The organism is Pseudomonas sp. 5Vm1k (assembly GCF_056161485.1).
On sequence record NZ_JBSPCZ010000013.1, the window covers coordinates 115,344 to 171,573 of the forward strand.

The 56,230-nt window shown below is 58.4% G+C and carries 56 protein-coding genes, 1 tRNA gene and 2 pseudogenes (2 of these 59 only partly in view); 36 read left to right on the forward strand and 23 right to left on the reverse strand.

The genetic code is table 11. From position 1 onward, the window contains the following. Positions 1–66, reverse strand: partial view of an SRPBCC family protein gene (locus ACWIKB_RS23630; RefSeq protein ID WP_475269731.1) — the 5' portion only. The gene continues 378 nt to the left of window position 1, outside the view; 66 of the gene's 444 nt are visible here — the first part of the coding sequence; its start codon is at positions 64–66; its stop codon lies beyond the left edge, outside the window. A 253-nt stretch (positions 67–319) separates the two neighbouring features. Here ACWIKB_RS23630 and ACWIKB_RS23635 point away from each other — a divergent pair, with 253 nt between their 5' ends. From ACWIKB_RS23635 to ACWIKB_RS23705, 15 genes are all read left to right on the forward strand, one after another. Beyond that, complete coding sequence (locus ACWIKB_RS23635) at positions 320–745, forward strand: YciI family protein (protein WP_475269733.1); 426 nt, start codon at positions 320–322, stop codon at positions 743–745. 439 nt (positions 746–1,184) lie between these two features. Further along, positions 1,185–1,976 carry a hypothetical protein gene (locus ACWIKB_RS23640; protein WP_475269734.1) on the forward strand — a complete coding sequence of 264 codons (792 nt, stop codon included), beginning with the start codon at positions 1,185–1,187 and terminating at the stop codon, positions 1,974–1,976. A gap of 10 nt (positions 1,977–1,986) precedes the next feature. Further along, positions 1,987–3,456: a DUF1254 domain-containing protein gene (locus ACWIKB_RS23645; RefSeq protein ID WP_475269736.1), complete on the forward strand. Its 1,470-nt coding sequence runs from the start codon at positions 1,987–1,989 to the stop codon at positions 3,454–3,456. A gap of 153 nt (positions 3,457–3,609) precedes the next feature. Continuing rightward, positions 3,610–5,016, forward strand: a complete 1,407-nt coding sequence (locus ACWIKB_RS23650; protein WP_475269737.1) for a DUF1254 domain-containing protein — start codon at positions 3,610–3,612, stop codon at positions 5,014–5,016. Between the two features lie 39 nt (positions 5,017–5,055). Then, positions 5,056–5,955 (forward strand): transporter, encoded by a 900-nt coding sequence (locus tag ACWIKB_RS23655; RefSeq protein ID WP_475269738.1) that lies wholly within the window; start codon positions 5,056–5,058, stop codon positions 5,953–5,955. Positions 5,956–5,983: 28 nt separating this feature from the next. Continuing rightward, positions 5,984–7,021 carry a hypothetical protein gene (locus ACWIKB_RS23660; RefSeq protein WP_475269837.1) on the forward strand — a complete coding sequence of 346 codons (1,038 nt, stop codon included), beginning with the start codon at positions 5,984–5,986 and terminating at the stop codon, positions 7,019–7,021. 26 nt (positions 7,022–7,047) lie between these two features. Further along, positions 7,048–8,028, forward strand: coding sequence for an AAA family ATPase (locus ACWIKB_RS23665; protein ID WP_475269739.1), 981 nt, complete (start codon positions 7,048–7,050; stop codon positions 8,026–8,028). Continuing rightward, positions 8,025–8,960 (forward strand): DUF58 domain-containing protein, encoded by a 936-nt coding sequence (locus ACWIKB_RS23670; RefSeq protein WP_475269741.1) that lies wholly within the window; start codon positions 8,025–8,027, stop codon positions 8,958–8,960. The genes ACWIKB_RS23665 and ACWIKB_RS23670 overlap by 4 nt, the downstream gene beginning before the upstream one ends. Beyond that, positions 8,957–9,550 (forward strand): DUF4381 domain-containing protein, encoded by a 594-nt coding sequence (locus ACWIKB_RS23675; RefSeq protein WP_475269742.1) that lies wholly within the window; start codon positions 8,957–8,959, stop codon positions 9,548–9,550. Before ACWIKB_RS23670 ends, ACWIKB_RS23675 begins: the two co-directional genes overlap by 4 nt. After that, complete coding sequence (locus ACWIKB_RS23680; protein WP_475269744.1) at positions 9,537–10,529, forward strand: vWA domain-containing protein; 993 nt, start codon at positions 9,537–9,539, stop codon at positions 10,527–10,529. The genes ACWIKB_RS23675 and ACWIKB_RS23680 overlap by 14 nt, the downstream gene beginning before the upstream one ends. A 1-nt stretch (position 10,530) precedes the next feature. Next, entirely contained in the window at positions 10,531–12,111 is a 1,581-nt protein-coding gene (locus ACWIKB_RS23685; protein ID WP_475269745.1) for a VWA domain-containing protein, read from the forward strand. Beyond that, entirely contained in the window at positions 12,108–13,526 is a 1,419-nt protein-coding gene (locus ACWIKB_RS23690; RefSeq protein WP_475269747.1) for a BatD family protein, read from the forward strand. Before ACWIKB_RS23685 ends, ACWIKB_RS23690 begins: the two co-directional genes overlap by 4 nt. Beyond that, positions 13,523–14,545, forward strand: a complete 1,023-nt coding sequence (locus ACWIKB_RS23695; protein ID WP_475269748.1) for an HAD family hydrolase — start codon at positions 13,523–13,525, stop codon at positions 14,543–14,545. The genes ACWIKB_RS23690 and ACWIKB_RS23695 overlap by 4 nt, the downstream gene beginning before the upstream one ends. Positions 14,546–14,620: 75 nt before the next feature. Further along, positions 14,621–16,210, forward strand: a complete 1,590-nt coding sequence (locus ACWIKB_RS23700) for an arylsulfatase (protein WP_054614928.1) — start codon at positions 14,621–14,623, stop codon at positions 16,208–16,210. A 183-nt stretch (positions 16,211–16,393) separates the two neighbouring features. After that, on the forward strand, positions 16,394–18,907 hold the full coding sequence (locus ACWIKB_RS23705) for a spermidine synthase (RefSeq protein ID WP_475269749.1): 2,514 nt from the start codon (positions 16,394–16,396) through the stop codon (positions 18,905–18,907). A 126-nt stretch (positions 18,908–19,033) separates the two neighbouring features. Here ACWIKB_RS23705 and ACWIKB_RS23710 read toward each other — a convergent pair whose 3' ends face one another. Further along, positions 19,034–19,705 carry a DUF3313 domain-containing protein gene (locus ACWIKB_RS23710; protein WP_475269750.1) on the reverse strand — a complete coding sequence of 224 codons (672 nt, stop codon included), beginning with the start codon at positions 19,703–19,705 and terminating at the stop codon, positions 19,034–19,036. Positions 19,706–19,919: 214 nt separating this feature from the next. Between ACWIKB_RS23710 and ACWIKB_RS23715 the strand changes: the two genes are divergently transcribed. Next, the gene (locus tag ACWIKB_RS23715) at positions 19,920–22,280 is read left to right on the forward strand and encodes a tetratricopeptide repeat protein (RefSeq protein ID WP_475269751.1); all 2,361 of its coding nucleotides are present in this window, start codon (positions 19,920–19,922) and stop codon (positions 22,278–22,280) included. Positions 22,281–22,461: 181 nt separating this feature from the next. On the opposite strand, the gene ACWIKB_RS23720 is transcribed toward ACWIKB_RS23715, so the two are convergent. The 3 genes from ACWIKB_RS23720 to ACWIKB_RS23730 form a co-directional block, all read right to left on the reverse strand. Continuing rightward, positions 22,462–23,430, reverse strand: coding sequence for a hypothetical protein (locus ACWIKB_RS23720; protein ID WP_475269752.1), 969 nt, complete (start codon positions 23,428–23,430; stop codon positions 22,462–22,464). A gap of 167 nt (positions 23,431–23,597) precedes the next feature. Next, positions 23,598–24,077, reverse strand: a complete 480-nt coding sequence (locus ACWIKB_RS23725; protein ID WP_475269753.1) for a DUF934 domain-containing protein — start codon at positions 24,075–24,077, stop codon at positions 23,598–23,600. Then, positions 24,074–25,747: a nitrite/sulfite reductase gene (locus ACWIKB_RS23730; protein ID WP_475269754.1), complete on the reverse strand. Its 1,674-nt coding sequence runs from the start codon at positions 25,745–25,747 to the stop codon at positions 24,074–24,076. Before ACWIKB_RS23730 ends, ACWIKB_RS23725 begins: the two co-directional genes overlap by 4 nt. A 369-nt stretch (positions 25,748–26,116) precedes the next feature. On the opposite strand from ACWIKB_RS23730, the gene ccoN reads away from it, so the two are divergent. The 4 genes and pseudogenes from ccoN (at position 26,117) to ACWIKB_RS23750 (ending at position 29,595) form a co-directional block, all read left to right on the forward strand. Then, positions 26,117–27,544 carry a cytochrome-c oxidase, cbb3-type subunit I gene (ccoN, locus tag ACWIKB_RS23735; RefSeq protein WP_475269755.1) on the forward strand — a complete coding sequence of 476 codons (1,428 nt, stop codon included), beginning with the start codon at positions 26,117–26,119 and terminating at the stop codon, positions 27,542–27,544. Between the two features lie 8 nt (positions 27,545–27,552). Then, on the forward strand, positions 27,553–27,774 hold the full coding sequence (locus ACWIKB_RS23740; protein WP_054046514.1) for a hypothetical protein: 222 nt from the start codon (positions 27,553–27,555) through the stop codon (positions 27,772–27,774). 114 nt (positions 27,775–27,888) lie between these two features. After that, positions 27,889–28,180, forward strand: a pseudogene (locus ACWIKB_RS23745) (PAAR domain-containing protein); the annotation flags it as partial. Between the two features lie 1,028 nt (positions 28,181–29,208). Beyond that, a complete protein-coding gene (locus tag ACWIKB_RS23750) occupies positions 29,209–29,595 on the forward strand; it encodes a putative Ig domain-containing protein (protein WP_401321600.1) in 387 nt (128 codons plus the stop codon). 24 nt (positions 29,596–29,619) lie between these two features. Here the strand turns inward: ACWIKB_RS23750 and ACWIKB_RS23755 are convergent, their stop codons facing one another. Then, a complete protein-coding gene (locus ACWIKB_RS23755) occupies positions 29,620–30,114 on the reverse strand; it encodes a hypothetical protein (protein WP_475269756.1) in 495 nt (164 codons plus the stop codon). A 70-nt stretch (positions 30,115–30,184) separates the two neighbouring features. Then, positions 30,185–30,952: a helix-turn-helix domain-containing protein gene (locus tag ACWIKB_RS23760; protein ID WP_475269757.1), complete on the reverse strand. Its 768-nt coding sequence runs from the start codon at positions 30,950–30,952 to the stop codon at positions 30,185–30,187. A 78-nt stretch (positions 30,953–31,030) separates the two neighbouring features. Between ACWIKB_RS23760 and ACWIKB_RS23765 the strand changes: the two genes are divergently transcribed. Next, positions 31,031–31,723: an aspartate/glutamate racemase family protein gene (locus tag ACWIKB_RS23765; RefSeq protein WP_475269758.1), complete on the forward strand. Its 693-nt coding sequence runs from the start codon at positions 31,031–31,033 to the stop codon at positions 31,721–31,723. Position 31,724: 1 nt separating this feature from the next. Here ACWIKB_RS23765 and ACWIKB_RS23770 read toward each other — a convergent pair whose 3' ends face one another. From ACWIKB_RS23770 to ACWIKB_RS23785, 4 genes are all read right to left on the reverse strand, one after another. Continuing rightward, positions 31,725–32,246, reverse strand: a complete 522-nt coding sequence (locus tag ACWIKB_RS23770; RefSeq protein WP_475269759.1) for a GNAT family N-acetyltransferase — start codon at positions 32,244–32,246, stop codon at positions 31,725–31,727. Positions 32,247–32,325: 79 nt separating this feature from the next. Next, a complete protein-coding gene (locus ACWIKB_RS23775; RefSeq protein WP_475269839.1) occupies positions 32,326–33,534 on the reverse strand; it encodes a DSD1 family PLP-dependent enzyme in 1,209 nt (402 codons plus the stop codon). Between the two features lie 74 nt (positions 33,535–33,608). Further along, positions 33,609–35,003 (reverse strand): D-arabinono-1,4-lactone oxidase, encoded by a 1,395-nt coding sequence (locus ACWIKB_RS23780; protein ID WP_475269760.1) that lies wholly within the window; start codon positions 35,001–35,003, stop codon positions 33,609–33,611. 18 nt (positions 35,004–35,021) lie between these two features. Then, positions 35,022–35,384 carry a c-type cytochrome gene (locus tag ACWIKB_RS23785; protein ID WP_475269761.1) on the reverse strand — a complete coding sequence of 121 codons (363 nt, stop codon included), beginning with the start codon at positions 35,382–35,384 and terminating at the stop codon, positions 35,022–35,024. Between the two features lie 371 nt (positions 35,385–35,755). On the opposite strand from ACWIKB_RS23785, the gene ACWIKB_RS23790 reads away from it, so the two are divergent. Both ACWIKB_RS23790 and ACWIKB_RS23795 read left to right on the forward strand, forming a co-directional pair. Next, a complete protein-coding gene (locus ACWIKB_RS23790) occupies positions 35,756–37,381 on the forward strand; it encodes an NADP-dependent glyceraldehyde-3-phosphate dehydrogenase (RefSeq protein WP_475269762.1) in 1,626 nt (541 codons plus the stop codon). Between the two features lie 38 nt (positions 37,382–37,419). Then, complete coding sequence (locus tag ACWIKB_RS23795; protein WP_475269764.1) at positions 37,420–38,457, forward strand: FUSC family protein; 1,038 nt, start codon at positions 37,420–37,422, stop codon at positions 38,455–38,457. A gap of 3 nt (positions 38,458–38,460) precedes the next feature. On the opposite strand, the pseudogene ACWIKB_RS23800 reads toward ACWIKB_RS23795, so the two are convergent. Then, positions 38,461–39,354, reverse strand: a pseudogene (locus tag ACWIKB_RS23800) (DMT family transporter). A 134-nt stretch (positions 39,355–39,488) separates the two neighbouring features. Between ACWIKB_RS23800 and ACWIKB_RS23805 the strand changes: the two are divergent. The 3 genes from ACWIKB_RS23805 (at position 39,489) to ACWIKB_RS23815 (ending at position 41,094) form a co-directional block, all read left to right on the forward strand. Continuing rightward, positions 39,489–39,926 (forward strand): Lrp/AsnC family transcriptional regulator, encoded by a 438-nt coding sequence (locus tag ACWIKB_RS23805; protein WP_054046539.1) that lies wholly within the window; start codon positions 39,489–39,491, stop codon positions 39,924–39,926. Positions 39,927–39,983: 57 nt separating this feature from the next. Further along, positions 39,984–40,313: a YceK/YidQ family lipoprotein gene (locus ACWIKB_RS23810; protein ID WP_475269765.1), complete on the forward strand. Its 330-nt coding sequence runs from the start codon at positions 39,984–39,986 to the stop codon at positions 40,311–40,313. A gap of 193 nt (positions 40,314–40,506) precedes the next feature. Next, positions 40,507–41,094 (forward strand): hypothetical protein, encoded by a 588-nt coding sequence (locus tag ACWIKB_RS23815; protein WP_475269766.1) that lies wholly within the window; start codon positions 40,507–40,509, stop codon positions 41,092–41,094. A 59-nt stretch (positions 41,095–41,153) separates the two neighbouring features. Here the strand turns inward: ACWIKB_RS23815 and ACWIKB_RS23820 are convergent, their stop codons facing one another. Then, the gene (locus ACWIKB_RS23820) at positions 41,154–41,825 is read right to left on the reverse strand and encodes a Bax inhibitor-1/YccA family protein (RefSeq protein WP_475269767.1); all 672 of its coding nucleotides are present in this window, start codon (positions 41,823–41,825) and stop codon (positions 41,154–41,156) included. Positions 41,826–41,948: 123 nt separating this feature from the next. On the opposite strand from ACWIKB_RS23820, the gene ACWIKB_RS23825 reads away from it, so the two are divergent. Next, a tRNA-Ser gene (locus ACWIKB_RS23825) sits at positions 41,949–42,036 on the forward strand. Between the two features lie 216 nt (positions 42,037–42,252). Then, a complete protein-coding gene (locus ACWIKB_RS23830; protein WP_475269768.1) occupies positions 42,253–42,501 on the forward strand; it encodes a hypothetical protein in 249 nt (82 codons plus the stop codon). Between the two features lie 36 nt (positions 42,502–42,537). On the opposite strand, the gene ACWIKB_RS23835 is transcribed toward ACWIKB_RS23830, so the two are convergent. Continuing rightward, complete coding sequence (locus ACWIKB_RS23835; RefSeq protein ID WP_475269769.1) at positions 42,538–43,137, reverse strand: SagB/ThcOx family dehydrogenase; 600 nt, start codon at positions 43,135–43,137, stop codon at positions 42,538–42,540. A gap of 219 nt (positions 43,138–43,356) precedes the next feature. On the opposite strand from ACWIKB_RS23835, the gene ACWIKB_RS23840 reads away from it, so the two are divergent. Then, positions 43,357–43,863, forward strand: coding sequence for a P-loop nucleotide/nucleoside kinase family protein (locus ACWIKB_RS23840; RefSeq protein ID WP_475269770.1), 507 nt, complete (start codon positions 43,357–43,359; stop codon positions 43,861–43,863). A gap of 163 nt (positions 43,864–44,026) precedes the next feature. On the opposite strand, the gene ACWIKB_RS23845 is transcribed toward ACWIKB_RS23840, so the two are convergent. From ACWIKB_RS23845 to ACWIKB_RS23865, 5 genes are all read right to left on the reverse strand, one after another. Then, entirely contained in the window at positions 44,027–44,356 is a 330-nt protein-coding gene (locus ACWIKB_RS23845; RefSeq protein ID WP_475269771.1) for a hypothetical protein, read from the reverse strand. A gap of 62 nt (positions 44,357–44,418) precedes the next feature. Further along, the gene (locus ACWIKB_RS23850) at positions 44,419–44,739 is read right to left on the reverse strand and encodes a hypothetical protein (RefSeq protein ID WP_475269772.1); all 321 of its coding nucleotides are present in this window, start codon (positions 44,737–44,739) and stop codon (positions 44,419–44,421) included. 1,063 nt (positions 44,740–45,802) lie between these two features. Then, positions 45,803–46,243: a hypothetical protein gene (locus ACWIKB_RS23855; RefSeq protein WP_475269773.1), complete on the reverse strand. Its 441-nt coding sequence runs from the start codon at positions 46,241–46,243 to the stop codon at positions 45,803–45,805. A 232-nt stretch (positions 46,244–46,475) separates the two neighbouring features. Next, positions 46,476–47,021 (reverse strand): DinB family protein, encoded by a 546-nt coding sequence (locus ACWIKB_RS23860; protein WP_475269774.1) that lies wholly within the window; start codon positions 47,019–47,021, stop codon positions 46,476–46,478. 271 nt (positions 47,022–47,292) lie between these two features. Further along, complete coding sequence (locus tag ACWIKB_RS23865) at positions 47,293–47,730, reverse strand: GNAT family N-acetyltransferase (protein WP_475269775.1); 438 nt, start codon at positions 47,728–47,730, stop codon at positions 47,293–47,295. A gap of 334 nt (positions 47,731–48,064) precedes the next feature. On the opposite strand from ACWIKB_RS23865, the gene ACWIKB_RS23870 reads away from it, so the two are divergent. From ACWIKB_RS23870 to ACWIKB_RS23885, 4 genes are all read left to right on the forward strand, one after another. After that, the gene (locus tag ACWIKB_RS23870) at positions 48,065–48,379 is read left to right on the forward strand and encodes a hypothetical protein (protein ID WP_475269776.1); all 315 of its coding nucleotides are present in this window, start codon (positions 48,065–48,067) and stop codon (positions 48,377–48,379) included. 306 nt (positions 48,380–48,685) lie between these two features. Then, on the forward strand, positions 48,686–48,904 hold the full coding sequence (locus ACWIKB_RS23875) for a hypothetical protein (protein WP_475269777.1): 219 nt from the start codon (positions 48,686–48,688) through the stop codon (positions 48,902–48,904). 373 nt (positions 48,905–49,277) lie between these two features. Further along, positions 49,278–49,487 (forward strand): hypothetical protein, encoded by a 210-nt coding sequence (locus ACWIKB_RS23880; protein ID WP_475269778.1) that lies wholly within the window; start codon positions 49,278–49,280, stop codon positions 49,485–49,487. A 310-nt stretch (positions 49,488–49,797) separates the two neighbouring features. Beyond that, on the forward strand, positions 49,798–51,504 hold the full coding sequence (locus ACWIKB_RS23885) for a hypothetical protein (protein WP_475269779.1): 1,707 nt from the start codon (positions 49,798–49,800) through the stop codon (positions 51,502–51,504). 147 nt (positions 51,505–51,651) lie between these two features. On the opposite strand, the gene ACWIKB_RS23890 is transcribed toward ACWIKB_RS23885, so the two are convergent. After that, positions 51,652–52,836, reverse strand: coding sequence for a sugar transporter (locus tag ACWIKB_RS23890; protein ID WP_475269780.1), 1,185 nt, complete (start codon positions 52,834–52,836; stop codon positions 51,652–51,654). A 220-nt stretch (positions 52,837–53,056) separates the two neighbouring features. Between ACWIKB_RS23890 and ACWIKB_RS23895 the strand changes: the two genes are divergently transcribed. Beyond that, positions 53,057–53,737 (forward strand): SOS response-associated peptidase family protein, encoded by a 681-nt coding sequence (locus tag ACWIKB_RS23895; protein ID WP_475269781.1) that lies wholly within the window; start codon positions 53,057–53,059, stop codon positions 53,735–53,737. A gap of 64 nt (positions 53,738–53,801) precedes the next feature. On the opposite strand, the gene ACWIKB_RS23900 is transcribed toward ACWIKB_RS23895, so the two are convergent. Next, entirely contained in the window at positions 53,802–54,089 is a 288-nt protein-coding gene (locus ACWIKB_RS23900) for a hypothetical protein (protein WP_475269782.1), read from the reverse strand. A 60-nt stretch (positions 54,090–54,149) separates the two neighbouring features. Beyond that, complete coding sequence (locus ACWIKB_RS23905) at positions 54,150–54,341, reverse strand: hypothetical protein (protein WP_475269783.1); 192 nt, start codon at positions 54,339–54,341, stop codon at positions 54,150–54,152. 529 nt (positions 54,342–54,870) lie between these two features. Between ACWIKB_RS23905 and ACWIKB_RS23910 the strand changes: the two genes are divergently transcribed. Continuing rightward, positions 54,871–55,068, forward strand: coding sequence for a hypothetical protein (locus ACWIKB_RS23910; RefSeq protein WP_475269784.1), 198 nt, complete (start codon positions 54,871–54,873; stop codon positions 55,066–55,068). A gap of 220 nt (positions 55,069–55,288) precedes the next feature. Further along, complete coding sequence (locus tag ACWIKB_RS23915) at positions 55,289–55,498, forward strand: hypothetical protein (RefSeq protein ID WP_475269785.1); 210 nt, start codon at positions 55,289–55,291, stop codon at positions 55,496–55,498. 35 nt (positions 55,499–55,533) lie between these two features. Here the strand turns inward: ACWIKB_RS23915 and metC are convergent, their stop codons facing one another. Continuing rightward, on the reverse strand, positions 55,534–56,230 hold the final stretch of the coding sequence (gene metC / locus ACWIKB_RS23920; RefSeq protein ID WP_475269787.1) for a cystathionine beta-lyase. Its footprint extends 2,036 nt past the window's final position; only the last 697 of its 2,733 coding nucleotides appear in the window; its start codon lies off the right edge, out of view — the gene reads right to left on this strand; it ends in the stop codon at positions 55,534–55,536.

Sequence of the window (56,230 nt, forward strand, 5' to 3'; positions counted from 1 at the left end):
GCAGAAGTCGAGGACCTGCGCGGGTGTGCGGTCGGGGATCAGCGTTGTGAGTTCAAGGACGGGCATGAATGACGGCATTCCATTGGCCTGAATGCCGGCAGCCTACCACCCGATTCAACACCAACACATCCCCCGTAGGAGCTGCCGAAGGCTGCGATCTTTTGATCTTTTCGTCATCGCCCAGGATCAAAGTCAAAAGATCGCAGCCTTCGGCAGCTCTACATGAGTAAGCCGGCGATCTTTTTTTGCTGCGTTGTCGATTCCGCGAACCACCATTCGACTAAGCAGTGAATCACTCACCTGCAGCGGAGATAAAACCATGCAATTCATGATCATTGTCAAAGCCAGCCCGGACTCCGAGGCCGGCGTCATGCCCACCGAGGAACTGCTGACCGCGATGGGCAACTACAACGAAGAACTGGCCAAGGCCGGCATCCTTCTTTCTTGCGACGGACTGCAACCGAGCAGCAAAGGCGCCCGGGTGCGTTTCTCCGGCGACAAACGCACCGTGATCGACGGCCCGTTTGCCGAAACCAAGGAGTTGATCGCCGGTTATTGGTTGTGGGAAGTGAAGTCGAAAGAAGAAGCCATCGAATGGGTCAAGCGCTGCCCGAACCCTATGCCGGGGACCGAGGCCGAGATCGAAATTCGCCAGGTGTTCTCGGCTGAGGATTTCGGTGCCGAGTTCACGCCTGAGTTGCGCGAGCAGGAAGATCGAGTGCGGGCGCAGGCGAAGAAGCACTGAATATTTGGGCAGGTTTCCAAGAAACCGTATCGCCAATAGAACTCACCATTGTGGGAGCGGGCTTGCTCGCGAAGGCGTCGTGTCAGTCAGCATCTCTGTCAACTGAAACACCGCCTTCGCGAGCAACCCCGCTCCCACAGTGAATCTTCAGCGGGCACAACATTTTGTGCCCATTGCGCCCAAGTAAACCTGCACAAATACTCACTTCCCTCCTCAGCTCCCACCCCCAACCGCCTGATTCGTATTAACTTTTTAGTACACAAAAAAAACGCGAATCCGCCCACAAAACCAAAGAATTAATCCATTCGACTGGATAACTCGTCGTTAGCTGCTAGCGTCAACTGACGTGTCCTACAGGCTTGATAGGAAAGAGACTACGCAGTAAAGGCCAAACATATGGTCGAGTTCGTCCACTGAGCCACCAAGGAACCGGGGAATCATGTCGAAAAATCAGGGAGCGCACGCCTGTTTGCTGGCGGCACTGCTGGCGTCTGCCTTTTGTGCACACGCCGATAACGCCGAGGAAGCCAACAAAAGCAACAACCCGCTGAACCTGGCGCCAGGCGCCAACCTGCAGGATTACTACACCCCCAGACTCTACGACACCAACGTCCACACCAATGACGCGTTGCTGCGCGGCACCTTGCCGGTGGCGCCCAACGATTTCATCGGCGTGCCGCAATTGCTCCGCGCGACGTTGCCGATCAGCACCCGCCCCGACCCGCACAACGGTTACAGCACCGGTATCGGTGACCTGAACCTGTTCGATATTTTCCTGCTCAAGACCGACGGCATCCAGTTGGGCATCGGCCCGCAGATCACCGCGCCCACCGCTGAACAGGATGAGTTGGGCACCGGCAAGTGGCAGGCAGGCCTGGCCGCCATCGCTATCGACTCTTCGCCGCGAGGCCTGTTGGGTGCGCTGGTGCAGTACCAGAGTTCGTTCGCCGGCGACCATGATCGCGCCCATGTCGAAACCGCGACGATGCAGCCCTTCATCATTCATAACCTGGCCAAAGGCTGGTACCTGCGCTCGACCGGCACCTGGACCTTCGACCTGAAGAACGACACCCATTACATCCCCATCGGCTTCGGTGGCGGCAAGGTCTGGAAATCCGGGACCAACATTTTCAACGCCTTCGTCGAACCCCAATGGACCGTGGAACGCAAAGGCGATGGCCTGCCGCAGTTCACGCTGTTCGCCGGGATCAACGTCACTTTCGGTAAATAAGGACATTCTTATGCACATTGCACTGCGTGCCGCCGGGTACAGCATCATGGCGATGTTCGTGAGTTGCGGCGTGGGTGCGCAAGCCCAAGCCCAAGCCCAAGACCTCGACACCCGCATTGGCAAGATAGCCATGGAAGGTGAACTGCCGGCCCATGAGTCCATCGCCAAGCTCTACGCCGAACTGGATTTTCAGCAAGCGACCCAGAGTTATTTATGGGCCTTGCCGTTGGTGTCCTACGCCCAATGGCAAGAGGAGTTTCGCGACAAGCTCGGCGCCCACAGTGGCGACCTGATGGTGCTTAACAGTTACGAAGACAAGCTCGGCGTGATCACTGCCAATGCCACCACACCCTACATCCTCGGCTTCGTCGACCTCAATGAAACCGGGCCGCTGGTGATTGAACTGCCACCGGGCCCGACGGCGGGCGGCGTTGGCGATTTTTGGCAACGGGCGATCATCGACATGGGCCAGACCGGCCCGGACAAAGGCAAGGGTGGCAAGTATCTGGTACTGCCACCAGGCGCCGAACCACCGGCCGACGCCGGCAAGTACTACCTGGCCAAGTCGGAAACGATGAACGTGCTGGTGGGCTTTCGCGTGCTCGACCCGGACCCGGCCAAGGGCAAGGCGCTGGTAGAACAATTCAAGATGTACCCCTACGCCAAGCGCGCCGAACCGAGCAAGACCAAACTGCTGTCCCCCGGCGGCAAGGCCTGGTCCGGCACCCAGCCGCGTGGCCTGGCGTACTGGGAGCGCTTGCATCAGATCATCCAGAAAGAACCGGTCAACGAGCGCGACCGTTTCTACATGGCGATGCTCGCCAGCCTGGGCATCGAAAAAGGCAAGCCATTCAATCCCAACGACAAGCAGCGCGCGGCGTTGGAACAAGGCGCGCAGGTCGGTGAACTAATCGCCAAGGCCAACGCCTTCGCCAAGCGTTTCCCCGATGCGCAGTACTGGAAGGATCGGCAGTGGGACACCGTGTTGAACATCGCCGAGCCGTCCCAGCGCGTCGCCTACTACGACCAGTTGTGGGAACGCAGCGCCTGGTTCTACGAAGCGGTCACCAACACCAAAGGCATGGTGTCGAAAACCCCGGGCCTGGGCCAGACCTACCTTGGCGCGTATACCGACGCCAAGGGCAACTGGCTCGATGGCGGCAAGAGTTATCGGCTGCACGTGGGTGCCAACCCGCCGGCCAAGCAGTTCTGGTCGATGACCGTGTACGACATCGACAGCCGTTGCCTGATCGACAACCCGCAGCGCAAGGCGGATCTGTCTTCCCGCCAGGACCTGAAAAAGAACGCCGACGGCTCGGTGGACCTGTACTTCGGCCCGACTGCGCCCAAGGGGTTCGAAAACAACTGGGTGCAAACGGTGCCGGGCAAGCACTGGTTCAGCTACTTCCGCTTGTATGCGCCGACCGAGGCCTATTTCGACAAGAGCTGGAAACTTGATGACATTGCGGTGGTGGAGTGACCACTAATGCGGGACATCACCCAACAACCTGTGGGAGCGGGCTTGCTCGCGAAAGCGGTGGTTCAGTCAACACTGCCTTTTAATGTGCCGGCCTCTTCGCGAGCAAGCCCGCTCCCACAGGAATTGTGCAGCATTCAATACAAAGGACACCTTATGCGTATTAAGAAAGCCCCCCGCCTGATGCTCGCCAGCCTCTCACTCCTGCTGAGTTGCAGCGCCTGGGCCGACTTCACTGCCACCCCGGAAGAAGCCCGGGGCATCGCCAAGGAAGCCTACTTGTACGGTTTCCCGGTGGTGGAGATGTACAAGACCCTCTACACCCAGGCCGTGGACAAGGCCGGGACGAACTTCAAGGCGCCGTTCAACAAGATCGGCAACACCGCCAAGGTCTTCACCCCGGCGGACACCGCTTTCGTCACCCCCAATTCCGACACGCCCTACTCTTTCGTGTGGATGGACCTGCGCGCCGAACCGGTGGTGCTGACCCTGCCGCCGATTGCGGAAAACCGTTACTACTCGGTGCAGTTGATCGACCTCTACACGCAGAATTTCGCTTACCTGGGCACCCGCAGCACCGGCAACAAGGGCGGCACGTACATGATTGCCGGCCCGGACTGGCAGGGCCAGCAACCGGTGAACATCGATAGGCTGGTGCGCAGCGAAAGCAATATCGCCTACGCGTTGTATCGCACCCAGCTGTTCGACAGTGCCGACCTGGCCAAGGTCAAGCTGATCCAGAACGCCTACAAGGTGCAGACCTTGAGCCAATACCTCAAGCAACCGGCACCGATCGCTGCGCCGAAGGTCGATTGGCCGAAACCCACCGCTGACATGAGCGATACCCCCGACCTGTTCCGCTACCTGAATTTCATGCTCGCTTTCGCCCCGCCCCAGGACGTGGAAAAAGACCTGCTGGCACGCTTTGCAAAGATCGGCATCGTCGGCGGCCAGCCGTTCAAACTCACCACCTTCACCGCTGAGCAACGCAAGGCGCTGGAGGATGGTATCGCCGATGCCAAAGCTGAATTCGCCCAGTTCAAGAAGGACAAGATCGACACGCACCAGGTCACCAGCGGTGACTTTTTCGGCACCCGCGACCACCTGAACGGCAACTACCTGTACCGCTATGTTGGCGCCAATATCGGCATCTTCGGCAACTCCGCCGAAGAGGCGAACTACATCGGCTACTTCGTCGACAACCAGGGCAAACCGGTCAACGGAGCGCGTCACAGCTACACCCTGCACTTCAACAAAGACGAACTGCCGCCAGCCGACGCCTTCTGGTCGCTGACCATGTACGACGGCAAGACCAAGTTGCTGGTGGCCAACCACATGAAGCGCTACCTGATCAATTCGCGGATGTTGCCCAAGCTCAAGCGCGACGCCGACGGTGGCCTGACCCTGTACGTGCAACATTCGGAGCCAGTGGGCGACAAGAAAAGCAACTGGCTGCCAGCCCCTCACGGGCCGTTTTATGCCGTGCTGCGGATCTACCTGCCGAAGCCGGAAATGGTCAGCGGCCAGTGGCAGATCCCGTTGCTGACGCCGATTGGCCAGTAAGCCGTAACCCGTCATACAGAACTTTGCAGGAGCACAAGCATGCGTTTAAACACATCAAGGATGACGGCACTGACGTTGGCCATGACCCCACTGCTGAGCCAGGCCGATAACGCCCGGGACTGGCAGAACCTGCCGACCGACCTGAACATGGTGTTCGGCTATTACAACCGCATCAACACCAACACGCCCATCGACACCGCGCTGCCGATTGATGGCCTGTCCCTCGACGCCGACCTGTACATCGCCCGTTACGCGCGCTCGTTTGCGGTGGACGGGCGCAACAGCGCGATCCAGATCCTGCAACCCTACGCCGACATTTCCGCCTCGTTCGATAACGCGCAGTTTTTCGACGGCACCAAGCACAACGGCGGCATGGCCGACACCCAGTTTGTGCTGGTGCACAACCTGTTCGGCGGCCCGGCGCTGACCAAGGAACAATTCGCCAACTGGACCCCGGAAACCTTCCTCACTGGCGCCTTGTGGATCACCGCGCCGACCGGTGATTACGACAAGGACCGGATCATCAACATCGGTTCCAATCGCTGGGCGTTCAAACCGGAAATCGCCTTCGGCACGCCCATCGGTCCGACCTGGCTTGAGTTCAACACCTACGTGTCGATGTATGGCGACAACAACGACTATCACGGTGACGGCAAGCTCGAGCAAAAGCCGCTCTACGCCATCGAAACCCACTACAGCTACACCATCAACCGTGCGTTATGGGCTTCCCTCGACGCCACCTACAACCGGGGCGGCGAAACCAAAATCAACGGTGACTGGCAGGACAACAAACAGGAAAACGGCCTGTTCGGCGCCAGTGTCGGTTTCATGCTGTCGCCGCAATTCGGCGGGCTGATCGCCTACTCGGACACGGTGTCGGAGCGTACCGGTTCGCCGGACGTGAACACCTGGACCTTGCGCCTGCAATACGCCTGGTAACGGAGGCTGATCGATGATCACGGCATGGATGCGCACCCACCTGACCCTCTGCGGGGCAATGCTCAGCGGCATGGCCTGCGCCGCCGGCAACTTGCCGGTCCTCGGCAGCACACCCGCGCAACCGGCCGGCAAGGGCGATCCGGAAACCTGTCATCGATTGCAGCAAGACTTCGACATCGACCTGAAAAAAGTCGTGGCCGCCGGCTGCGATCCGTCCACCGAGCAGATCGCCAAGTTAATGGACAACCCCGTGGGCAACCTGGTGTTGCTGTTCAACCAATACGACTACACCGCGCTTAAAGGTCCGCACAGCAACGGCACGCGGATGCTCGGCAAATACAGCTTTATGCCGACCTTCCCGATTTCCCTCGGTGAAGACTGGAACCTGATCAACCGCTTGCCCATCAGTTACGTCAGCGCTCCGGTCAATCGCAAGGCCGGCAACCTGATCGGCATGGGCCCGAATGAGTTGCTGCATGACCGGGGCGACTTCACCTCAGTGGTGCAGGACCCGTTCGACCGCACCAACGGTTTCGGCGACCTGGCGTATGTCGGGGTGTTCTCGCCCAAGGAGCCGATCCGCTTCGCCGGGGGCGGCAAAATGGTCTGGGGCTTCGGCCCGACCGCGATGTTCCCCACCGCCGAATACGACGTGCTCGGCACCGGCAAATACTCCCTTGGCCCGGCGTTCGTCGCCGCTTATCTGGGCGAAGACTGGACCCTCGGCCTGTTCCCGCAACACTGGTGGTCGGTGGCTGGCGACAGTAAGCGCAAGGACGTGAGCCTGACCAACATCCAGTATTTCATCCAGCGCAACATCCCTGGCCCGGAGCAATGGCGGGTCGGCATGACGCCGAACATCACGGTCAACTGGAAGGCCGAAGGCGGCAACAAGGTCACCTTCCCTATCGGTATCGGCGCCGGGCGAATCTTCAACTTCGGCAAGTTGCCGGTGCGGATTTCCGGGGAGATTCAGTACTCGGCGATTCACCCGGAAGACTTGATCAGTAGCCGCTGGAATTTCCGTTTGTCCTTCATCCCGGTCATTCCGACCTTTATGTTTTGAGCCTGCATTTGAGAAAGGGAATGCCCATGACCACACTCAACGATCTCAACGCCCTGCAAGCCAGCATCGCCGAATCCGTACTCGGCCAGGATCAGGTGATCCGGCAGATTCTGCTCGGTCTGTTGGCTAACGGCCATTTACTGCTGGAAAGCCTGCCCGGCCTGGCCAAGACCCGCACGGTCAAGGCCCTGGCCAAACACCTGGACGCGAAGATGAGTCGTATCCAGTTCACCCCGGATTTGCTGCCGTCGGACATCACCGGTGCCGAGGTGCTGCACCAGGTCGAAGGCAAGAATGAAATCCGCTTCCAGCCCGGGCCGTTGTTCGGCAACTTGATCCTGGCCGATGAAATCAACCGCGCCCCGGCCAAGGTCCAGGCCGCGTTGCTCGAAGCCATGGAAGAACGGCAGATCACCGTGGCCGGCAACAGCCATGTGCTGCCGGAACTGTTTATCGTGGTGGCAACCCAGAACCCCATCGAGCAAGAAGGTACGTACCCGCTGCCGGAAGCGCAGATGGACCGCTTCCTGATGAAAGTGCTGCTGGATTACCCGAGCGCGGAAAACGAAAGCCAGGTGCTGCGGTTGTTGCGCGAAGAAGAGTTCGCCTTGGGCGCAAAAACCGCCGCAGTGCCAGGTTTCGCGCTGTCCCAGGACGTGATTTTTGCCGCACGCCGTGAGGTCAGCGGCATTCACGTATCCCCGGCCATCGACACGTATTTGATCGACCTGATCAACGCTACACGCCACCCGGCAGACTACGACGCCGACCTCGGACGCTGGATCGCTATCGGCGCCAGCCCACGGGGCGGGATTGGTCTGGACCGTTGCGCCCGCGCCGACGCCTGGTTGCAGGGGCAGGATTTTGTCTCGCCGGATAACGTGCGCGCCGTGGTGCATCCGGTGTTACGTCATCGCCTGCAACTGAGTTACGACGCGGTGGCCGACGGAGTGACGGCGGATCAAGTGCTCGACCGTTTGCTCGACAAAGTGGCGATTCCTGCATGAACGTTGACGGTCTGGTCTATGTCTCTCTGGCGCAGTTGATGGCGCTGGAGTTCAAGGCCCGTGACCTGAGTTTCCTCGCGCGCCAGCCTCAGGGCAGCATTCTCGCCGGCAACCATGCCTCGCGCTTGCGTGGCCGTGGCTTGAATTTCGATGAGCTGCGCCGCTATCAGCCGGGGGACGACTTGCGGCACCTGGATTGGCGCGCGTCCTTGCGCACCGGCAAACCGGTGGTGCGCACCTTCACCGAAGAGCGCGACCGCCCGGCGTTGATTCTGGTGGATCAGCGCATGTCGATGTTCTTTGGCTCGCAGCGCAGCTTCAAGTCAGCCATCGCTGCCGAGCTTGGCGCACTGGCGGCGTGGATGACCTTCAATGCCGGCGACCGGGTCGGCGGCCTGGTGTTCAACGACCAGCGCATCGACAGCATCGCCCCGCTGCGCAGCCGCAAACGGCTCGAAGCGTTGTGCAGCCGCATCGCGCAGCAGAACCAGGAACTCAACGCCGGTAATCCGGACGCCGAAGATGAAGACCAGCTCGACAAGGTCTTGCAGCATTGCCTGGCGGTGGCCGGGCACGATCACTTGATCTGCATCGTCAGCGACTTTGCCGGGGCCGGCGAACGTACTTTGAAGTTGATGCGGCAACTGGCGGCGCACAACGATGTGATTGCCATGCAGGTCTACGACCCGTTGGCCCTGAACCTGCCGAAGAACGGCCGATTGCTGGTGACCCAGGGCCAGTTGCAAGTGGAACTGGCGGTGGAACAACGGCGCGTGCATGAGCCGTTAGTGGATTTCCTCAGCGGTCGGCTCAAGGACGTCGCTACCTTGCTGCGCCGCAGCCAGGTGCCGCTGATGATGTTCAGCACCGCCACCGATGCCCAGGAACAATTGAGGGTTGAATTGGGCAAGCTCAGTGGTGGTCGGCGGTGAACCCGAACATCCCGAGCATCGAACAACTCAAGGAGTTGAGCCTGCCCGCGCCGGTCAGTTATGCGCCGCAGACGTGGGGCTGGTGGGTGCTGTTGGCGCTGCTGCTGCTCGCGGTGGTGCTGATGAGTGCGCGCAAGGTCTGGCAGTGGCGGCGGGATCGGTACCGGCGGGAGGCGTTGGTGCGGTTGGCGGAGTTGCAGCGGCGCAGTGATGATTTGAGTGCGTTGCGCGAATTGCCAGAACTACTCAAGCGAGTGGCGCTGTCGATGCCATCCAAAACATGGAATACACCCCCTGTGGGAGCGGGCTTGCTCGCGAAGGCGTCGGGTCAGTCGACATCAATGTTGAATGTAAAGGCCTCTTCGCGAGCAAGCCCGCACCCACCGGGGGTTGGCGCATTGGGCGGTGAAGAGTGGCAAGCCTTTCTGGAGGCGCATAGCGCGAAGCCTTTACCCGCAGATTTCAGTCAACACCTCGCCCAACTGGCCTACGCTCCGGACGCCACCCTGCGCGCCCTGCCCGCCGAACACCGCCAACAGCTGTTCGACACCTGCAAACTCTGGGTGGAGCATCATCATGTGGCAGCTTGATTACCCTTGGCTGTTACTGCTGCTGCCGTTGCCGTGGTTCGGTTATCGCTACCTGCCCGCGTATCGCGAGGCCCGCAGCGCGGTGCGCGTGCCGTTTTTCAGTGCGATGAGCCGCGCGGTCGGCCAGGCGCCGAGTGCACCGGGCAGCCGCAGTAATGTTTGGCAGTTGCTGCTAAATCTGCTGGTCTGGGCCTTGTTGCTGATGGCAGCGGCGCGGCCGGTCTACGTGGAAAAACCCATCGAACGTCAGCAACCAGTACGCGACCTGATGCTGGCCATCGATATTTCCCAATCCATGGAAACCAGCGATTTCACCGGCGCCAACGGCCAGAAGATCAATCGCCTCGCGGCCGTCAAACAAGTGGTCCATGGCTTTATCGACAAGCGTAAAGAGGATCGCCTGGGCCTGATCGTGTTCGGCAGCGGCGCCTATCCGCAGGCGCCACTGACCCTCGATCACGCCAGCCTGTCGCTGTTGCTCGACGACACCGGCATCGGCATGGCCGGCCCCAACACCGCCATCGGCGATGCGATTGGTTTGAGCCTGAAACTGCTGGACCAGGCCCACGAAGAAGAGAAAGTGCTGATCCTGCTCACCGACGGCAACGACACCAGTAGCGCCATTACCCCGGACCACGCGGCGGCCATGGCGGCGGCCAAAGGCGTGGTGATTCACACCATCGGCATCGGCGACCCGACCGCCGAAGGCGAGGCCAAGGTCAACCTGCAAGGCTTGCAGCAAATCGCCGAGGCCACGGGCGGTAAATTCTTCCGTGCCGAAGACCGCACGGCACTGGATCAGGTCTACAGCACCCTCGACAAACTGACCCCGCATCAGGTGAAAACCCTCAGTCATCAGCCCAAACGGGATCTGTTCTGGTGGCCGCTGGGCGCCGCCATCGGCTTGCTTGCGCTCTATCACCTGGGCGCCCTGCTGCGTCCGCGCCTGTCGATTGCCCGCCAGCGGCAGGAGGCCTGAGATGGAGATCAACCTCAGCGACTTCCACTTTCTGCGCCCACTCTGGTTATTGCTGGCGCTGTTCGGTGCACTGCTGCCGCTGCTGTGGCGCCGTAGTCACAACCTGCAACGACGCTTGCGCGGCAATATCGCCGAGCACTTGCTGCCTCACCTGTTGATCACGCCACAGGATCAACAGCGCCTGCGCCCGGTGCATCTGGTCTGCGCCCTGCTGATCCTCGGCGCCCTCGCTGCTGCGGGGCCGACGTGGGAACAGGATCGCCCGGACTTCCTGGAAAACCGCGCGCCGCTGATCATCGCCATCGACCTGTCGCCGTCGATGGACGCCAGTGACGTGCCACCGAGTCGTCTCGAAGCGGCGAAACACAAACTCCACGACCTGATCCAGCGTCGTGCCGGTGCTCGCAGCGGTTTGATCGCCTATGCCGGCAGCGCACACCTGGTGTTGCCGCCCACCGACGACCCGGCGTTGCTCGACACCTTTATCCAGGCCTTGAGCACCGACCTGATCGCCAAATCCGGGAAAGACGTTGGCGCGGTAATCGAGCAAGCCAAACGTCTGCTGGTCGCCGAGAAAACCCCAGGCACCTTGTTGTTGATCACCGATGGTGCCGACACCACCCAACTGAGTGGCCTCGACAAACAACTCGATAACAGCCAGTTGCAAGTGCTGATCCTCGCCGTGGGCAGTGAAGACGGCGGGATCATCCACGACGCCAACGGCCAGCCACGCACCGACAGCAACGGTCGCCCGGTGCTGGGCAGTTTCGATCAGGCCGGGCTCAAGCAACTGGCCTCGGCACTCGATGCGCCGCTGGGCAGCCTGACCCTGAATAACGATGATCTGGACTGGGTTGAGTTGCACGCCCAGCAGCATTTCCAGAGTGCCAGTGATGAACAACGTGAACTGCACTGGAAAGACGCCGGTTACTGGCTGTGCTGGCCGTTGCTGCTGATCGCGCTCTTCAGCGTGCGCAAGGGCTGGAGCCTGAACTGGATGGCCGGTGTGTTATTGGCCTTGGGCATTGGCCTGCAACCGACCACGGCGGAAGCCAACGCCCTGACCGACGCGTTTTTCACCAGGGATCAGCAGGGTCGCTGGGCCTTCGAGCATGAGCATCTGCCTCAGGCCGCAGCGCTGTTTGTCGACCCGTACTGGAAAGGCATCGCCGCTTATCACGCGGCCGATTACGACCTGGCGCTGGCAAGTTTTGCGCGACTGGAAACACCCCAGGCGTATTTCTATCTGGGCAATATTTACGTGAAGCGCTTCAAGTTCGATCAGGCGATTGCGGCGTATACCCAGGCGTTGAAATTGCAACCGCAGTTCCCGGAAGCCACGGCCAACCTGGCGCTGGCCATTGCCTTGCAGAAAGACACCGACAGCGCCGAACAGAACGCACCGGAGACCAAGCCGGACGAAATCAAGATGGACAAGGCACCGGGCAAGGGCCAGAGCAAAGCGGTGCAGACCGAGCAGGCGGCGTCGGATGAGGTGTGGTTGCAGAACCTGAGCACCTCGCCGGCGAAGTTCTTGAAGCAGAAGTTCAGTTTGCAGGATCAGGTGGGGGGTAAACCATGATCCTTTTGGACCGCGTCGTGGCCTTCGCGAGCAAGCCCGCTCCCACAGGGGATTTGCAGCGCACACAGGTCCAGTGTGGGAGCGGGCTTGCTCGCGAAGAGGCTCGCCCAGTCACCACAAAACTCTGCACCCTGCTGCTCTGCCTGATCAGCACCCACACCCTGGCCGCCGAACTCCAGATCCAGTCCCGCCTGCAACCCACCGATTCAATCATGGTCGGCAGTCTCGTCGAACTGCAACTCGACGTCCTCACCGACACCTGGTTCACCGACGCCCCGACCCTGCCCGACCTCAAGCTCAACGGCGCACTGGTGATGCCGCCCAACGGCCACGCCCAGCACCTGAACCAGACCATCGACGGCAAGCCTTTCAGCGGCATGCGCTACAGCTACCTGATCACGCCGAACCTGGCCCAGGGCTTCGACATCCCGGCGTTGACCGTACACGCTACACCCGCGCAAGCCAGCGCAGAATTGAGCGCCCAGAGCCAGCCGCTGCACTTCAGCGCCGCGCAACCGCCAGGGTTCAGCGCCGGTGAAGCGGTACTGGTGGCCAGCGGATTGCGTTTCACGCAAAAAACCGTCAACTCAGCGACACCCTTGAAGGTCGGCGACAGCCTCACTCGGCAACTGACGCTGCAAGCCGACGGTGCCCTGGCGATGGCGCTGCCGGTGCCGACATTGGCCGAGGTCCCTGGCCTCAGTCGCTATCCGAAAGCCCCGCAGGTTAGCGCCGTGGACGACGGTCGCGGCAACTTCAATGGCGGGCAGCGCATCGATACCGTGACTTACCGGATCGACACCGAGGGCAGCCACACCCTGCCCGCCATCGAAGTGAAATGGTGGGACAGCGCCAGCCAGCAGACTCGCACGGCTCAAGTGCCGGCCATTACGTTTGAAGCGACGGCCAACAGCGCTTATCGCCCGGTGTTCTCCATTAGCGAAGACCTGAAGAAACTCGGCCAGCAAAGCCGTATTCACCTCTCTGGACATTGGCTGGGCTGGCTGGCAATCCTCGTGATTGTCGCCCTGCTCGGCTACTTCGCCCGTCCGCTCATCCATCGCGCCTGGTTCGGTTTGCAGGCCCGGCGCCAAGCCCGGCACGCCGCATGGCTGCAATCCGCTGACTGCGCCTGGCAGCAGATTCCGGCACAAATCGAAGGTCGGCCAGCGCAACTGAGCGCCCTGTACCTGTGGGTCAAGCGCCGTGGCAAAGGCCTGAAACTGACCAACCTCGGCCCACGCCTGCAAACACTGCTACGCGCCTGTTACGGCCGTGCACCGACCAAAGATCAGGCGCTGAGCCAATTCAAGCAATCCTTGGCTACGCTGCATAGTCAGGCCGAGCATCACCAGGCCCCGGCGCCTCCCGCGTTACGGCCACTCAACCCCGTCCACGAGAAGGATTTTCCATGACGAACCCGCTATCGATCCGCCACCGCTACGGGCTGACCCTGCTGCTGACCTTGGCCCTGCCGCTGCTGGCCCAAGCCAACGAACCGCTGCCCTCGTGGAACGATGGCCCGGCGAAAAAGAGCATCATCGAATTCGTCCAGGCCGTCACCGACCAGAGCAGCAAGGACTTCGTCAAACCCGCCGAACGCATCGCCGTGTTCGACAACGACGGCACCCTGTGGAGCGAGCAACCGGCGTATTTCGAGTTGCTGTTCGCCTTCGACGAGGTCAAGCGCACCGCGCCGCAACACCCGGAATGGAAGACCACCCAGCCATTCAAAGCGGTGCTGGAAAATGATCACAAGGCGTTGGCCGCCGCGGGCATGGACGGCATTCTGAAGATCTTCGGCGCCACCCACACCGGCATGACCACCGAGGCCTTCGATGACTACGCCAAGACCTGGCTGAGTCAGGCCAAACATCCGAAAACCGGCAAGCCCTACACCGAGATGATCTTCCAGCCGATGCTGGAAATGCTCGACTACCTGCGCAGCCAGAACTTCAAGACCTACATCGTGTCCGGCGGCGACACCGCGTTCATGCGCGCCTTTGCCGAGAAGGTCTACGGCATCCCGCCGGAGCAAGTGATCGGCACTACGTTCGTCACTGCCTACCAGCTCAAGGACGGCCAGCCATCAATCCTGCGCACCGCCAAACTGGCGCACAACGACGACGGCCCGGGCAAACCCGAGACCATCGACGCAGTGATTGGCCGCCGTCCGATCCTGGCCTTCGGCAACTCCGACGGCGATCTGCAAATGCTGCAGTGGACCGCCGCCGGCAGCGGCAAACGCTTCATGGGCCTGGTGCATCACACCGACGCTAAACGCGAGTGGGCCTACGACCGCCAATCCCCGGTCGGCAAGCTGGACAAGGCCCTCGACGAAGCAAAATCCCGTGGCTGGACTATCGTGGACATGGCCGCCGAATGGCGCAAAGTCTATCCCTTCGAGTCCGCCACACCTGAGCAAGTGCAATAACAAAAGCGTTACGCAGGACCGCAAAAAACGTATGTCGCCTTGAGGCGACGCAAGTGAGCAAAAGGAGCAAGTCAGATGACTCGCATACGCAAGTGGCTACCGAAACTCGCCCTGGTGGCAGCCTCGGTCATGGCGATTTCGGCAACTGCCGGGGCCGCTGAAAAACCCAACATTCTCGTGATCTTCGGCGACGACATCGGCCAGACCAACATCAGCGCCTATTCCATGGGCGTGGTCGGGTACAAGACTCCGAACATCGACCGCATTGCCAAGGAAGGCATGATGTTCACCGACTACTACGCGGAGAACAGCTGCACCGCAGGACGGTCATCCTTCATCACCGGCCAGACGCCGCTGCGTACCGGCCTGTCGAAAGTCGGCATTCCGGGCGCCCCGGTCGGCTTGCAAAAACGTGATATCACTATCGCCCAGGCGCTTAAAGGCCTCGGCTATTCCACTGGCCAGTTCGGCAAGAACCACCTGGGCGACCGGGATGAATACCTGCCGACCAATCACGGTTTCGACGAGTTCTTCGGCAACCTGTACCACCTCAACGCCGAAGAAGAACCTGAACGCCCGTACTGGCCCAAGGACGACCCTGATTTCGTCAAGGCCAACACCCCGCGCGGCGTGATCCACAGCTTCGCCGATGGCAAGATCGAAGACACCGGCGCGCTGACCACCAAACGCATGGAAACCATCGACGACGAAACCACCGCCGCCGCGCAAGCGTTCATCGAGAAACAGGCCAAGGCGGATAAGCCGTTCTTTGTCTGGATGAACACCACGCGCATGCACGTGTTCACCCACGTACGCGATTCAATGAAGGGTCAGAGCGGCATGCCCGGCAACGAATACGCGGACGGCATGCTGGAGCACGACGGCGACGTCGGCAAACTGCTGCAAACCCTCGACGACCTGAAAATCGCCGACAACACCATCGTCGTCTACACCACCGACAACGGCCCGAACCAGTTCTCCTGGCCGGATGCGGCGACCACGCCGTTCCGCAACGAGAAGAACTCCAACTGGGAAGGCGCTTATCGGGTGCCGGCGATTATCCGTTGGCCGGGCAAGATCAAGGCCGGCGAAGTGTCGAACGAGATGTTCTCGGGCATGGACTGGTTCCCGACGTTGCTCGCGGCGGCAGGCGATAACCAGGTGAAAGACAAACTGCTTAAAGGCTGGGCGCCAACCTCCGGCGGCACCAACTTCAAGGTTCACCTCGACGGCTTCAACCAACTGCCCTACCTGACCGGCCAACAGCCTAAGGGTGAGCGTAAGGAGTTCTACTACTTCAACGATGACGGCGTGCTGGTTTCCATGCGTTTCGACAACTGGAAAGTGGTGTTCTGCGAACAACGCGAACCGGGTGGCTTCAAGGTCTGGAGCGAACCGTTCGTGTGCCTGCGGGTGCCGAAAATCCTCAACTTGAGGATGGACCCGTATGAACGCGCCGACGTGGTTTCCGATCAGTATTACGATTGGCAAACCAAAAACGTCTACCTGGCGGCTGTCGCGGTGGGCAAGGCTGCAGCGTTCCTGCAGACCTTCATCGAATATCCACCGAGCCAGAAACCGGCGAGCTTCAGCATTGACCAGATCCGTGCTGCGGTCGATGCGAAGATTGCAGAGAAAATGAAAGCGGCACCGGCTGCACAGTAAGACGCTTGACCGCCGCTCGCCCTCGCCGGCGGGCGGCCTTATTTTTGGCTTGTGACCGCGTTGGCCCCTTCGCGAGCAAGCCCGCTCCCACATTTGGAATGCATTCCCCTGTGGGAGCGGGCTTGCTCGCGAAGAGGCCAGCACCGTCACAGGTTTTTTCAGATCGGAACAAGGCAATCCGCAATGTCCTCACGTGTCGCCAGTAAGTCGTCGGCCATACCCACTCCTCACGTTGTCTCCCCGGCGTTGTTGATCCCCGCCCTGCTGCTGTTCGTCTCCGGCGCCGCGGCGCTGGTGTATCAAGTGCTATGGATCAAGCAACTGTCGCTGGTGGTGGGCGTCGAGGTGTATGCGATCACCACCGGGATCAGCGCGTTTTTTGCCGGATTGGCCTTGGGTGGCTTGCTGTTCGGGCGCTGGGCGGATCGCTTGCAGCAGCCGGTGTTGCTGTATGCCGGGCTGGAAGTGGTGGTGGCCGTGATCGGCGTCGGCGCGACCTTCGCCATGAGCCTGGCCGCCAGTCCTTTCGCCTGGCTGGAGCAGCACGTCGGCCTGCTGGCCTGGGTGTTGCCGTTTGCGTTGGTGGGCATCCCCGCGTTGCTGATGGGCGGCACGTTGCCGGTGTTGGTGCGTTCATTGGCCGCCGCCCCGCAACAACTGGGCAAGGCCGGCGGTCAGCTGTATGCCGCCAACACCGCTGGCGCTATCGCTGGCACCCTGCTCGCCGCGTTCGTGCTGATCGCCACCCTCGGCGTGCGTGGCAGTGCCTTGGCCGCCGCGATGCTCAATCTGCTGGCCGCTGCCGGTGCACTGTGGTTTCAACGCCACCGTTCTGCGCCGCCCGCCGTAGCGGTAAAGCATCACGCAGAGAAAGCTCCGGATCGCCTGGCGCTGTGGCTGTACTCCATCGCTGGCGGCGTCGCCCTGGGTTATGAAGTGGTCTGGTCGCAATCCATCGTGCAGTTCATGAGCACCCGCACCTATGCGTTCGCCGTGGTGCTGGCGACGTACCTCACCGGGTTGTTTCTGGGTAGCGCACTCTTGGCACGCCGGGTGGAGCGCATTCGCGATCCCTGGGGCGTGTTCGGCTTACTGATTGCCGGTGCGGGGTTGATCGCCCTGCTGGAAATCGCCCTGCTCGGGCGCTGGTTGATTCTCGCGCAAAGCGTCGCCGAAGCCTGGGTCCTGTCGTTGGGCGCCAGCGAGTTGGTGGGCATGAGCACCCGGTTTGCCGTGGCAGCGTTGAGCATCGTGTTTTTGCCGACCCTGCTGCTGGGCGCGGCGTTTCCGTTGGCGTTGCGCTTGAGCGTTGGTCGCGAGCGCATCGGACAGGATGTCGGCGCGGTGGTGGCGTTCAACACCCTCGGCGGGATCGTCGGGGTGATGCTCTGCGGCTTCTTGCTGATCCCGTTGCTGGGGCTGGTGCGCACCCTCGGGTTGCTGGCGATTGTCGCCGCCGGGATCGGTTATTTCGCGGTGCGTAAAGGTCACCATGTGAAGAAAGGCCGGCGTCAGGCCGTGGTTGCGATTGGCCTGTTGTCCTTGGCGCTGGCGGTTTTCACCCCGGTCAACAAACTCGCGAGCCTGCTGCCCGGCGCACGCAACGCGAGCCTGGCGTTCTACGAAGAAGGTCGCGGTGGCACCGTAGCGGTGGTCACCCAGGGCAAGGGCAAGAAGGCCTTTCAGCGCTTGTACATTCAAGGCGTCTCGAACACCGGCGACGCCATGCCGTCCCTGCGCTACATGCGCATACAGGCGCTGTTGCCGCTGTTGATCCACAACGGCGAACCGCGCTCGGCGCTGGTGATCGGGTTTGGCACTGGCATCACCGCCGGTGCCCTGACCCGTTATCCGGGGCTGGAACATCGGGTGGTCGCCGAGTTGCTGCCGTCGGTGGTCAAGGCTGCGCCGCTGTTCGAGGGCAACTTCAATGCTGCCGCCAATCCGGGCGTCGATGTGCGCTTGCGCGATGGCCGCCAGGAACTGCTGCGCAACCCGCAGACCTACGACCTGATCACCCTCGAACCACCACCGCCCTCCGCCGCCGGTGTGGTCAACCTCTATTCCCGGGACTTCTACCAATTGGCCGCCAGCCGCCTGGAGAAAAATGGCCTGGTCGCCCAATGGCTGCCGCTGCCAACGCAAAACATCGACGACTCGCGTTCACTGGTACGCAGCTTCCTCGACGTTTTCCCCTATGCCACCCTATGGACCAGCGAGTTCCACGAAATGCTGCTGGTGGGTTCGATGCAGCCGATCGAACTGGATGCGGCGAAAATCACCCAGCGTTTCCAGCAGGAAAGCGTTCGCAGCACCTTGCAGGACGTGGGTATCGGCTCGGCCGCCGCATTGCTTGCCACATGGGTAACGGACCGCGCAGGGCTCGAACGCTTCGCCGCTGACGCTGCACCTGTGACCGACGATCAACCGCGCATCGAGTACGCGCCATGGGTGCGTGCCAAGGAGATCAGCCGCGTGCTACCGGCGCTGCTCGACCTGCACGTCGCGCCCCCCCTGGTGAATGCTGATGCAGGGTTCAATGAGCGGATGGACGCCCACCGCCAGCGCCTGATGCAGTTTTATCGGGCGAGTTTGCATGCCTATGACGGGGATCGTGATGCCTGGGCCAGGGACATTGGCGAGGTGATGCGCGGCGATGGGGGGAATCCGTATTACCGGTGGTTTGTCGGGGAGTGATGCTTTGCCTGATAGACCGCTTTCGCGAGCAAGCCCGCTCCCACAGTGGATCTGTTTTGGTCACACATTTTGTGTACACAAGAGATCCCATGTGGGAGCGGGCTTGCTCGCGAAGCTCTTAGGCTTTTATTTGGACTTGAGTTTCAGATACGACTGATGCAAATCCGAAGCCCAGCCATCGATCACGCTTTTCACGTCATCGGCCTTCATCACCTGAGTGTCGTTCTCCAGCGGTTTGCCGGTGCCTTTGCGCACCACCTGAGCCACCACGCTGTTGTTGCCGCCATCGAGGAACACCGCTTCGGTGGCGAGGGTGGTTTCCTGATCGCGAATCCCGCTGGCGGTGCTGACCGCCGCGGCCACCAGGGCAATCGGGATCACTTCATACGGTTTCAGGCCTTCGGTCTTGCTGCTGACGGCAGTGATGGCCGCGCGTACCACGATCACGCCAGGCCCTGGACCTGTGGCCAATGGCAGGGATTTACCCAGTTCACGCTTGAGCGCCTGGTCGTAGTAACCGGTGATGCCGTTAAGCGTGGCTTGAGGGATTTTTACGGTCGGTTGCGGCTTGGGATAGAGCTGGGTCGGCTCGATATAAACGCTGGTGAATTTGCTGACATTGAGTTTGGGGTCCATCCAGCGCATGACCTCGGCGCCCGACGGCGACTTGGCTTCCTTGAGTTGGCTGTAGTCCTTGAGAAACCCCGAATACTGGTCAGGTTCGACCACTTTACTGGAGCAGCCGACCACCCCGATCGAGGCGATGCACAGTGTGCTCATCATTAACGCAAGCTTCATGCTGTAACTCCTGTAAGAGGATCGATAACGCAACGGGACTAGGTAGTTATAGCCAAATATCAATAATCTGCCGCCAGCATCACGGAAGATTCATCTAAGGCTGTGGCTCAGCGCACAAAGCCTATTTGACAGACGCGTGCCATCCGGCAAAGCTGCATCGAGCTTCAAAAAGCGCGCCCTCACCGGCCAACGCACTCGGACTACGGAAGTCGCAATGCCGAAGCATAAAAATAAAGCTGCACACCCAACCCCTGATTCGCAACCGACCCTGATTAACCGCTACCTGTTTCCCGTCACTATCGGCGTCTTGCTGTTGGTCGTGGCGGCAATTGGCTGGTTTCTTTTCAGTAGCAACACGCCTGCCCCGCCCAAGCCTGTAGCGGTCAGCGCGCCTGTCGTGCAACCGGTTAAGCCGGTGGTGGCTGCGGCCCCGGCGACGATGGTCGATGAACAACAATGCCAGGGCTGCCACACCGAGCAGGTCAAGGACTGGCAAGGTTCCCATCACCAATTGGCGATGCAGCCAGCCACCGCCGACACGATGCTGGGGGACTTCAAGAACGTCACTTTCAAGGCTGAAAAAGAGACCACGGTGTTTACGCGCAAAGGCGAGGATTTCTGGGTCAACACACCGGGAATCGACGGCAAGAATGCGGATTTCAAAGTGGCCTATACCTTCGGCATCGCCCCGCTGCAGCAATACCTGATCGAGGTCGGCGAAGGTCGGTTGCAAGCCCTGGGCGTGGCCTGGGATACCGAGAAGCACCGCTGGTTTCATCTGTATCCGGGCCAGGGGGTGAATTTCAAGAATCCGTTGCACTGGAGCAAGCCGAGCCAGAACGCCAATTTCATGTGCGTCGAGTGCCACACCACTGGTTACAAGCGTAATTTCGACGCGGCGAAAAACACCTTTGACAGTCAATGGAACAGCCTCGGTGTCGGTTGCCAGGCATGTCATGGTCCCGCGTCCAATCATCTGGAATGGACGGCGAAAAAAACCGATCTGATCCACGCCGGTTTTGCTGTCGATCTCAAGGACAAGAACGCCACCGTCGAGCTGGAAACCTGCGCCCGCTGCCATTCGCGCCGCGCACCGTTGGGCGATGGCTACACCGTTGGCAAGCGCTTGATGGACGACTACCTGCCGAGCCCCCTCACCCGTGAACTGTATGCGCTGGACGGCAAGATCAAGGACGAAGTGTTCGAACACGGCTCCTTCGCCCAAAGCAAAATGTTCGATAAAGGCGTGCGTTGCAGCAATTGCCACAACCCTCACAGCACTGAACTCAAGGCGCCGGGCAACGGCGTATGCCTGCAATGCCACAACACCGCCGGCAAGACAGCAGTGGAAGGCGTCGACGGCAAAGGCCTGCAAGCGAAGAACTACGATTCCATCGAACACACCCGCCACACCATGGGCCAGCCGGGTTCGCAATGCGTGGATTGCCACATGCCGGGCAAGTTCTACATGGGCAACGACTTCCGGCATGACCACAGCTTCAGCATTCCCAACCCTGAACGGGCTGCGAAACTCGGCACGCCAGATGCCTGCCTGACGTGTCACCAGGGCAAGGCCGGGGACAAGGTCACCGAGCAGTTCAAACTGTGGAACACGGCCAACGCTTCGCCTGTTCAGGCACCGCGTTATGACGAAAGCCTGTGGCTGATCCGCAATGGCCAACCGGGCGCCGCGCAAGCCTTGTACGAGCAGTTACAGCGCAGCAACCTGCCAGCGATTCAACGGGCGACGCTGCTGGCTGAACTGCCGCTGTACCCGAGCGAACAAGCGCTGAAACTGGCGACCCAGGACTTGAGCAACCCGGCGCCACAAGTGCGTGAAAGCGCGGTGCGGGCGATCAGCGCGTTCCTGCCGCCAGCGGAACGCGCGCCGCTGCTGACGCCATTGCTCGGCGATCCGGTGAAATCGGTACGGATCGTCGCCGCCCGGGACCTGCTGAACGTGGCCCGCAATGGTTTGGGCAGCGCCCAGTCCAACTGGAACGCGGCCATTGCCGAGTATGAGGACGTGCAAAAAAGCCTGGCGGAACGGGCCGAAGCCAACCTCAACCTGGCGATGCTCTATCAGGCCAGCGGCCGCACGACGGAAGTCGAGCCACTGCTGCGCGCAGCCCTGAAACGTGACCCGGACTTCTATCCGGCTCTGGTGACGTTGGTGCAATGGCTGGAGGCCAATGGGCGTGCTCAAGAGGCGCAAGCGCTGCTGGAGCAGAGCGTCAAGGAACACCCGGACGCGGCGCTGTTGCTGCACACACAAGGCCTGTCGCTGATTCGTGCAGGTAAAACCGCGCAAGCCATGCCGTTGCTGCGCAAAGCCGCCACGCTGGAACCCCAGAGCGCGCAGTACGGGTATGTGCTGGCGGTGGCGTTGCACGACAGTGGCAAGGTGGATGAGGCTTGCGAGGAGCTGGAACGGTTGCTGAAAGTGCAGCCGGCGAATCGGAATGCGCGGTTGTCGTTGATCCAGTATTACCTGGAGAACGGAAAGGAACCGAAGGCGCAGGTGTTGTTACAGGGGTGGAAGAAAATGAACATGGGGGATCCGGCGTTGAAATAATGACGGGCTGATCCGAGGGCCCCTGTGGCGAGGGGGCTTGCCCCCGTTCGGCGGCGAAGCCGCCGTGAAACCGGCGAATGCGGTAGGTCTGAAGAACTGCGCCGGTAGGTTTTGGGGCTGCTGCGCAGCCCAACGGGGGCAAGCCCCCTCGCCACAGGTTATGCGCCAAGCCGATGGAACATCACCACGACGACCCACTCCGCGCCGCCAATTCCCGCCGGCTATTAGCCCGCATCGCCTTCACCAGCGACACCGTCCCCACCAGCAAAATCGCCGCGCCAAACAAAAAGTCGATGTTGTACAGCTGGAAATCCTGCAACGGCCCCACCAGCAACACCCGCACTGCACCAACCCCCACCAGCGTCGCCAGAAAGTCGATACCCGGCTCATCGCGATAAAACACATGCATCAGCGGCAGGCAGATCACCAGCAACAGCAGCAGAACGATGACCTTGAACGAACCCTTGCGCTCGACGCTGAACGCGCATTCAGTGGTGGCGTAAGGTTTGTAATCCTCATCGCGCACCAGCGAGTTCTTCTCGTTGATGTACTCCGCGCGGTTGTACTTCTGAATCGGCGTAAAGGTGTTCGACATCTCCATCACGGTGGTGATGTGGCGAAAGCGCAGGTCGATACGCTCGTTGCCCTTGAGGTAATACAGCACCGGTTTGTAGCCGTAGCGATAGGTATCGAAGGGAAACTCGGTGGCTCGGCCCTGCACGCCGATCGGTCGCGGTTCCAGTTCGGCATAGGCACTTTTGTTGTCGGCGGCGAGATTGCGGCTCAGCGGTTTGATCCTGGCCTGTTCGAGGAAGATCGGGGTGGCGCCGAACGACCATTGCAACGGCTCCAGGCGCAAGCGCAATTCGTTGCGGCCCAGGTCATAACGGTTGAACGTGCGCTCGGAAACGATGATCGCCCCACCGAGCATGAACTCGCCACGCAGATTGTTGGTGACGCGCAGGGTCAGTTGATCCTTGCCCAGTGACAGCGCATCGGCGGATGGCGGCGTGCCGCACCAGGCGGTGCTGTCGTAGGCACCACCCAACTGCCCGCCACGGTTTTCCTGGAACACGTAGATGTAGCCGCCCCACAGGGTCAACATCAGCAAACATGCCGTCAGCCCCAAAATCTTTTTGCCGAAACTCACAACGCCAGACTCCCTTCTTGATTTCGTCCATGTAGCAGTGCACGGACTCTACCAAAATGCCATCAGGCTCCAAAGCAAAAGATCGCAGCCTTCGGCGGCGCCTACAGGTGTACTCATTTCCCTGTAGGAGCTGCCGAAGGCTGCGATCTTTTGATCTTGCCCTTCGCTTACCGACGTCGAAACAACGGCCGCGGCTCAATCACCGAACGCCCATACAACACGCTCATCCCCGCCAGCCCTTTAAGCGCATCTTCAGCCGACTTGTCCTCGCGCACCGCAAAGCTATCAAACCCGCATTGGCGCATATGACTCAACTGATCGCGCAACACATCGCCAATCGCACGCAATTCACCGGCCCAGCCCAACCTTGTGCGCAGCAGATACGCCTGGCTGTAACCACGACCATCACGAAAACTCGGGAAATCCAGGGCAATCACTGGCAGCAGGTTGAAGCAGGATTTGAGGCTTTCAACTTCATCGTCCGGCCCGAGCCAGACACCGTGCCGCGCCGGATTATCAAGCCAGCGCGCCAACGGCAGAATCAGCCGACCCGCCGGCAATGGAGCGTCGATCTCCCGAACCAATGTCCACGGGTCATCAAGATCTATCCGCGCCACACCCTCCTCCAGCCGCAACAGATTGTTCATACAGACGCCTCCAGCACTTTCGGATAGATCCGTTCCTTGAACGGTTCAAGCCCAATGCGCTGCACCGTGTCGACAAACAACTCTTCACTCTCGCGGTAACGCACGAAGGTGCCGATGATCCGCTCAATCACATCCGGCACTTCAGCCGCGCTGAAGGACGGGCCGATGACTTTGCCCAACGCGCTGTGCTTGCCCTGTGCACCGCCGAGGGTGATCTGGTACCACTCGCTGCCGTTTTTATCGACGCCCAGAATGCCGATATTGCCAATATGGTGATGGCCGCAGGCATTCATGCAACCGGAGATATTGAGGCTGATATCACCCAGGTCATGAAGGTAATCCAGGTCTTCGAATCGACCTTGAATGGCTTGGGCGATAGGGATCGATTTGGCGTTGGCCAGTGCGCAAAAATCGCCGCCAGGACAGGCGATGATGTCGGTCAGCAAACCGATATTGGCGCAGCCCAAGCCTTGATCGCAGGCCAGGCACCACAGCGCATACAGGTCTGCCTTGGTCACGTCCGGCAGCACGATGTTCTGCTCGTGGGCGATGCGAATCTCGCCGAAACCGAATTGCTCGGACCAGTCGGCCACTGCGTCCATCTGCTCGGCAGTCACGTCCCCCGGCGGTGACGCGATGCCCGGTTTGGTCGAGAGCACGACGCTGGCATAACCCGGCACTTTGTGCGGCTGTACATTGCGCGCAACCCAGCGGGCGAACGCCGGGTTCTGCGCCAGGCGCGTGCCGAAATCCAGATCAGTGCCTGCCAGCGTCCGATACTCCGGCGGGATGAAGGCACTGGCGACCCGCTCATACTCGATGTCGGTCAATTGCGCCGGCCCATCCTTGAGGTGCTGCCACTCCTCCTCCACTTCCTTGGCGAAGGCTTCGATGCCCAAGGCTTTCACCAGAATCTTGATGCGCGCCTTGTACTTGTTGTCCCGCCGACCATGACGGTTGTAGACCCGCAGCACCGCCTCGACGTAGGACAACAGATGCTGCCACGGCAAGCCCTCGCGAATCTGCAAACCGAGGATCGGCGTGCGCCCGAGGCCACCGCCGACGATCACTCGCAAGAGCATTTGCCCGTCGGCGCCGGGGTAAAGATAAAGGCCGATGTCATGCATCATGATCGCCGCGCGGTCCTGCTTCGCCGAGCAGATGGCGATCTTGAACTTGCGCGGCAGGAACAGGAATTCCGGGTTGATGGTCGACCATTGCCGGAGGATTTCCGCCAGGGGTCGCGGGTCGATCAACTCGTCCGCCGCGACCCCGGCAAAGGCTTCGGTGGTGATGTTGCGCACGCAATTGCCAGAGGTCTGGATCGCGTGCATTTCCACCTGGGCCAGGCGTTCGAGGATGTCTGGCACCTGGGCCAGTTCGATCCAGTTGAACTGCATGTTCTGCCGGGTGGTGAAGTGGCCGTAACCACGGTCGTAATCCCGGGCGATGCTCGCCAGTGTACGCATCTGCCCGGCGCTCAAGGTGCCGTAGGGAATCGCCACCCGCAGCATGTAGGCGTGCTTTTGCATGTACAGGCCGTTTTGCAGACGCAGTGGCAGGAACTCTTCTTCGCTCAATTCACCCGCCATGAAACGTTCGACCTGATCGCGGAACTGCGCGACCCGTTCGAACACCAGCGCCCGGTCATAGTCGTCGTACTGATACATCTCGCTACCTCATCAGAATCAGGGTTTGGCACAAAACCTGTGGGAGCGGGCTTGCTCGCGAAAGCGGTGGATCAGGCGATATCAATGTTGAATGTGCCGCCGTCTTCGCGAGCAAGCCCGCTCCCACAGGGTCGGGCTCTGCGGCCCGTTTTTGATGAAGCGACTATGAACCTGCGGCGCAGCTGGTTACAGATCCACCTGAAACCTAAAAAACCGTATCAGAGCGCGTCAGATGGCCGCAGGCATGACCCATATCTGATCCGCATAAATCGAGTTTTCCTGAGTCTGTTTTGTTTCCGGCAAGGTTTCTACAGTGCATCCCATGCCAGACCGGGTGGCCTGGCAAGACTTTGCATGGAAGAACTGACCATGAGCACAGCAACAATCGGACAGGCCTATAACTACAAGGTCGTCCGCCAATTCGTCGTGGCAACCATCGTCTGGGGTGTGATTGGCATGGCCATGGGCGTGTTTATCGCCTCGCAACTGGTATGGCCCGAGATGAACCTCGACCTGCCGTGGACCACCTTCGGCCGCTTGCGCCCGCTGCACACCAGCCTGGTGATTTTCGGCTTTGCCGGCAGCGCGCAATTCGCCGCCAGTTACTACGCGGTGCAGCGTACCTGCCAGGTGCGGCTGTACTCGGACACGCTCGCGGCATTCACGTTCTGGGGCTGGCAATCGGTGATCGTGATCATGTTGGTCACCCTGCCGCTGGGCTACACCACGACCAAGGAATACGCCGAGATCGAGTTCTCTGGCGCGGTGTGGATGACCGTGGTGTGGGTCGCCTATGCCATCGTGTTCTTCACCACGGTGGTGCGGCGCAAGACCAAACACATCTACGTCGGCAACTGGTTTTTCGGCGCGTTCATCGTGGTGATTGCCATGTTGCACGTGGTCAATCACCTGTCGATTCCGGTGGACTGGTTCAAGTCCTACCCGGTGTATTCCGGGGCCACCGACGCCATGGTGCAGTGGTGGTACGGGCACAACGCGGTGGGTTTCTTCCTGACCACCGGGTTCCTGGGGATGATGTATTACTTCGTGCCGAAACAGGTGGGCCGCCCGGTGTATTCCTATAGGTTGTCGATCGTGCATTTCTGGGCGCTGATCACCCTCTACATCTGGGCCGGTCCGCACCACTTGCACTACACGGCGCTACCAGACTGGGCGCAGTCCCTTGGCATGGCGATGTCGCTGATTTTGCTGGCGCCGAGCTGGGGCGGGATGATCAACGGGATGATGACGCTCTCCGGCGCCTGGCATAAGTTGCGCACCGACCCGATCCTGCGCTTCCTGGTGTTGTCGCTGGCGTTCTACGGGATGTCCACATTCGAGGGGCCGATGATGGCGATCAAGACTGTGAACGCCCTCTCCCACTACACCGACTGGACCATCGGCCACGTCCACGCCGGCGCCCTCGGTTGGGTGGCGATGATCACCTTTGGTGCGATCTACCACATGGTGCCGAAAGTCTTCGGCCGCCCACAAATGCACAGCATCGGCTTGATCAATGCGCACTTCTGGCTGGCGACCATTGGCACGGTGCTGTACATCGCGTCGATGTGGGTCAATGGCATCACCCAGGGCCTGATGTGGCGCGCGATCAACGACGACGGCACGCTGACCTATTCCTTCGTCGAGGCCTTGCAGGCCAGCCATCCAGGGTTTTTGGTGCGGTTTATCGGTGGCGTGTTCTTCCTCAGCGGCATGTTGCTGATGGCGTACAACACCTGGCGTACCGTGCGGGTGGCGGACGTGTCGATGGCCGAGCGCGAAGCGCAGATTGCGTGAGGTTTGAGATGATCGAGATGGCGTTGAATCTATTGGGGGTCGTCGGGTTTTGGCTGGCGATCGAATATTGCTTGAAACACCAGACGCCCGAGAGCCTGGAGGATGCGAGCCTGATGCCGTTCGCCGATGACCCGGAAGTGGCACGGCGGGTGGAGCTGGCGACGGGGAAGAAAGTGAAGGCGGTGGCGCCGGAAGAGGCTAAGCCGGGGTGGGGGAATTTGGAGGTTTGAATGCCCGGCTTGCGGGGATGATCGATGTATTCGTCGACAAGGCGCTGAAAGACGCTCGTTCCTGAACAGTTGATTGGTCTAGACTCTGCCCGCTGAAAACAGGGAAGTATCAATATGAGCGGGAAACCAGCTGCCCGAGTGACAGATCCGACCACGTGCCCCCTCCCCGGACACGGGACCAATCCCATTGTCAGCGGTTCAACCGATGTCTTTTTCGACGGTCTGGCCGCTGCAAGACAGAGTGACCTGTCTGCCTGCGGTGCGGCGATCGTCAGTGCCGTGTCACAGACCGTTTTTATCAACGGACTGAATGCAGCAGTTGTCGGCAGTACGGGCGATCACGGCAGTGTCGTTGTGGGCGGCTCCGGGACAGTCATAATCGGCGATACCGTGGTGACCGCTCCGGTAGGAGCCATCAAGGCAATGGCAGCGACAGCCGTAGTTTCCCAGGTTACGCCTGTTGCGGCGCAGCCGGCAGCACTGGCCCCTTCTTCGCCAGCTCCGCTAGCAGCCGCCACCTCGGCACCAGCCAATCCGATCAAGGCGTCGGTAGAAATCCTCGCCGCCTTCGGCAACAGCACTGACACCAAGCGCGTGTTCAATGATCCGGCTCATCCCATCGGGACGCCGCAAGACCCATTCGAAAAAAACAAGATCTACGAACAACTCAAATCGCGTGTCGCCAAGGCGCATGGTTATACGGTCCAGAGCACGTCAAACCCGTCCAGCTACCCCAATCAACTGGAAACCAGCCTGTGTGGCCCGGCAACCTTTTTCTATGCGTTGCTGATGGATCGCCCCGATCTGTACACAAAGGCCATTATTGATTTATGGGAAACGGGAGAAACTACAATCGGGCAGTTGCATATCAAGCCGAGCCACGGTGCTTGTAACCCGAAAAATCTTAGCCGCAAGAATGAAAACGACCGTATCTGGGGCATTGACTGGATATCACTGGCCAGCCTGCGCGACAGTGAAAACCTGTTCATGGACTACGACTCGCCGGACGATCAGGTTGCAGGCATCACGCTGCCAGGAAAAATCGCAGATTGGTTCAAGCAAGCGGGTGCGAGTGTGGTCTTCGACAACGTTCAGTTCACATCCCATCTCAATCAGCAGCAACTGATTGAATTGTTCGGACATATCAGCCCTCAACACCACGTCGCGACGCTAATTGGTGCCGGCATGCTGGCCGGTGGCGAAGGATTGATGAAGGATCATTGGATCACCTGGGAACAAGCGCCTTCGACCGCAGCGGGCGACATCACTGAAACGACGGCACCGGGCGACAAAATCACTCAGTCGAAACTGTTCACTTGGGGCCGGGTTGGCCATCTTGTGGCACCCGATTCAACCTTGCAAAGCGTACTCAAGCACCTTTATGGCGGCCTCGTATTCAGCAAAATCCCTTGATTCCTAATAGAAGAATTCACAATGAAACGTGCTCTTTTCTCGATTATCGCGCTCTCATTGCTACTGAGCGGCTGTGAGCTAAGCACTCTGGCGAGTTGCTCTGGGCGTGCACCGCTGACGATTCAACCCGACAACCTCGTCAGCGCTACAACCGGCAAACCTTATCGCGTCAGTGTCGAGGTAGAAAGACCGAACGTCGCCGTCGCCGGGTTCTACGTCGACCCGGCGCAGCCACTGCCTGAAGGATTGAAACTGGTTTATGAAGAGGGTCAGAACCATGCCGATATCGTCGGCACACCGACGAAACCCGGACGCTATGAAGTCTCGATCTACCTCAACACTTACGGCACCCAGTGCACCGGCCAAGCGGCGCAACGGACCTACACTTTAAACGTCGATAGTGATTAAGACCCCACAGCGCCAAGTACTCGATCAGCCGCGTTCGCGGGGGATCAGGCTCTGCAACTGCTGCGCCAGGAAGTTCGCATCGAAGGCAAAGGTATCCGGGTCTTTCAAACCATTGGTCTTGCGCCATTGCCAGCTAGCAGACGGCGGCAGGCACACCAGGGAAATGCTGCCGTAGCGCGCGGCGGTCAGGCCCATCACCGCCAAGGAAATCTGGCCACCGGCACCCATCACATCCGGCACGAATTCCACTGGTTTACCGGCGATCACAATCGTCATCTTCTCGGTCTTGAAGGTCGAGGTCTCGACCGGCACGCTCGGCCCGGCCGCGACGTACACCTCGCGGCTCACCTCCAGCAGATTCGGTGCCTGGACCGGTTCCAGCCACTGCTGGATCTGATCGAACAGCTCACCAATGCGCGTCGCCCACACGGCCGATTGCGATTCAAACAATTGCTTCTTGTGGGCTTCGCTTTCTGCGTAGTGGCGAAGCATCTCGCCCAGTTGCTGTACGTTGTCCATTGCGGTGTTCCTTTGGTTGAAGCAGTGCTGCGGACTTCGAGCATGGCAGATGCCAGCGGCCGGCGTACGACTAAAAGCGTGAGCGGTACTGGCTGGGGGTCATGGCCAGGTGTTTGCGAAAGGCGCTGCCCATGTGTGACTGATGGGCGAACCCGGCGTCCAGGGCGATGCTGACCAGGGGCTGATCGGTTTGCTCAATCATGCGGCGGGCGGCCTGGAGCCTGACTTCAATCAGGTAGGCGTGGGGCGTGAGGCCGATGGTGCGGGTGAAGTCGCGCAGAAACCGCAGCTCGTTGTGTCCGTAAGTGACAGCCAACTGCTCCAGACTCAGGGGTTGATGGAATTGCTCGGCGATCTGATCGAGGACTCGGGTGAAAGCCTTGGGCGGGATTCGATGGGTGCTCTCGGCGGGCATATTCGCCAGATCGATAAACGCCAAGGCGCTTTCTTCGAGGGCCAAGCAGTCCGGTTGCGGGGCCAGCAGCAATCGGCGCAATTCCCTCGCCTGCCTCAGCGCCCCGCCCTGCCCCGCGAACTGCACACGCTGGTTAACCGCAGGCAGGTACTGCCGGGCGAATGGTTCGTCCAGCCGCAGCAGCAGGTATTCACCGCCGCAGGCCGACTCGGAAAACACTTCCACGCCGACCGGGGTATGCGCCAGCACGCCGGGAAGCGTGTCGAAATCCACCCGATGGTCGGAATCGATGGCATGCACGCCTTGCTGTCGCTCCAGGGTCACGCCCAGCGTGTGCCATTGCGCAGGGTCCCGGGCGCTGTAAGCGGCGCGCGGCAGCAGGTGCAGGCCGATTTTGTCGCCCAGCAGGCTTTGGCTCAGCATGTGAAATTTCCTGATAGATCGAAGCGCGGATCCACGGGAGACTCTCTAACAAAGGTTGCCAACAAACAGGAGCACAGCATGCGCACCATCGGCCTTATCGGCGGCATGAGCTGGGAGTCCAGCGCCGAATACTATCGCCTCATCAACCAGCAGGTCCGTGACCGCCTCGGGCCGTTGCGTTCGGCGCAACTGCTAATGTACAGCGTCGACTTCGGGCCTGTCGAACAGGCCCAGCACGCCGGGCGCTGGGACGATGCGGCGGCGATTCTGGTGGATGCCGCGCGCAGGCTGGAGGCCGGCGGCGCCGACTGCGTGGTGTTGTGTACCAACACCATGCACAAGGTGGCCGCGCAGATTCAGACGGCAATCGGCATTCCGTTTCTGCACATCGCTGACCCGACCGGTCAGGCGGCGGTCGATTCGGGCGCGTTCAAGGTGGGTTTGCTGGGAACCGCGTTCACCATGGAACAGGACTTTCTCAAGGATCGCCTGACCGCCAAGGGACTGACGGTGCTGGTGCCGGAGGCTGAGGAACGGCAGGCCGTGCACCGGATCATCTACGACGAGTTGTGCGTCGGCGTGATCAGCGATTCGTCACGTAAGGTCTACCAGCAAGTCATAGAGTCGCTCACCGCACGTGGCGCCCAGGCGATCATCCTCGGCTGCACGGAAATCGGCATGTTGATCAAACCCGAGCACAGCGCCCTGCCCTTGCTCGACACCACCGAGCTGCATGCGCAGGCGGCGGTGGCGTTTGCATTGGGTGACTGATTCAACCGACCTTGGGCATGAGGCGCAGACGCGACATGCTCAAGGCATCCACTAGCACGCCATCACGCACGGCGTAATCGCGAAACAGGCCTTCGTCTTCAAAACCGAACTTGCGGTACAACGCGATGGCCGCGTGGTTATCGGCGTACACCGAGAGTTCGACCCGGCGCAGGTTCATCCAGTTGTCAGCAATGTCCAATGCCGTTGCCAACAGTTTTGAACCGACACCTTTGCCCTGCCATTCCCCGGCGACGCCCATGCCAACGCTGCCGGCGTGGCTGCGACGGATACGCGAAAACTGCTCCAGCCCGATATTCCCAATGATCGTCCCTTGATGCAGCGCCACCAGTTGCACCACCCGCTCGTTTTCAGGCATCAGGCGTTTGCGCCAGACCTCAGTGGACTGAAACGGCATTTGCAGCACTTGACGGGTAATGGCCGGGTCGTTGTAGAGCGCGGTAATGCCCTCGATGTGGGATTCGCTGAAGCGCTGGATGGTGATGGTAGAGTCGGTGGTGGGCATGGCGATTCTTCCTTGAATGGCCGTTCACTCTAAACCGCGATCTACCGGTGTGGCGAGCCCCCTGCATCTGGAAATGTGTTCAGGCATACACCGGCCATATTTCGACGATTTTGCCTCCCCGAACCGCCAGTAGATCACCGAATTGCAGCAACACCGACTCAGTCTGGGTCGGACGCAAAAACACTTGATCCTCCACCGCCAACCCCACGGCGCTGGAGCCATTAACCATTTCCTGATTCGAACTGCGGCCATACACCCCATTGCTCTGCAACCCTTGGGGCGATTCGAACTCGGCCATCCAGTTGCCGCCGTAGATGAAAAAGGTCTCGCGCTGATTGGTGTCCCACCAGGAGAACAGTTTCGACTTGTCATCCAGCGCCGGAATGTTCACCGCCCCGGTGCTTTTCAACACCGGCGTGGCGATGTAGGCCGCCGGCACATGATCCACCAGCGACGGCAAGTCATAGTGCGTCGGCTTGAGCATCGCCGTACCGACCGAGACTTCGCTGCTCAGTTTTTCCTGCTCATGCATGCGATAACTCGGGCTGCCGGCGGTGTTGAGCGTCAACCCTTCCCGCCACAGGCCGGGATACTGCTGACGAGTGAAGTCGACGCAGCGGTTGTAGATCACCATGACCTTGGCGAACAGTTCCTCGGGCGAGCCGAGAATCCCCGGCACACCCATGCCCACGAACGGGTCGTAACCCATGAATCCGGCGAATTCCAGGTGTTGCGGGTGGGCGCTGATCAAGGTCAGCATCTGCCCGAGCACGCCGACGTCGCCGACGCCGCCACGGTGCAGACCCACATCCAGCTCGATATTCACCCGCAATCGCGTGCCCAAGCCTTGCGCCAATGCCAGGTATTGCTGGAGTCGTTCGGGGGTATCGAGCAGCCATTGCAATTGCTTTGCCGGGTCGAACGGCCCTTTGTGGGTTTCATAAAACAGCTGCGCCGAACGCACCGGCAGCGGTTTGCCCAGCAAGATGTCAGCGTCGGGGAACTGCACGGCGTCATGGTTGAGAAACGGCTGATGGAACGACATCAAGCGCTGAGTGCCCGCACGCCGGGCGATGTACGTCAGCAGCCCCGGCGCCGGCAAGGACTTTTCCACCAACCGCAGGTGCTTGCCGGCACGCTGGACCGATTGCATCACCACGTCGATGTTGTGATCGAGGCGATCCAGGTCGATCAGCATCACCGGGCGCATCGGACCGTGATCCTTGAGCTCACGATTCAGCGCACGAAAATAATCGCTGTACGCCCCGCCCCGATCTCCTGGCCGCAGCCATGCGCCAACCCCCACCAGCAAGGCGCCCACGCCCACAGTCCCGAGCAGGAAATTGCGACGATTGACGGCCATTAGCTCACCCCCAGAATTGACATCAGATGGGCGTTGAGAAACTTGCCGCTGGGGTCCAGCGTCTGGCGCACCTCAATGAATTCCTGCCAGCGCGGGTACAGCGGCTGCAGGTTCTTGGCGTTGAGGGTGTGCAGTTTCCCCCAATGCGGCCGGCCGTTGTACTTCCAGAAAATCGGCTCGACGGCGGCGAAGAAGTTGTGATGGTCCATCTGGTAATGCTGGTGCACCGAGATCGAGCAACTGTCGCGGCCTTCGAACATGCTCAGGGGAATGTCGTCGGCCTTGACGTAGCGGTACTCGATGGGAAACCAGGTGCGCAGGTCCTTGTCCTGAATCAGCTTGAGAATCTCCCGAAGGCAGGCCGGGCCGTGTTCCGCCGGCACCGAATATTCCATCTCGTTGAAGCGCACGGTGCGTACGTTGGCGTAGATGTCAAACGAGTCGCCGACCCGGTCATCGAAACTGGCGAGGTGGCGCAGATTGTTGAGCATCGTGCGACGTAAGTCGGGGAAGTCACTGCCGTACTTGTCGATCTTCTCGATCAGGGTCACGAACTCGTTGCCGCCCTCTTCGTCCGCAGGGATCGGTGGTGTGGCCGGGTCGGTGGTTTCGTTCAGGGCAATCGACAAGGCGTAGTCGGAATGGGTCACCACGAGCATTTCCCAGTGCTGGTTTTCCTGGGTGTTTTTGTCTATATCTTCGAGCAGCTCTTCGGTCTTGGCGATCCACTGGCGTTCTCTTAGGCGATAGGCCGGACGGTTTTGCAGGCGGATTTTAGTCGCCACGCCCAAGGCGCCGAGGGAAACACGAGCCGCACTGAACACTTCGGGATGACGGCTACTGTCACAGTCCAGCACCTCGCCGCTGGCGGTCACCAGTTGCAAGCCGCAGACGTGGGCCGAATAGGATTGAAAAGTCTTGCCGGTGCCGTGGGTCGAGGTGGAAATCGCCCCGGCGAGGGTCTGGTAGTCGATGTCCGCCATGTTTTGCAGGGCCTGGCCGATGTCTTTCAGCGGTGTGCCCATGCGTGACATCGGCGTGCCGGCGGCGAACTCGGCCTGCAAGGTGTTGGGGTCGTGGTCGAGCAATCCGGTGAAGTAGCTCAGGGACAACAACGTGCCGTCGGTGGGCACCAGGGCGCTGAAGGAATGGGCCGAGCCGACCGGTCTTATTTTGCCGGGGGCCTGGCGGATGACCTGGGTGAGCTCATCCAGATTTTTCGGCGCCAGTCGCGCCGCCGGCAGGCAACTCTGCCCACCCGACCAGTTACGCCAGGGAATCAACCGCGGTGCGCGCAACAATTCGGCCAACGCCGGGCTTGAGCCGAGGGCGGTGAAGGCGCCGATGATGCTCGCCCGTTGCAATAACTGACGTCGTGTCAGGTCCATTGTCATGAAGTGCACCTGCCGTTCTTATTGTTGGATGGACTGGCCGGACATAAACGAGATCAACGCGAGGAATTCTTCCTCCGAGCACTGCATGCACAGCCCCATCGGCGGCATGCCGTTGTAGCCGTTGATCGCGTGATCGAGCAGCGTGTCGGCGCCCTGTTGTACGCGCGGTTCCCAGGCTTTTTTATCGCCGGTCAGTGGTGCGCCGGCGGCAGGATTGGCGTGGCAGAGCTGGCAGCTGTTGGCGTAGACCTGGGCCAACGCGGCGTCGCTGGGTGCAGCGCTGGCGGCTTCGTGGCGGGTGGTCGGGGTTTTGGGCTCTTCGCCGCAACCGCTGAGCAGCGTGGCGATGAGCAGAAACGCCGCATACCTGTTTGTCGGCATAGCCGTCCTCTCGTGGGGTGCTCCGGCCAGCCGGGTGCACATTTTTTATTGTGATCAAGGAGAGGCCACGTTAAGCCAGGCTCGTCGCGGGGTTGAGGGCATTGCGGGACATTAAGGGGGGCTTCTGAGGCCAGCAAAAAACCTTGTGGGAGCGAGCCTGCTCGCGAAGGCGGTGTGGCATTCAACATTGATGTTGGCTGGTGCACCGCTTTCGCGAGCAGGCTCGCTCCCACAAGGGTTCAGTGTCGATTAATGCCAGCAGCGTCTATCTTGAATAAGCAACGCTCACCTGAGATGGGTCATGACAAGCGAGGCCCAGGTCTGCTAAAACGATTCATCAACGCCTTACCGAATCCAGACGGGGTAGCGACATGACCACAGCACACATCCTTGGCAATCTGTTTCCCGATAGCAGCGACATCCCGGAAAAATACCGCCTCGACGGCCAGACCGAGCAACGTGAATACCTGGTTGATGGCGAGTTGCGAACCTGGAACGGTCCCCTCGCCCAAGTCCGCAGCCCGGTGTACCTGACCGGAGAGAATGGCGACGAACAGGTGATCCTCGGCAGCACGCCGCTGCTGGATGCCGAAACCGCGCTGACCGCTCTCGACGCCGCCGTGCGTGCCTACGACCGTGGCCAGGGCCTGTGGCCGACCATGCGCGTGGCTGAACGCATTCAACACGTCGAAGCCTTTCTCGGGCGCATGCGCCAGCAGCGTGAAGCGGTGGTGAAGTTGCTGATGTGGGAAATCGGCAAAAACCTCAAGGACTCGGAAAAAGAGTTCGATCGCACCTGCGACTACATCGTCGACACCATCAACGCGCTGAAGGAACTCGACCGCCGCTCCAGCCGTTTCGAACTGGAACAGGACACCCTCGGGCAAATTCGTCGAGTGCCACTGGGCGTCGCATTGTGCATGGGGCCTTACAACTATCCGCTGAACGAAACCTTCACCACGCTGATCCCGGCGCTGATCATGGGCAACACCGTGGTATTCAAACCGGCCAAGCTCGGCGTGCTGCTGATTCGCCCGCTCCTGGAAGCTTTCCGCGACAGCTTCCCGACCGGCGTGATCAACGTGATCTACGGCAGTGGGCGGGAAACTGTCAGCGCGCTGATGGCCAGCGGCAAGATCGATATCTTTGCGTTTATCGGCACCAACAAGGCTGCCAGCGACCTGAAAAAACTCCACCCGAAACCACACCGTTTGCGCGCCGCGCTGGGCCTGGATGCGAAAAACCCCGGCATCGTCCTGCCCGAGGTCGACCTTGATAACGCCGTCAGCGAAGCGCTTACCGGCTCGCTGTCATTCAATGGCCAGCGCTGCACCGCGCTGAAAATCCTTTTCGTCCATGAAGACGTGGTCGAGTCGTTCATCGAGAAATTCAACGCCAAACTCGCCACCCTTAAACCCGGCATGCCGTGGGACAGCGGCGTGGCACTGACGCCGCTGCCGGAAGCGAGCAAGGTCGATTACCTGCATTCGCTGGTGGCGGATGCGGTCAGCAAGGGCGCGACCGTGGTCAACCCCAACGGTGGTGAAGCCCGCGCGTCGTTCTTCTACCCGGCGGTGCTGTACCCGGTGAACCCGCAGATGCGCGTCTATCAGGAAGAACAGTTCGGCCCCGTGGTGCCGATCGTACCGTACCGGCATCTGGACACAGTGATCGATTACGTCCTGGAATCGGACTTCGGCCAGCAGTTGAGTATCTTCGGCACCAACCCGGTAGCGGTCGGCCGACTGGTCGACACCTTCGCCAATCAGGTCGGGCGCATCAACATCAACGCCCAATGCCAGCGCGGTCCGGATACCTTCCCGTTCAACGGCCGCAAGAACTCCGCTGAAGGCACCTTGTCGGTACATGATGCGCTGCGGGTGTTCTCGATTCGCACACTGGTGGCCACCAAGTTCCAGGACAGCAATAAAGCGCTCATCAGCGAAATCATTCGCGGACGGGATTCGAGCTTCCTGACGACCGATTATATTTTCTGAGGAGAGCCGATCTGAGAGCCTATCGCCTGCCACCGCTGATGCGCCGACTGCTGCGTCCGTTGCTGGACCCGTATCGGCGTTATCGCAATGCCCGGGTGATCCACGCGGTGCGGGTTTCCCTGGGGCTGCTGGCGACGATCCTGCTGACCACCGGCATCCACCTGCCCCATGGCGAATGGGCATCGGTGACCATGCTGGTGGTGATCGGCGGCTTGCAGCACCACGGCAACATCGGCAAGAAAGCCGCCGAACGAGCGATCGGCACTTTGATCGGTGCCGGTGTCGGTTTGCTGCTGGTGGCGCAACAGGCCTGGCTCGGCATGCCTTGGCTGACTTATTTTGCGATGTCGGTGGTGTGCGGGTTCTTCTCGTATCACGCCATCGGCAAGGGTGGTTACACGGCGCTGCTGTCGGCCATCACCGTGTTTATCGTCGCAGGGCATGGCGATAACCCGGTGACTGATGGACTGTGGCGCGGGGTCGACATCTTGATCGGCATCGCCCTGGCCCTGGCGTTTTCCTTCGCCCTGCCGCTGTACGCGGTGTTCTCCTGGCGCTACAACCTGGCCGATGCCTTGCGCGACTGCGCGACTATTTATGGACGCATCATCAATGGCCAACCGGTCACCGATGACGAACACCTCAAGCTCATGGGCCGTTTGAATACGGTGATGGTGCAACTGCGCTCGCTGATGCCGTCGGTGTCCAAGGAAGTACGGATCTCCATGACCGAACTGGATGCCATTCAACGCAATCTACGCATGTGCATCAGCACCCTGGAGATTCTCGGCAATACGCGACCGGATGCCAGTGATCCGACCGCCATGGCTCATTTGCAAACAGCATTGAAGGCTGAACACCGGCAGATCCGCGTGCAACTGATTGGCATGGCCCGGGCCTTGAAGTCCGGCGCGTCCCAGCGGCTCAGTCGGTCTGCGGAGCTGCCGGACGCCAGCCTCGACGCGCCGGTCTACAGCCCGCTGGACGGCTACCGGTTATTGACCCGGCAACTGGCCGCCAACATCGGCGACATGCGCCAGCGCCTGGCCAAGACCGCGCCGCGCTGGAACCTCTAAAGCTTACTGCGTGGCCACTCGACGCAGCTTCAGGCCCCATCCTTGTTGCATACCAGCGGCGGCCAGCAGAATCGCCGCCACGCCGAGCCATTGCAGCGGTTCCAGGCGATGACCGAAAGCGAACCAGTCAACGAAAATCGCCGCAATCGGGTAGATGAACGACAACGCGCCGGTCAGTGCCGTCGGCAGTTTTTGAATCGCGCCGTAGAGCAGGACGTACATCACGCCGGTGTGCACGATGCCCAGCGTCACCAGACTGGCCCAGGCACTGGGCGCTTGGGGCAATGCCGAAAAATGCGCAAAAGGCGCGAGCAACAGCACGCCCGTGCAGACCTGAATCAACGCGATTAAGTGCGGCGGCGTGCCGGTCAGGCGCTTGATGATCAACGCGGCTACCGCGTAAAGGAGCGCCGCACCCAGCGCCAGGCCGATCCCCATCAGGTAATCATTGCCGCCAGCGCCCTGCTCGCCATGGGCGCTGACAATCGCCAACATCCCAAGGAATGAAACGCCCAGCCAGAACAGCTTCTGCAGGGTGATTTTCTCCCCGAGAAACAGCGCGGCCAAGCCAACCAGCATGAATGGCTGAACGTTGTAGACCGCCGTGCCGATGGCAATTGATGCGCGAGAGTAGGACGCGAACAACAACACCCAATTGCCGACAATCGCCACGCCGCTGAGCACCGCCAGCAGGAACGTGGTGCGGGTCAGAATACCCGGGCGCAGGAAGCCGAACGCCGCGCAGATCAGCAACAAGGTGCCAGCGCCGAACACACAGCGCCAGAACACCACGTCCAGCACCGGTTGCCCGGACACCAGCACGAACTAGCCGATGGTCCCGGAAATAAGCATAGCGGCGGTCATTTCGAATGAGCCGCGACGTAGTGTTTTGTCCATTTCAACCTCCCGTGTTTGAGGTCAAATTATGCCAACCCGCTCAGGGCCTTCTCCAGCGCAAAAATCAGGCTAAACTCGGTTTCTGCCTTTTTTATCGAGGCCGTTTTGTTTAATTGCCTAATCGAGGTTTCGCCATGACCGACGACATTGATCAAGTGCTGATCAGCGCCTTGATGGAAGACTCACGGCGTTCGCTCAAGGCCCTGGCCCAGATCAGTGGCCTCTCCTCACCCAGCGTGGCCGAGCGCCTGCGTCGTCTCGAAGAGCGTGGCGTGCTCAAGGGTTATACCGTCGAAATCGACCCCAAATGCTTCGGCTATCAGTTGCAGGCCATCGTGCGTATCCGCCCACTGCCGGGACAATTGCAGGAAGTCGAGCGGCAGATCCAGGCAATTCCAGAATTCACCGAGTGCGACAAGGTCACCGGCGATGACTGCTTCATAGCGCGTCTGCATGTGCGCTCGATGGAACAACTGGACACCCTGCTCGACCGCCTCAACACCCATGCAGAAACCAATACCGCGATCGTCAAGAAAACCCCGGTCAAGCGCCGGTTGCCGCCGATGGCGTGAGTGCTGTTTTGTCTGGATCGGCGTAGATTGATGATTTTGCAGCTAAGGAATGGCGGTATGAAAATTCAGGTAATGCTGTTGGCGGCGCTGATGCTAGCGGGATGCGGCACGGTTCAGACGGTTATACGTAAGGATGAAGTGGCCGTGCAAAGTCTGAAGGAGAAGAAAAGCTACTGCGGCGCGGTCCCGCGGATCTACAGCGGTGTGACCTATGATTTCTGCACCCTCCATGCGCCACTGGAGGCGGGCGTCGATCCGGAAAAATACAACAACGCCACGATCTTTGTGCTCATCGACGTGGTTATTTCCGGTGCCCTCGACACCATGCTGCTGCCCTACACCATTTATCGCCAGCAGGCCGATGGCAGCATTGTCGTGGTGGAATAAGGAGTAAGTGGAAGCTCGCCACGCTTTCACCACCAGATGCAAGCCGTTAGAGTGCGCGCACTTTGCCGTCTGGCAAAACCACAAGGAAGTCATTATGCGCCCGTCTCTACGGCACCTCCGGCCTTGCGCCGTACCTCGTTTCGTTCGTAGCTTGCTACTCGGCAGCCTGATCATGCAAGGAACAGGCTGCGCCATGATGTCCAATCACGTGACCCTCAAGACGGAAATGCCCGCACAATTTGCCGTTTATGTGACTGCATCCTATCGCCCGATTCTTGGCGGGTTGTGCATCTTGCCCGACGATTACGCGGGTGACCCCAATCCGGATAAAGCCACGTTTTCCAGTGAGCGTCATGCCACAACGCATACCTCTGAATTCGAGGTAGAGCTGGGCAAAAGAGTCGGCGACTGCCTGTTGGTACTCAGCGATGTTGATTTCATGATCGACGCTTTTTCAGGTACCGACGACAAGACATTTGGCTACTCCACCGTTGAACTGGAGGTCGAAACGCTACTGAAGGAGGGAGAACCGCTGGCGACCAGACTGGACGAGCAATTGCTTTCAGTGCGCTGTCAATGGAAAGCCCCTGACTCCGCGAGCCCTTCTAAACGAACACTTGAATGCCGTGGGCTGGATGCTAATAACCAGGAACTCAAAGGCCCACGGTTAGGCATGTTAAAAATGAGGCAACTCCAGGGCCTGACATTGAGGCTGAAAGTCAGCGCCGCGGACATCGCTGAAAAACCCCAACCTCTGAAATCAAGCATGCCTATCCGGTAGTCAAAGAGGCGATCATAAAAAAACCCGCCGAAGCGGGTTTTTTTACTTATGGCCTGCGATCAATCATCGCGGCTCATGATGCCGAAGAGCTGCAACAAGCTGATGAACAGGTTGTAGATCGATACATACAGGCTGATGGTCGCCATGATGTAGTTACGTTCGCCGCCATGAATGATGGCGCTGGTCTGGAACAGAATGCAGACCGAGGAGAACAGCACGAAACCTGCGCTGATCGCCAGTTGCAGACCACTGATCTGGAAGAACATGCCCGCCAGCGTCGCGCCCAGCAACACGAAGAACCCGGCAGTAATGAAGCCACCAAGGAAGCTCATGTCTTTGCGCGTGATCAACACGTAGGCCGACAGACCACCGAACACCAGCGCAGTCATCGCGAAAGCGGAACTGACTACTTCAGCCCCGCCCTGCATGCCCAGGTAACGGTTGAGAATCGGGCCGAGCAGGAAACCCATGAAACCGGTCAGGGCAAAAGCCGACACCAGGCCCCAAGCCGAGTCACGAAGTTTGTTGGTCAGGAAGAAAAGGCCATAAAAACCGATCAGCACCACGAAAACGTTCGGGTAGCCGACACGCATCTGCTGAGCAACGAACGCCATCACACCGCTGAATGCGAGGGTGAGAGCGAGCAAGCCGTATGTGTTGCGCAGGACGCGGCTAACCTCTAGCTGCTCAGCCTGCACGCTGTTATTAACTGCGTAATCCTGTTCGCGCATAGCGACACTCCTGTTGGTTTGAAACGTTCAGTGGCAAAGATCATAACAGACGCTCTGTAACAAGCCATGCAGAGAGTTTGACAGTGTGTTTCATTCAGGTATTATGGCGCCCGCAACGCAAACGGAGGTGTGGCCGAGTGGTTTAAGGCAACGGTCTTGAAAACCGTCGACTGTAACAGGTCCATGAGTTCGAATCCCATCGCCTCCGCCATATTTGTACCGACAAAGCCCTGATTAGTCAGGGCTTTGTCGTTTCTGGGGTTTGAGAATCGGCGCTGATTTTGCGAGGCGTTACAAAACTATTTGGTAACCGTTACAAAACTTTTCTCTTTTGCCCCCCTCTCCGGCGTCCTGCCGACCGCTTCACTTCCCCATATGTGTCACCACATTTCCGCTGCTACGCTGACCTCACAACCGAGGATTCGCGATGCCCCATTCAGATCTACTCCCTTCCCTGCTGTACAAGATCAACGAAAACCAACTCGCCCTGGAGGCGGCCATCCTGGAACTCACAAACTGGGTTGAGGCACGTGGCTCCGCCGATGTTGCCGACAACGTCCGCGGAGCGCTGAAGGCCATCGACAAGAACGAGGAGTTCATCAAGCTGACGTTGGCGGTGTTGCGTCGACCGGTTGAATCCACAGCCATATGCGGTCATTCGCTACAACGCCTATGATAGATACTGGAGGCAACAACCTCTCGCGCCAAAGCTCTATTTGAGAGGATTCCCTACGCAGAAAAGGGCGATCGGAAAAAGGGGCCGTTCAAGACACAAGGCTTCCTTCATCTTAATGTCGTCAAAACCCATCACGACTACACCGCCAAGACCAGCTGCGGTGACCGCCAAATATATATTTTGAACGGATGCTCCAGCTTCGAAATCAACGTAGCGTGCGCCCCTTAGACCGTCCGCTTGTTGAGCCGAGAAATGATCTATTGCGAGCCCTCGTTCAGCGACGATAGCGATGACGGCAGGTGCGTCTTCCAACCACTTTTCATCGCCTAAAGCCGCTGAGTTCAGCAATCCATTTTCGATCGGATCTGCGATACGGGAGAGCTTTCCTACCTGGGAATCGTATGTGTATACCCCAGGGGCGAGCCCTTCTACTTGACGCACGATCACCCGCAATACAAGTGGATGCAGAGCGTGTGCCGATGGTGCGGTTCGCCTTCCGTCCGTAGCAGTACACCCCTGTCCGGCATAAAGGAATGTCTCCAGAACTGCCAGGCTCAGCGGCTTTTCACTGAAGGATCTAACACTTCGTCTAGTGGACAGAAGGTCTTTGAGCAGCACAGTGTGTTGGGTATCCATCAACGTTCATCCATGCGAGTTTGTGCTGACAGTAGCAAAGGCACGAACTCCAACCAGGGAAAAATTTCCTTGGTTGAATCCTCTTAGCTAGTAAGCATGGCGTCTTCAAGGTTACTCGGCGCGCCTGATCATGATCGCGAAGTGTGCAACCCAAAGCGGACATTGGCTTCGGCAGGTATTGGCCTAGACTGGGTCATCTCACTAATCGAAGGACATAGAATGCTTATTGTCTTCAGCGGCCTTCCAGGTACTGGAAAAACGACTATAGCAAGTGACCTTGCCACCAGAACAAGTGCGGTGTATCTGCGGATCGATACGATTGAGCAGGCTATCCGAAATTCCGGTGCTCTGGCACAAGACGTGGGGCGGAGTGGTTATATGGTCGCTAATGAGCTTGCTCTGAGCAATCTTCGATTTGGCAGTACTGTCATAGTCGACTGTGTTAACCCAGTAATCGAAAGCCGAAAGGCGTGGAGCGAGATCGCTACTCGCTCTGGTGCTCCATTAGTGAATATCCAGGTGGTTTGCTCTGATAAATATGAACACCAGCGACGGGTAGAAACCAGGAGGATTGATATTCCTGGCCTGACGCCACCAACCTGGCAGTCTGTATTGGATCATGAATATGAGCCGTGGGATAACGCTCCGTTTGATATAGACACAGCCCTGACGTCTCCGGCGGAGGCAGTGGCAATGATCACTAAACGATTTTTATCCGAGGAGTAGCGCCAGCTAAAAGCTCAACGTAGCAAGGGGTGATCAGCAGACGCTTGCCGCTTTAGGCCGAACGCTGGCGGTTGAGAACGGCGGCTTTCGGCCAAAAGCTGCCTGTCGAGTAAGCGGAAAAAGTTGACTGAAAAACCACATAGGACCTGGCCTTCAGGCAGGGTTACTCTTCTCTTTGCCAACGTCTAGCAATTCTGAAAGCTTTGTGTCGAAAGGATTGTGAAAGAACTTTCTGAGATGAGCATTGAAGCAATAGTTCGGATAGCTTTTGGTCAACAGGAAACCCATCATCTAGCCATTTTATTGCAAGTTGAGACCAATATTCAGAGTCAGACTCCAGCGCCGTTACAAGCAACTGGGACAACGATATTTCTTCCGGGATCGAGCTTTTTATGCCCAGCGCCGATACAGCAACTGAAAGGTCCTGTTTTATAGTCCCATATGACTTTTCAAGCAGTGGCAGCAGCCAAACATAACTGAAACGCAGACTCATTGTCTCAAGGGCCCCATATAGCATAGTCGCTGACAGCTAATCCCGTTTTCAGGGTGACCGCATCACTCTGTCGTCGAAGCCAGCGCATTGTGTAGTTCTTGTCGGGCGAGAGGAAAATCCTCAAGCGTCATCCGGACGCCCAGCGTTTCGCGGGCTTTGGCCACCGATGCAGGCCCCAGGATCACAATGGCTCGTATGGCGGCCCAACGAGTAAAATGGTTCTCTGGGTCTGAAACCAGTGAAAGTATCTTTTCAAAGTCCGCATCGTCGGATGCGTGCTCTGCCAACAACCTAGCAGTACCTAAGATATCAATTGGGTATGCAACTTGATGTACGCCCAGATACATCGCCCTGTCGATCAATTCGTCAAAAGAAGAGTCCATGGTGCCTCGTAAGGTAAACAAAAATCCCCCACGCACCTGAATCCACTTATCCTGTCAGATTCCACTAGCGGTGCGACCGTAACCTCCCAGCTTACCCGACCGATCAGCCTGTGTCTGAGATCAGTAAATCATCGGCACGATTTTAAGCATGGCGGGTGACATGCATGTCAATCAACGCAATTCAGATGACTGGTTTGGGTCGACTGCCCCCCTTCACGACAGGCAGCAATCGGCCAGAAGCAGCCACTCGGCTGGATCCTTTCGTTTGATTAACGGATGGGGTTTATCCCGTCCCCGACGAGTGAAGCGAACGCTTGAACCGTAGGCTCGGCTCTAGGAGTACACGGTACCGGGCAGCATCTTTGTGCCGCACAGTGTTCGGTAGCAAACACCATTTCCATATACTAAGCATTTATCGTGGGCTTGGGCTTTAAGCATTAACGCTCGCAATCTTTGGACAATCCGAACGGCTCGACGTCTGAATAACAGCGGTTTGATTGGCCGCTTATCTTGCCTTGGATGTTGGATTTCACCGAGATACTCCTGCCAACTTTTTGGTTGCTGACAGAGCTGTGTTTCGAGATCGTTCAAAATTGCCAATACGTCAGCTAGATCGTCATTTCTCAAGCGGAACATTACATTCATTGATTCAATGCCTATCCCTGCATCTCTTTGTGCATATCGTTCAAAAGCAGGTGCTATAAGGGAAAAATACCCAAACGTATGAAAGCAGTCAGATCTGAAAACAATTCGGTCTTCTGGGTCTAGCGACCACAAATGCTCTGTTTTTTTCGAGGTATATAAGCCGATTATATGATGCATGGTACCTCTACCAGACTACTGACGTACTTATGGATGAAGGCAAGCTCTCACTCCTGAGAGGACTCAGCGTAGCAGGTTCGTGCCATCCATTGGCCACTTCTTCTGGCCGTTTTCTGACGGCTTTCACCGGCAGCTATGGGTCGATTGCGGCCCTTTACGACAGGCAGCAATCGGCCAGAAGCGGTCAGTCACTAGGGCCCGCAGCTAAGTATTCAACACCATCACAGGATTGCAGAAATACTCAACGCTTTATTCCGCGAGCAACGTTTCTGCAATCCAATAGCAAGTCATCCAGGAATGGATTGATTTCCAGCGATTCCATTAGCTCCAGCAACTCTGCAGCGGCCGTTCTGATCGGTCGCCACTCGTCATGATCAAATATCAGTTGATCGTGACAGTGGAATGCAGCCTCAGTAAGGCTATTGCATAGTTCCCAAATATCTTGCAGCCGTGCCTTGATTTCCGCTGGTAACGCGCTGTCGCAGATCGAAAGAACCTCGTTCAACGGAAGGATCATCTCTGACCAAGCTTCACATGCTGGGCAATCCGGGATGGTTCTCTGCTGTAAATCCGAGGTCAGTGCCAGGAACTCGAGCGCCGGGATCGCCTTGCACACCGCAAGAACTTGCTTGTATTCATCTTGGCCGTGCCACTCCCACAACGTTGTGGAGAAACCCATCATCAAGCTCCAAAAAAATCCAGTCGACCTATTACCATCAGCGGGCAGATTCAACTTACCAGTTCACTCTTGCGTAGGTCGAACGGCTACTTGAGGTCGAAAAAGGTCGCTCGCGAGCGGCCGGTTGAATCCACAGCCGATTGCCGTCACTCGGGATCGACAACCAGCCTGGATGGCTGTGCTGTTTCGCCGACCCGATCAAATGTGACAATACCCGGCCTAGCGCTAGGCTTTTCTACTCTGTGCCAGGCTCGGATGGAATGAGGACGACCAGATCCGTATCACCTGTGTCGACACCCGCTTGTGAAAGCAACGTAGTCACTTGTCCGCGGTGGTGCGTCTGATGGTTGAAAAAATGCATGACCAAACCATAAAAGCTCCTGTCAGCGGGTATTCCCTTCATGCTTGTGTAATTGAGGGTGTGATCCAGGTCCGACTCTGCAATGGAGCGAGACCACTCGACAATTTTCTGATCGAGCCACATTCGATGTGCCGAAAGTTCTCGGATATTCGAGAACAGCAGCTGGTCGAGGCTTTTGTGGGCAGGAAGCTGCTGAATCGGTCCCAGAGCCAAGTAGTTAGCTGGGTGCTTGGCGAATCGCTTTAGCCAGGCAGTGTCGCCGGCCACCAGGTGGTTCAACGTCCCGAGAATTGAACCAAAGAATGCTTTCCTATCCACTGAGAGCTCTTCATCTGACAGGCTTCTGGCTGCCTCATAAATCTTTGCGTTCATCCACTCGTTATAGGTGGCCATCAGGAAGATATGACGGGTTCGGTTCATCGTGCTCATCCTTTCAATGAATCGCTTTGTAAGCGATCCACGCTCATCTTGCATCCCAGTCTAGAGTTGGGCTTTGTTGTTTGGCGGCAACCGGGAGAGGGACCGCTCTTGCTTGATGTTTACATGTGGCTCGGCGAATGTCTTCATTTGGCCGATTTCTGCCTGTCGCGAAGGGCTATAATCCACAACCCATAGCGGACTCTGACCAGCATTTGGTTAAGGGGGGCTTTAGCCCGTCCCATTGAGCGAAGTGAACGATTTGAACCAGTTGTTATGCATGTTTTACTAGCCGTTTCTTTAAATGATACAGATTAGTCCCGATTGGGCGATCCTCAAGAACACCATAAATCTCATACCCATGCCGCTCATAGAACTTTTTAGCATCAACGGTTTTTAAGAATGCAACTACTGCCCCATTGTTGGCACCAATCACTTCTGCTTTTTCCAAAAGCATAGATCCTACTTTTTTACCGCGATGAGATTCCTTAACCCAAAAGGTGTCAATTTCTAAGCCATCCCAGTAACAATTACAGCTTATTGCACCGATGTAGTCGCCTACTTCATCGTGTGCAACCACCATAAATATTTTATCTTCCGATTCTGGAGGAAGATTTGGATATTGAGTTCGAAGATATTCTGAAAACCTATTATTCAGAACTCCTTTATCCTTTTCTGTTGGAGAACCCAATATATCAATCTTGATTTCCACTTTATTGCTCCTTAAATTAAACTTTTAGGTGCCGAACGACTTTTGGCATAACATTCCATGTTCATGCTTAATCCCTTGAGCAATCAAAAAATCGAGATTGTAAACGCGGCATCAAGAAGAGGGAAAGCGACATATTACTTTGCACATTACTGACGTATTAGCTGCGTGTCCATGGTCTGCTTCTGGCCGATTTCAGCCCTTTACGACAGGCAGCAATCGGCCAGGAGGAGTCACTGGACACCTCTGCCGTCAGTCGCTAGCCTCAGCCGTCACTGACATTCAGGTGTCTCACAAACTCTTCACATACAGCCAAAAGTCAGGAACTGGGGCACCTATGGCCTACGAAATTCATATTGTCAGACCGATGGAAATAGCTCTTGAAGAATGGCAATCACTTTGCGCAAGTGATCCATCAATGAAGCTAGAAAACGAGTTGGCTCGCAGAAATCCCGTCACCGGTGAAACCATTGTTTCCAGCGGGAAAAATTCAGCAATTTGGACGTCTTCACTAACACAGCAACAGTATCTCTTTGGTTATCGCAGGGGGATGATTTCCTTCGTCTACAGCGATGCTGCAATCATAAAGGCCAAGGAAATTGCGAAAGCACTCGCAGCCAATGTTGAAGGCGATGAAGGTGAGGCATATTGAAAATAGCTTGATGACGGATGCTCTCTAGCTTCCTATCAGCGGATTTCGCCTGCTAGCTGACTTGGCTTTGCACACGCCGGCATAGCCCTCACCCACCACGACTTGTCCTTGCCATCGTCCACTCGGTATCGAATGGTCCAGACCACGGTCACTAGACCGGCCGACGATTTGCCTCGCCCCACTGTGTGCAAGTGAAAATGTCGCGGTCTTTATCCGCTGCACTCACCACTTTTCTCCAGGCGAAAAAAAGCCCGCACTCGGCGCGATTCAATGGGTAAGCTATGTGCTCCACGCATGGAGGCATTTATGAAGTACACAACGATTTTTTTGATTGCAGCTTTGCTCGGCGGTTGCTCCTCATACAGTGAGCGCGGTACCGGCGAAGGCGCAAGGGAACTCAACAACAAAGGCTACACCGTCCGCTGCGATGCGACCCCGGCCAACCAGCCTGGCTGCTATACACCGCCGCCATCGTGGTCGTGGTGGCCGTCCAATAACATAAAATTTAAATTAGGGGCGAACTGAATCAACTACTCGTCCGGGCTTCCTGGTGAGCATAGTGTCGGCCATTATGTTGTTCTGATTGGATGTGACTCGTGATATTCGAATCAACCAATCACTGGCCTGGCTGAGCTTGCCGCCGACCATGCGTCCCTGTTCAGCGACGTTCAGCAGCGTGCACTCAAGGCCAATGATGACCTGGTAGCGCTGATCTAGCGTTTGTAACGAAAAGCCCTGATTATTCGGGGCTTTCTCGTTTCCGGGACTTAGTGAAATCATCGCCGACCGACATGTGCTCCATAACTCGTCCGTGTCCCCCTTCTCCGGCGTCCTGCCGATCGTTAAATATCCTTCACGCAACACGATGCTACGCTGACCTTACGACTGAGGATTCGCGATGCCACATTCAGACCTGCTCCCTTCCCTGCTGTACAAGATCAACGAAAACCAGCTCGCCCTTGAAGCGGCCATCCTGGAGCTTGCGAATTGGGCGCAAGCCAGCGGCGCAGCCGATGTCGCCGACAACGTGCGTAGCGCCATGGACGCCCTCGACAAGAACGAAGAATTCATCAAGCTGACGCTGGCGGTGCTGATGGCGCCTGAGTGAAGTTTGTCGAGACGAAACCACCGAATCGCCATCATATCGATATCATTCGACATTAAAGTTTTAACTCCCCCTTGCCCGATCATGCTCGCCTCGACTACTGTATATACAAACAGCATCGTGACCGCAATACATGCGCCCTTGAAAGCGCTGGCGTTAGCCGGTCACTAAGGGCGGCGACTGTCGTAGAGCCCCCAGCGGCTCATCTACGCATTCTGACAGCCTGAAAAAGGCTGCTTCTTCAACATGGCCATTCAGTCGAATGAGCCTGATAACCCCCATGTATGTGGGACCAACAAAACTTGAGGTAAATATGACTATCGGTGAATGGACTCAACTGGATGAAGTTATTCCGCATGTAAAAGGCCTGATTGATCCCAACCAGGGATCTGCACTTATTCCTTTTGTACCTCGCGGCGCAAGCTCAGTACTTTCCACGGTGGAGTCGGCGCTGCGGCGCAGTGTCCACGCGGATGACTACTGCCTACCTGGACTTGTCGACAACACAGAGGGTTTGGCAAATGCCGTTGCTGCTCTCGGCTCACTAGGCGGAACCGTACTGCTTGGGGCTCGAACTTACGTAGCGAGCACCGTGGTAATTCCAAGGGGAGTCATTATCCAGGGCGATAACCCCTTGGTATCAATCCTGCTGCAGCAAGCGGGGTCAAACGTAGACTTTGTAACGTCAGAAAACTTCGCGGCGTTGACTGGCAAGGGTTTTCCAGTCGCGACAGATAACCGGGTGCCATCCTGGTTCGGATTAAGAAACGTCCAGGTCAATGGCAATAGAGAAAACAACAGTATCGGCCGAGCATGCTGCTTCTATGGCGCCTATACGATCATAGATCACGTTGTTATCGGCTGGGGTGCTAGCGGCGGCCTATACACTGAGTACGCAACGAATGTCTCCAGCAATGCTTCGGTGGCCGATCAAGAAGAAGGCTTTGTTCGCGACTTAGTTGTCCGGGACAATAACGGAGACGGCTGGATCAACCGTGGACCGCACAATGTCCACATGGACAATATTACGGGCATGCGGAACGAAGGCTGGAACTACTTCAGCGAAGTTCTCGATGGGACGTACAACGGGGCACCCACTTACTGCACAATTTTGCATTGTTTCCAAGGCGATATGAGCTGGACAAGTGCAAGCGGTCGCAAGCGTAAGAACATCTATATCGGCACCAATGGCTCGTTTGGCCAGATTACGGTGGACGGTGGGGCATTAGAAATTAATGCAGGGTCGTGTTTGATTTCAAACCTTAACCAATACTTCGGTGGTCAAGGTGGCGACATGGTTACAATTTCGGGCTCTCGCAACATGATTGGAGTGTGGCGAGGTCTCGCTCGCGCAGCAGGATCTACAGCCACGCCGGACGCCTGGATCGCGAAGATCACCGGGGACTTTAACAGCGTCGGTGTTATGCAGATTTACGATAACTCTGAAGCCGCTGCATTTTCCAATGGTGTTCTTGTCACTGGCGTAGGTACAGCCATTGCAGATCTATTTATTCGTGGGACCAAGACTGGCCTGAAAGTGACCTCAAGCCGTAATAGAATTCGTGGCTGGGTTGCGAACACACTGGTGTCAGGTTTTGAATACACCACACCAGTGGACTCACACGGAGGCAGAAACCGGATCAACCTGGACATATCTCCGTCGTCGGGTGCCTATACAACAGGTAATGCACCAATGGCTAACTCGGACCGTTTTAATATCGAAGGAACGGGTTTGAGTGGCGGCACCAAATCAACCAATCTTTCTAAAGAGCAGTCAACCCTGGCCGGCGACCTGGACACTGCCGGGGTTAAAACCTTGGTGATTCCTCACGGCCTGCTTTATACGCCCAAGCGCCAAGACGTTAAACCGTCACTGACAGGGTTAACGGTAAAAACACTGGATCTTGGCTTCATGCGCTGTTCTGTGGTGGACGCTACGAATATCACCATAGAATATCGGGTGGTCACACCAGCTGTAGGGGGTGTCATGAGCATCGCCGTACAAACGACGGCACAGTAAATCGACGTAAGAGACTAAAGCCTCTTACTTCAAGTACCCTCTGCCAGGGAACTTGAAGCCAGGTTTATAATTTTTTGATTATTCACAAAGCCCTGAACAGTCAGGGCTTTGTCAATGTGGGTCATCGTGAATGCGTAGCCCAAGCTATCAGACAGGACTTCCGCGCTTCATAAAGTGAAAGATCGACACGCAGTAAAGAAGCAGCGCCATCGCCGCCAGCATGCCGCCAACCACTCCGATATAGGCGAACCCGAAGTGGCCGCCGACCCAACTTCCCAGCAGGGCACCGGCGCCAATGCCCACGTTATAGATTCCCGAAAACAGCGCCATCGCCACATCGGTCGCGTCCGGCGCCAGTACCAGGACCTTTGATTGCAGCGCCAGCCCAAAGCCCATGATCGCCATTCCCCAGAACAGACTCAGCGTCCCCAGATACGAGACCTTGCCGCTCAAAGGCAACAGCAACGCCAGGCACAACGAGAGCAACACCACGGTCACGATCAAAAAGCGCTGCGGGCTATATCGGTGCAACCAGCTGAAAAGCAGCGAGCCGAAAATGCCGGCCCCCCCAAACAACAGCAGAATGAACGTCACCACGTCGCCACTCAGACCGGCCACCACCTGAACGAAGGGCTCGATGTAGCTGTAGGCGGTGAACTGCGCCGTCACCACCAATGCCGTCAGAACATAGATTGATACCAACGCTGGTCGCTTGAACAACAGGGGCAGGCTTCTGAGAGAGCCCGAGTTCTGACTGGGCAACAACGGCAGGACCTTGGCCAGCCAGAACACTAGCGCAGCAGCCAGCACCGCGATCACGATAAACGTGGTGCGCCAGCCCATCGCCTCGCCCAACAACCTGCCAAGCGGAATACCCAGCACCATCGCCAGGGAAGTACCGGTTGCCAACAACCCCAAGGCCTGCACTTGCTTGCCCGGTGGCGCCAGGCGCACAGCCAGAGACGCCGTGATGGACCAGAACAGCGCATGCGACAGTGCCACGCCGATCCGGCTGAGCAGCAATATCCCGAAGCTTGTGGCCAGACTCGACAGGACGTGACTGACGATGAACATTCCAAACAGGACGATCAACAGCTTGCGCCGCTCGATGTTGCGGGTCAGCAGCATGACCGGAAGCGAGGTCAGCGATACCACCCACGCATAGATGGTCAGCATCAGCCCGACTTGCGCCGATGACATGTCAAAGCTGCTGCCGATCGAACTCAACAGGCCCACAGGCACGAATTCGGTGGTGTTGAATACAAACGCAGCCAACGCCAGCGCAATGACCGGATGCCAATTACCATCCGTTTCAGCCGTAGAAATGCTCATTAAAGGTTGTATTACTCTATCGATGATCAAACAGGTTCGTGATTCCTGCGCCGGAGGCTGAGCTCGCGGCGAAGGGTGCTTTGGAGTGTATCGAGCCAGGACAGAAAAGCGCAGGTACCAAACACAAGCAATCTGCGCGCCAGAGCGTGCCGGCGACTGCCCTCCTGATTAAGTCCCGGAGCCTTGGTCTACGCTCAATGTACAGGTGGAGGACCGGATCATGTGCGGACGACTTTCCCAGTACCGGGGCATTCACGACTTCGTCGCGACGCTGAGCATACCCAACGCCCTGATCAATACCGTCGGCGACCAGCCGCTTGAATACTACAACGCCGCGCCGACCACCCAGCTCGCCCTTTTCCATCAGGAAGGTGAAGTGCTGCACGTCGACAGGGTGCGCTGGGGATGGCGGCCCCACTGGGCGAAGGATCACGCCGTGCCGATTAACGCTCGCGTCGAGAAAGTCGCCCATGGCCCATTCTTCAAAGCGATCTGGCCGCACCGGGCGATCATCGCGATCGACAATTGGTTTGAGTGGGTTTATGAGGGCGGCCCGAATAAACAGCCCTACCTCATCCGCCGCAAGGATCGCGCGCCGATCCTGTGCGCCGCGATTGGACAGTACCCGCGGTACGAACATGAACCGGATGAGCATGACGGCTTTGTGATCATCACCGCCGACAGCGTTGGCGGCATGGTGGACATTCACGATCGCCGCCCCGTGACACTTTCACCGGAACTGGCCCGGGAATGGCTGGCCCCGGCCACGCCCAAGGAGCGTGCCGAGCAGATGGGGCTGGTCGAGGGCGAGCCGTCCGAGGCCTTCGAATGGTTCAAGGTCGATATGGCCGTGGGTAATGTGCGAAATCAGGGCGCTGAACTCCTCCAGCCAGCGCAATGAGGCAATGCAATAGATAGTTGGCGACAACGTAAAGTCATCACCTCATCTGCACGCCTGTGCCCGTTCAAGCACCAAGCGGATCATCCCCGTCGCGACTATTGATAAACGCATTCCAGTGCACATAAGCGTCGTGCTGGCGTTTGACGGCCTCCTCCCACTCCGGCCCTGACATCGATCGACATGAAATCAGCCTCATCATTTCCGTTGTTGCAGCATCTAGATCCGCCAACAGTGCGTGGGATTTGAGCCTGAATTCGTCGACTGATGTCATTGCGTCTGCTCCATTGGCGCTACCGCCACCGAGAAATAAATGGTTCAGGATCATTGAGCGCGGATCTGGTAAAAAATTCATGGCTTGCGATCACCGGCATCCGCCAGATATGAAAAGCCCAGCGCGGTGGCTGGGCTCTGGTTATTTTCTGTTTTCCATCATCTTGTCGGCGAGTGCCTTGGCCCGTTCAACCAACAGGTTTTGCCTGTCTTGGTGAGTGGCCACGCCTACAACCGGTGCGGTCAAATTGCTCTCGGCAATCAGCGCCGCGCAGAAGTACTGGTCCCAGACTCTGATTTGCGTTGCTTGCTTGTTTACTAGGTCGGCGTCCATGTGCGGCTCCTCTTGATGAAGTGCATGGCCATTTTACGCCCTAACGGCAACAAGCCCGCGCTGCGGGTGCTAGCCAGGGATATTAAGGAAGGCGTTCCAGCGTTCATAGGCATCGTGTTGCCTTTTCGTGGCCGCGTCCCATTCCGGCCCTGAAACACATTTTGATGTTACCAACGTCATCATCCCCATCGTTGCGGCATCAAGTTCTGTCAGAAGCTCTTGCGATTGGGCCCTGAAGTCTTCGAATGATGTCATTAACTTGCCTCGGCGCGGGGTTCACCGCCATTGAGGAACAATTGCCCCTCGAATGATGGAGTCCGGCCATTGCCGTTAATTCAAGGAGTCTGACGGTCGGTGTCGCGTAACAGACCCTTTGCATCACCATTCGTCGCCAATGAAAACCTGGCGCGAGGCGCGACCAAATCTTGGCTTGGGGTTTGCAAACGCCGGTCGTAGCGGCCACAGAACGACATATTTCTGACGCGGCAGCACTCACATCAATACGCTTGGTCAGTACCGGAGAAGTAACGTGTCAACTCTCAATGAAATCGCAATGAACCACGCGAGAATGGCTAAGGCAAAGGAAGAAGAGTCGACCGGGCTGAGTGAGCGACAGCTTCAGATAGTGGGCAGTTTCGAAGTCCCCGGCATCGATGCGCAACAACACATCCCACTGCATCTAATCGCCGGAGCTCAAGACAATCACCTCGGCCAGGCCTGCGCCTGATCGGGTGTCACTTGTCGCACGCCTTTTGATTCGACGTTGAGCGTGCGACAAGCCCTCTGCAAATAGCTGCCGCCAAGGAAAATAAAACAGTCCGCCGGGCAGCCGTCTGCAAGGGATTTACCAGCACCGATGGCTGGCAACAACGCGTTTCCTCAACTAGTGTTTCTACCTCATCGAACAGCGCCCACTTTATTGCAGGCGCCTAGTCAAGGAGAGATAGATGACCCCCGTTCGTATTGCCGAGCAAACCTATCGCACCTGGTCCAGCCCGATCCTGCTGGAACTCAAGGAGCGCGAAGATCAACTGGACCCGGTCGCCCGCCAGGCATTGCAGAATGTGCTGGTAGAGCGAAGACTCGTGGACACCGGCAATCCCGCCGGCCCGGAACGACGCAACGCCGGTCCGGTTAAACGCGACAAATTCTGGTAACTGTCACCCATCACCGATTCGCTGCCAGAGAGGCTTCAACCTCCCGTCGCTGCAGCGAATCCCCGCTCCAGATCCTCGATCAACGCCTCGACATCCTCCAGCCCGATATGCAATCGCAGCACTGGATTGAGTGCGCGATCCTCTGCGCTATTGCGCTCCTTGAGTTCGGCGACCGTGACCAGGCTTTCATAACCGCCCCAGGAAGCGCCCAGCCCAAACACGTGCAGCGCATCGATAAAGCGCTCGACATAGCCCTCGTCAGCGTCGTGCAGCTCGAACGAAAGCAAGCCGTTGCTGCCCTTGAAGTCGCGCTGCCACAGGGCATGGCCTGGGCGATCGGGCAACGCGGGATGGAACACTCGCTTCACCTGCGGTTGAGCCTGTAGCCAATGGGCGATTTCCAGGGCCTGGCGTTCGTGGACTTCCAGGCGTGGCGCCAGGGTTCGGGCGCCACGCAGCACCAGATAAGCGTCGTCGGGGCTGACGGCGTTGCCGAAGGTGTCGCTCATCGCCGCCAAGGGTTGCCACACCTCTTCCCGGGTGCAGACACTGCCCATGACCACATCGCTATGGCCGCACAGGTACTTGGTCAGCGCCATGATCGAGATGTCCGCGCCCAACGTCAGCGGCCGGTACAGGTAGCCCGAGCCCCAGGTGTTGTCCACGGCCAGCAGGATGCCCCGCGGTTTGCACAGGGCGGCGATGGCCGGCAGGTCACAGAGTTCGTACAGC

Bases quoted from the DNA above. Each gene is read 5' to 3' on its own strand.
- ACWIKB_RS23635 (WP_475269733.1), top strand. From the start codon at position 320: ATGCAATTCATGATCATTGTCAAAGCCAGCCCGGACTCCGAGGCCGGC.
- ACWIKB_RS23640 (WP_475269734.1), top strand. From the start codon at position 1,185: ATGTCGAAAAATCAGGGAGCGCACGCCTGTTTGCTGGCGGCACTGCTG.
- ACWIKB_RS23645 (WP_475269736.1), top strand. From the start codon at position 1,987: ATGCACATTGCACTGCGTGCCGCCGGGTACAGCATCATGGCGATGTTC.
- ACWIKB_RS23650 (WP_475269737.1), top strand. From the start codon at position 3,610: ATGCGTATTAAGAAAGCCCCCCGCCTGATGCTCGCCAGCCTCTCACTC.
- ACWIKB_RS23655 (WP_475269738.1), top strand. From the start codon at position 5,056: ATGCGTTTAAACACATCAAGGATGACGGCACTGACGTTGGCCATGACC.
- ACWIKB_RS23660 (WP_475269837.1), top strand. From the start codon at position 5,984: ATGCGCACCCACCTGACCCTCTGCGGGGCAATGCTCAGCGGCATGGCC.
- ACWIKB_RS23665 (WP_475269739.1), top strand. From the start codon at position 7,048: ATGACCACACTCAACGATCTCAACGCCCTGCAAGCCAGCATCGCCGAA.
- ACWIKB_RS23670 (WP_475269741.1), top strand. From the start codon at position 8,025: ATGAACGTTGACGGTCTGGTCTATGTCTCTCTGGCGCAGTTGATGGCG.
- ACWIKB_RS23680 (WP_475269744.1), top strand. From the start codon at position 9,537: ATGTGGCAGCTTGATTACCCTTGGCTGTTACTGCTGCTGCCGTTGCCG.
- ACWIKB_RS23685 (WP_475269745.1), top strand. From the start codon at position 10,531: ATGGAGATCAACCTCAGCGACTTCCACTTTCTGCGCCCACTCTGGTTA.
- ACWIKB_RS23690 (WP_475269747.1), top strand. From the start codon at position 12,108: ATGATCCTTTTGGACCGCGTCGTGGCCTTCGCGAGCAAGCCCGCTCCC.
- ACWIKB_RS23695 (WP_475269748.1), top strand. From the start codon at position 13,523: ATGACGAACCCGCTATCGATCCGCCACCGCTACGGGCTGACCCTGCTG.
- ACWIKB_RS23700 (WP_054614928.1), top strand. From the start codon at position 14,621: ATGACTCGCATACGCAAGTGGCTACCGAAACTCGCCCTGGTGGCAGCC.
- ACWIKB_RS23705 (WP_475269749.1), top strand. From the start codon at position 16,394: ATGTCCTCACGTGTCGCCAGTAAGTCGTCGGCCATACCCACTCCTCAC.
- ACWIKB_RS23710 (WP_475269750.1), bottom strand. From the start codon at position 19,705: ATGAAGCTTGCGTTAATGATGAGCACACTGTGCATCGCCTCGATCGGG.
- ACWIKB_RS23715 (WP_475269751.1), top strand. From the start codon at position 19,920: ATGCCGAAGCATAAAAATAAAGCTGCACACCCAACCCCTGATTCGCAA.
- ACWIKB_RS23725 (WP_475269753.1), bottom strand. From the start codon at position 24,077: ATGAACAATCTGTTGCGGCTGGAGGAGGGTGTGGCGCGGATAGATCTT.
- ACWIKB_RS23730 (WP_475269754.1), bottom strand. From the start codon at position 25,747: ATGTATCAGTACGACGACTATGACCGGGCGCTGGTGTTCGAACGGGTC.
- ccoN (WP_475269755.1), top strand. From the start codon at position 26,117: ATGAGCACAGCAACAATCGGACAGGCCTATAACTACAAGGTCGTCCGC.
- ACWIKB_RS23740 (WP_054046514.1), top strand. From the start codon at position 27,553: ATGATCGAGATGGCGTTGAATCTATTGGGGGTCGTCGGGTTTTGGCTG.
- ACWIKB_RS23750 (WP_401321600.1), top strand. From the start codon at position 29,209: ATGAAACGTGCTCTTTTCTCGATTATCGCGCTCTCATTGCTACTGAGC.
- ACWIKB_RS23755 (WP_475269756.1), bottom strand. From the start codon at position 30,114: ATGGACAACGTACAGCAACTGGGCGAGATGCTTCGCCACTACGCAGAA.
- ACWIKB_RS23760 (WP_475269757.1), bottom strand. From the start codon at position 30,952: ATGCTGAGCCAAAGCCTGCTGGGCGACAAAATCGGCCTGCACCTGCTG.
- ACWIKB_RS23765 (WP_475269758.1), top strand. From the start codon at position 31,031: ATGCGCACCATCGGCCTTATCGGCGGCATGAGCTGGGAGTCCAGCGCC.
- ACWIKB_RS23770 (WP_475269759.1), bottom strand. From the start codon at position 32,246: ATGCCCACCACCGACTCTACCATCACCATCCAGCGCTTCAGCGAATCC.
- ACWIKB_RS23780 (WP_475269760.1), bottom strand. From the start codon at position 35,003: ATGACAATGGACCTGACACGACGTCAGTTATTGCAACGGGCGAGCATC.
- ACWIKB_RS23785 (WP_475269761.1), bottom strand. From the start codon at position 35,384: ATGCCGACAAACAGGTATGCGGCGTTTCTGCTCATCGCCACGCTGCTC.
- ACWIKB_RS23790 (WP_475269762.1), top strand. From the start codon at position 35,756: ATGACCACAGCACACATCCTTGGCAATCTGTTTCCCGATAGCAGCGAC.
- ACWIKB_RS23795 (WP_475269764.1), top strand. From the start codon at position 37,420: ATGCGCCGACTGCTGCGTCCGTTGCTGGACCCGTATCGGCGTTATCGC.
- ACWIKB_RS23805 (WP_054046539.1), top strand. From the start codon at position 39,489: ATGACCGACGACATTGATCAAGTGCTGATCAGCGCCTTGATGGAAGAC.
- ACWIKB_RS23810 (WP_475269765.1), top strand. From the start codon at position 39,984: ATGAAAATTCAGGTAATGCTGTTGGCGGCGCTGATGCTAGCGGGATGC.
- ACWIKB_RS23815 (WP_475269766.1), top strand. From the start codon at position 40,507: ATGATGTCCAATCACGTGACCCTCAAGACGGAAATGCCCGCACAATTT.
- ACWIKB_RS23820 (WP_475269767.1), bottom strand. From the start codon at position 41,825: ATGCGCGAACAGGATTACGCAGTTAATAACAGCGTGCAGGCTGAGCAG.
- ACWIKB_RS23830 (WP_475269768.1), top strand. From the start codon at position 42,253: ATGCCCCATTCAGATCTACTCCCTTCCCTGCTGTACAAGATCAACGAA.
- ACWIKB_RS23835 (WP_475269769.1), bottom strand. From the start codon at position 43,137: ATGGATACCCAACACACTGTGCTGCTCAAAGACCTTCTGTCCACTAGA.
- ACWIKB_RS23840 (WP_475269770.1), top strand. From the start codon at position 43,357: ATGCTTATTGTCTTCAGCGGCCTTCCAGGTACTGGAAAAACGACTATA.
- ACWIKB_RS23845 (WP_475269771.1), bottom strand. From the start codon at position 44,356: ATGAGTCTGCGTTTCAGTTATGTTTGGCTGCTGCCACTGCTTGAAAAG.
- ACWIKB_RS23850 (WP_475269772.1), bottom strand. From the start codon at position 44,739: ATGGACTCTTCTTTTGACGAATTGATCGACAGGGCGATGTATCTGGGC.
- ACWIKB_RS23855 (WP_475269773.1), bottom strand. From the start codon at position 46,243: ATGATGGGTTTCTCCACAACGTTGTGGGAGTGGCACGGCCAAGATGAA.
- ACWIKB_RS23860 (WP_475269774.1), bottom strand. From the start codon at position 47,021: ATGAACCGAACCCGTCATATCTTCCTGATGGCCACCTATAACGAGTGG.
- ACWIKB_RS23870 (WP_475269776.1), top strand. From the start codon at position 48,065: ATGGCCTACGAAATTCATATTGTCAGACCGATGGAAATAGCTCTTGAA.
- ACWIKB_RS23875 (WP_475269777.1), top strand. From the start codon at position 48,686: ATGAAGTACACAACGATTTTTTTGATTGCAGCTTTGCTCGGCGGTTGC.
- ACWIKB_RS23880 (WP_475269778.1), top strand. From the start codon at position 49,278: ATGCCACATTCAGACCTGCTCCCTTCCCTGCTGTACAAGATCAACGAA.
- ACWIKB_RS23885 (WP_475269779.1), top strand. From the start codon at position 49,798: ATGACTATCGGTGAATGGACTCAACTGGATGAAGTTATTCCGCATGTA.
- ACWIKB_RS23890 (WP_475269780.1), bottom strand. From the start codon at position 52,836: ATGAGCATTTCTACGGCTGAAACGGATGGTAATTGGCATCCGGTCATT.
- ACWIKB_RS23895 (WP_475269781.1), top strand. From the start codon at position 53,057: ATGTGCGGACGACTTTCCCAGTACCGGGGCATTCACGACTTCGTCGCG.
- ACWIKB_RS23900 (WP_475269782.1), bottom strand. From the start codon at position 54,089: ATGAATTTTTTACCAGATCCGCGCTCAATGATCCTGAACCATTTATTT.
- ACWIKB_RS23905 (WP_475269783.1), bottom strand. From the start codon at position 54,341: ATGGACGCCGACCTAGTAAACAAGCAAGCAACGCAAATCAGAGTCTGG.
- ACWIKB_RS23915 (WP_475269785.1), top strand. From the start codon at position 55,289: ATGACCCCCGTTCGTATTGCCGAGCAAACCTATCGCACCTGGTCCAGC.